Origin of the sequence: Providencia sp. PROV130, from assembly GCF_028482225.1 — a bacterium.
In the GTDB taxonomy this organism is placed as follows: Bacteria; Pseudomonadota; Gammaproteobacteria; order Enterobacterales; family Enterobacteriaceae; genus Providencia; species Providencia rettgeri.
This window is the reverse complement of the sequence record NZ_JAMPQC010000028.1, coordinates 1-57671: the sequence shown is the minus strand read 5'-3', so window position 1 is coordinate 57671 and position 57671 is coordinate 1. Positions and strand designations below refer to the sequence as shown.

Annotated in this window: 66 protein-coding genes (1 of these 66 running past the window's edge); 39 read left to right on the top strand and 27 right to left on the bottom strand. The window is 39.6% G+C overall.

The window, feature by feature from the left end; genetic code table 11:
• The 14 genes from pabC to umoD all read left to right on the top strand — a co-directional run.
• Positions 1-809: the 3' portion of an aminodeoxychorismate lyase gene (gene pabC / locus PSF28_RS18605; protein ID WP_210836225.1), read on the top strand. 22 nt of this gene lie to the left of the window's left edge; 809 of the gene's 831 nt are visible here — the last part of the coding sequence; its start codon lies off the left edge, out of view; the stop codon is at positions 807-809.
• A 52-nt stretch (positions 810-861) separates the two neighbouring features.
• Entirely contained in the window at positions 862-1884 is a 1023-nt protein-coding gene (mltG, locus tag PSF28_RS18600) for an endolytic transglycosylase MltG (protein WP_210836223.1), read from the top strand.
• 5 nt (positions 1885-1889) lie between these two features.
• Complete coding sequence (gene tmk, locus PSF28_RS18595; RefSeq protein WP_272685465.1) at positions 1890-2519, top strand: dTMP kinase; 630 nt, start codon at positions 1890-1892, stop codon at positions 2517-2519.
• A 24-nt stretch (positions 2520-2543) separates the two neighbouring features.
• The gene (gene holB / locus PSF28_RS18590; RefSeq protein WP_210836221.1) at positions 2544-3536 is read left to right on the top strand and encodes a DNA polymerase III subunit delta'; all 993 of its coding nucleotides are present in this window, start codon (positions 2544-2546) and stop codon (positions 3534-3536) included.
• 12 nt (positions 3537-3548) lie between these two features.
• Positions 3549-4340 (top strand): metal-dependent hydrolase, encoded by a 792-nt coding sequence (locus PSF28_RS18585; RefSeq protein ID WP_210836220.1) that lies wholly within the window; start codon positions 3549-3551, stop codon positions 4338-4340.
• A gap of 40 nt (positions 4341-4380) precedes the next feature.
• Positions 4381-4731, top strand: a complete 351-nt coding sequence (gene hinT, locus PSF28_RS18580) for a purine nucleoside phosphoramidase (protein ID WP_036957623.1) — start codon at positions 4381-4383, stop codon at positions 4729-4731.
• A 19-nt stretch (positions 4732-4750) separates the two neighbouring features.
• Complete coding sequence (locus PSF28_RS18575) at positions 4751-5143, top strand: YcfL family protein (protein ID WP_210836217.1); 393 nt, start codon at positions 4751-4753, stop codon at positions 5141-5143.
• Positions 5144-5145: 2 nt separating this feature from the next.
• The gene (gene lpoB / locus PSF28_RS18570; RefSeq protein WP_004911798.1) at positions 5146-5724 is read left to right on the top strand and encodes a penicillin-binding protein activator LpoB; all 579 of its coding nucleotides are present in this window, start codon (positions 5146-5148) and stop codon (positions 5722-5724) included.
• Positions 5687-6589, top strand: a complete 903-nt coding sequence (locus PSF28_RS18565) for a phosphotransferase (RefSeq protein WP_272664688.1) — start codon at positions 5687-5689, stop codon at positions 6587-6589. The genes lpoB and PSF28_RS18565 overlap by 38 nt, the downstream gene beginning before the upstream one ends.
• Positions 6590-6653: 64 nt before the next feature.
• Positions 6654-7676, top strand: coding sequence for a beta-N-acetylhexosaminidase (gene nagZ / locus PSF28_RS18560; RefSeq protein ID WP_210836215.1), 1023 nt, complete (start codon positions 6654-6656; stop codon positions 7674-7676).
• Between the two features lie 1371 nt (positions 7677-9047).
• Complete coding sequence (locus PSF28_RS18555; protein ID WP_210837779.1) at positions 9048-10400, top strand: OprD family outer membrane porin; 1353 nt, start codon at positions 9048-9050, stop codon at positions 10398-10400.
• 35 nt (positions 10401-10435) lie between these two features.
• Positions 10436-12055 (top strand): bifunctional metallophosphatase/5'-nucleotidase, encoded by a 1620-nt coding sequence (locus tag PSF28_RS18550; RefSeq protein WP_110731989.1) that lies wholly within the window; start codon positions 10436-10438, stop codon positions 12053-12055.
• A gap of 416 nt (positions 12056-12471) precedes the next feature.
• Positions 12472-13776 carry an NAD(P)/FAD-dependent oxidoreductase gene (locus PSF28_RS18545; RefSeq protein ID WP_272664690.1) on the top strand — a complete coding sequence of 435 codons (1305 nt, stop codon included), beginning with the start codon at positions 12472-12474 and terminating at the stop codon, positions 13774-13776.
• A 583-nt stretch (positions 13777-14359) separates the two neighbouring features.
• A complete protein-coding gene (gene umoD, locus PSF28_RS18540) occupies positions 14360-14956 on the top strand; it encodes a UmoD family flagellar biogenesis regulator (RefSeq protein ID WP_210837775.1) in 597 nt (198 codons plus the stop codon).
• A gap of 70 nt (positions 14957-15026) precedes the next feature.
• Here the strand turns inward: umoD and mfd are convergent, their stop codons facing one another.
• On the bottom strand, positions 15027-18470 hold the full coding sequence (gene mfd / locus PSF28_RS18535; protein ID WP_210837773.1) for a transcription-repair coupling factor: 3444 nt from the start codon (positions 18468-18470) through the stop codon (positions 15027-15029).
• Between the two features lie 276 nt (positions 18471-18746).
• Between mfd and lolC the strand changes: the two genes are divergently transcribed.
• From lolC to lolE, 3 genes are read left to right on the top strand one after another with little or no spacing between them, the layout of a single operon-like run.
• A complete protein-coding gene (gene lolC, locus PSF28_RS18530; protein ID WP_210837771.1) occupies positions 18747-19949 on the top strand; it encodes a lipoprotein-releasing ABC transporter permease subunit LolC in 1203 nt (400 codons plus the stop codon).
• Entirely contained in the window at positions 19942-20643 is a 702-nt protein-coding gene (gene lolD, locus PSF28_RS18525) for a lipoprotein-releasing ABC transporter ATP-binding protein LolD (RefSeq protein WP_272684300.1), read from the top strand. The genes lolC and lolD overlap by 8 nt, the downstream gene beginning before the upstream one ends.
• A complete protein-coding gene (gene lolE / locus PSF28_RS18520; RefSeq protein WP_272685464.1) occupies positions 20643-21890 on the top strand; it encodes a lipoprotein-releasing ABC transporter permease subunit LolE in 1248 nt (415 codons plus the stop codon). Before lolD ends, lolE begins: the two co-directional genes overlap by 1 nt.
• 67 nt (positions 21891-21957) lie before the next feature.
• On the opposite strand, the gene PSF28_RS18515 is transcribed toward lolE, so the two are convergent.
• Together PSF28_RS18515 and PSF28_RS18510 are read right to left on the bottom strand one after the other, a co-directional pair.
• Entirely contained in the window at positions 21958-22503 is a 546-nt protein-coding gene (locus tag PSF28_RS18515) for a class IV adenylate cyclase (RefSeq protein WP_210837767.1), read from the bottom strand.
• Between the two features lie 140 nt (positions 22504-22643).
• Positions 22644-23132, bottom strand: coding sequence for a TIGR00645 family protein (locus tag PSF28_RS18510; RefSeq protein ID WP_094960443.1), 489 nt, complete (start codon positions 23130-23132; stop codon positions 22644-22646).
• A 420-nt stretch (positions 23133-23552) separates the two neighbouring features.
• Between PSF28_RS18510 and cobB the strand changes: the two genes are divergently transcribed.
• Positions 23553-24386 carry a Sir2 family NAD+-dependent deacetylase gene (cobB, locus tag PSF28_RS18505; protein WP_210837783.1) on the top strand — a complete coding sequence of 278 codons (834 nt, stop codon included), beginning with the start codon at positions 23553-23555 and terminating at the stop codon, positions 24384-24386.
• A gap of 51 nt (positions 24387-24437) precedes the next feature.
• Here the strand turns inward: cobB and PSF28_RS18500 are convergent, their stop codons facing one another.
• Entirely contained in the window at positions 24438-25148 is a 711-nt protein-coding gene (locus PSF28_RS18500) for an SDR family oxidoreductase (protein ID WP_272664696.1), read from the bottom strand.
• A gap of 386 nt (positions 25149-25534) precedes the next feature.
• On the opposite strand from PSF28_RS18500, the gene pepT reads away from it, so the two are divergent.
• Entirely contained in the window at positions 25535-26770 is a 1236-nt protein-coding gene (gene pepT, locus PSF28_RS18495) for a peptidase T (RefSeq protein ID WP_210837763.1), read from the top strand.
• Positions 26771-26820: 50 nt separating this feature from the next.
• Here pepT and PSF28_RS18490 read toward each other — a convergent pair whose 3' ends face one another.
• From PSF28_RS18490 to rluE, 10 genes are all read right to left on the bottom strand, one after another.
• Positions 26821-27420: a LysE family translocator gene (locus tag PSF28_RS18490; RefSeq protein WP_272685463.1), complete on the bottom strand. Its 600-nt coding sequence runs from the start codon at positions 27418-27420 to the stop codon at positions 26821-26823.
• Between the two features lie 329 nt (positions 27421-27749).
• Positions 27750-28874: a ribosomal protein uL16 3-hydroxylase gene (locus PSF28_RS18485; protein ID WP_210837762.1), complete on the bottom strand. Its 1125-nt coding sequence runs from the start codon at positions 28872-28874 to the stop codon at positions 27750-27752.
• A 251-nt stretch (positions 28875-29125) separates the two neighbouring features.
• Positions 29126-30583 (bottom strand): two-component system sensor histidine kinase PhoQ, encoded by a 1458-nt coding sequence (gene phoQ / locus PSF28_RS18480; RefSeq protein ID WP_272685462.1) that lies wholly within the window; start codon positions 30581-30583, stop codon positions 29126-29128.
• Position 30584: 1 nt separating this feature from the next.
• Positions 30585-31259 (bottom strand): two-component system response regulator PhoP, encoded by a 675-nt coding sequence (gene phoP, locus PSF28_RS18475; RefSeq protein ID WP_210837758.1) that lies wholly within the window; start codon positions 31257-31259, stop codon positions 30585-30587.
• Between the two features lie 259 nt (positions 31260-31518).
• Entirely contained in the window at positions 31519-32295 is a 777-nt protein-coding gene (locus tag PSF28_RS18470) for a hypothetical protein (RefSeq protein WP_210837757.1), read from the bottom strand.
• Positions 32296-32486: 191 nt separating this feature from the next.
• Positions 32487-33857 carry an adenylosuccinate lyase gene (purB, locus tag PSF28_RS18465; protein WP_004911751.1) on the bottom strand — a complete coding sequence of 457 codons (1371 nt, stop codon included), beginning with the start codon at positions 33855-33857 and terminating at the stop codon, positions 32487-32489.
• A gap of 17 nt (positions 33858-33874) precedes the next feature.
• Entirely contained in the window at positions 33875-34501 is a 627-nt protein-coding gene (hflD, locus tag PSF28_RS18460) for a high frequency lysogenization protein HflD (protein WP_004911750.1), read from the bottom strand.
• Between the two features lie 2 nt (positions 34502-34503).
• Positions 34504-35607 (bottom strand): tRNA 2-thiouridine(34) synthase MnmA, encoded by a 1104-nt coding sequence (gene mnmA / locus PSF28_RS18455; RefSeq protein WP_210837781.1) that lies wholly within the window; start codon positions 35605-35607, stop codon positions 34504-34506.
• 139 nt (positions 35608-35746) lie between these two features.
• Entirely contained in the window at positions 35747-36196 is a 450-nt protein-coding gene (locus PSF28_RS18450; protein WP_210837753.1) for an NUDIX hydrolase, read from the bottom strand.
• Positions 36189-36839, bottom strand: coding sequence for a 23S rRNA pseudouridine(2457) synthase RluE (gene rluE / locus PSF28_RS18445; RefSeq protein ID WP_336298606.1), 651 nt, complete (start codon positions 36837-36839; stop codon positions 36189-36191). Before rluE ends, PSF28_RS18450 begins: the two co-directional genes overlap by 8 nt.
• Positions 36840-37379: 540 nt before the next feature.
• Here rluE and icd point away from each other — a divergent pair.
• Positions 37380-38633 (top strand): NADP-dependent isocitrate dehydrogenase, encoded by a 1254-nt coding sequence (gene icd, locus PSF28_RS18440; protein WP_004911741.1) that lies wholly within the window; start codon positions 37380-37382, stop codon positions 38631-38633.
• 122 nt (positions 38634-38755) lie between these two features.
• On the opposite strand, the gene PSF28_RS18435 is transcribed toward icd, so the two are convergent.
• The 12 genes from PSF28_RS18435 to PSF28_RS18380 form a co-directional block, all read right to left on the bottom strand.
• Complete coding sequence (locus tag PSF28_RS18435; protein ID WP_140178369.1) at positions 38756-39889, bottom strand: phage integrase Arm DNA-binding domain-containing protein; 1134 nt, start codon at positions 39887-39889, stop codon at positions 38756-38758.
• Positions 39864-40115, bottom strand: coding sequence for an excisionase (locus PSF28_RS18430; protein WP_181468559.1), 252 nt, complete (start codon positions 40113-40115; stop codon positions 39864-39866). Before PSF28_RS18430 ends, PSF28_RS18435 begins: the two co-directional genes overlap by 26 nt.
• Complete coding sequence (locus PSF28_RS18425; protein WP_195697290.1) at positions 40115-40321, bottom strand: hypothetical protein; 207 nt, start codon at positions 40319-40321, stop codon at positions 40115-40117. The genes PSF28_RS18430 and PSF28_RS18425 overlap by 1 nt, the downstream gene beginning before the upstream one ends.
• A gap of 72 nt (positions 40322-40393) precedes the next feature.
• The gene (locus PSF28_RS18420; protein ID WP_272685461.1) at positions 40394-40567 is read right to left on the bottom strand and encodes a hypothetical protein; all 174 of its coding nucleotides are present in this window, start codon (positions 40565-40567) and stop codon (positions 40394-40396) included.
• On the bottom strand, positions 40564-40734 hold the full coding sequence (locus PSF28_RS18415; RefSeq protein ID WP_192575037.1) for a hypothetical protein: 171 nt from the start codon (positions 40732-40734) through the stop codon (positions 40564-40566). Before PSF28_RS18415 ends, PSF28_RS18420 begins: the two co-directional genes overlap by 4 nt.
• Positions 40728-41321 (bottom strand): HNH endonuclease signature motif containing protein, encoded by a 594-nt coding sequence (locus tag PSF28_RS18410; RefSeq protein ID WP_272685460.1) that lies wholly within the window; start codon positions 41319-41321, stop codon positions 40728-40730. The genes PSF28_RS18415 and PSF28_RS18410 overlap by 7 nt, the downstream gene beginning before the upstream one ends.
• On the bottom strand, positions 41318-41548 hold the full coding sequence (locus tag PSF28_RS18405; RefSeq protein WP_226693444.1) for a hypothetical protein: 231 nt from the start codon (positions 41546-41548) through the stop codon (positions 41318-41320). Before PSF28_RS18405 ends, PSF28_RS18410 begins: the two co-directional genes overlap by 4 nt.
• A gap of 25 nt (positions 41549-41573) precedes the next feature.
• A complete protein-coding gene (locus tag PSF28_RS18400; RefSeq protein WP_105881088.1) occupies positions 41574-41753 on the bottom strand; it encodes a hypothetical protein in 180 nt (59 codons plus the stop codon).
• A 46-nt stretch (positions 41754-41799) separates the two neighbouring features.
• On the bottom strand, positions 41800-42300 hold the full coding sequence (locus PSF28_RS18395) for a siphovirus Gp157 family protein (protein ID WP_272685459.1): 501 nt from the start codon (positions 42298-42300) through the stop codon (positions 41800-41802).
• The gene (locus PSF28_RS18390) at positions 42300-44318 is read right to left on the bottom strand and encodes a hypothetical protein (RefSeq protein WP_272685458.1); all 2019 of its coding nucleotides are present in this window, start codon (positions 44316-44318) and stop codon (positions 42300-42302) included. Before PSF28_RS18390 ends, PSF28_RS18395 begins: the two co-directional genes overlap by 1 nt.
• Before the next feature lie 12 nt (positions 44319-44330).
• Positions 44331-44579, bottom strand: a complete 249-nt coding sequence (locus PSF28_RS18385) for a hypothetical protein (RefSeq protein ID WP_231405912.1) — start codon at positions 44577-44579, stop codon at positions 44331-44333.
• Between the two features lie 11 nt (positions 44580-44590).
• Complete coding sequence (locus PSF28_RS18380; protein ID WP_272685457.1) at positions 44591-44923, bottom strand: hypothetical protein; 333 nt, start codon at positions 44921-44923, stop codon at positions 44591-44593.
• Between the two features lie 707 nt (positions 44924-45630).
• On the opposite strand from PSF28_RS18380, the gene PSF28_RS18375 reads away from it, so the two are divergent.
• The gene (locus PSF28_RS18375) at positions 45631-45831 is read left to right on the top strand and encodes a hypothetical protein (protein ID WP_004912086.1); all 201 of its coding nucleotides are present in this window, start codon (positions 45631-45633) and stop codon (positions 45829-45831) included.
• 48 nt (positions 45832-45879) lie between these two features.
• Here the strand turns inward: PSF28_RS18375 and PSF28_RS18370 are convergent, their stop codons facing one another.
• Entirely contained in the window at positions 45880-46554 is a 675-nt protein-coding gene (locus PSF28_RS18370; RefSeq protein ID WP_272685456.1) for an XRE family transcriptional regulator, read from the bottom strand.
• Between the two features lie 101 nt (positions 46555-46655).
• On the opposite strand from PSF28_RS18370, the gene PSF28_RS18365 reads away from it, so the two are divergent.
• The 18 genes from PSF28_RS18365 to PSF28_RS18280 all read left to right on the top strand — a co-directional run bounded on the left by PSF28_RS18365 (position 46656) and on the right by PSF28_RS18280 (position 57663).
• The gene (locus tag PSF28_RS18365) at positions 46656-46865 is read left to right on the top strand and encodes a helix-turn-helix domain-containing protein (RefSeq protein WP_004912081.1); all 210 of its coding nucleotides are present in this window, start codon (positions 46656-46658) and stop codon (positions 46863-46865) included.
• A 67-nt stretch (positions 46866-46932) separates the two neighbouring features.
• Entirely contained in the window at positions 46933-47388 is a 456-nt protein-coding gene (locus tag PSF28_RS18360; protein WP_070926244.1) for a toxin YdaT family protein, read from the top strand.
• A 17-nt stretch (positions 47389-47405) separates the two neighbouring features.
• Entirely contained in the window at positions 47406-47630 is a 225-nt protein-coding gene (locus tag PSF28_RS18355) for a hypothetical protein (protein ID WP_241544351.1), read from the top strand.
• Position 47631: 1 nt separating this feature from the next.
• The gene (locus tag PSF28_RS18350) at positions 47632-48483 is read left to right on the top strand and encodes a helix-turn-helix domain-containing protein (RefSeq protein ID WP_272685455.1); all 852 of its coding nucleotides are present in this window, start codon (positions 47632-47634) and stop codon (positions 48481-48483) included.
• Positions 48476-49066, top strand: coding sequence for an ATP-binding protein (locus PSF28_RS18345; RefSeq protein WP_241544347.1), 591 nt, complete (start codon positions 48476-48478; stop codon positions 49064-49066). The genes PSF28_RS18350 and PSF28_RS18345 overlap by 8 nt, the downstream gene beginning before the upstream one ends.
• Positions 49063-50433: a replicative DNA helicase gene (locus tag PSF28_RS18340; RefSeq protein WP_272685454.1), complete on the top strand. Its 1371-nt coding sequence runs from the start codon at positions 49063-49065 to the stop codon at positions 50431-50433. Before PSF28_RS18345 ends, PSF28_RS18340 begins: the two co-directional genes overlap by 4 nt.
• Positions 50434-50627: 194 nt before the next feature.
• Entirely contained in the window at positions 50628-50858 is a 231-nt protein-coding gene (locus PSF28_RS18335; RefSeq protein ID WP_004912060.1) for a hypothetical protein, read from the top strand.
• A complete protein-coding gene (locus tag PSF28_RS18330; RefSeq protein WP_272685453.1) occupies positions 50855-51658 on the top strand; it encodes a DNA adenine methylase in 804 nt (267 codons plus the stop codon). Before PSF28_RS18335 ends, PSF28_RS18330 begins: the two co-directional genes overlap by 4 nt.
• An 18-nt stretch (positions 51659-51676) precedes the next feature.
• Positions 51677-52132 (top strand): hypothetical protein, encoded by a 456-nt coding sequence (locus PSF28_RS18325; protein ID WP_272685452.1) that lies wholly within the window; start codon positions 51677-51679, stop codon positions 52130-52132.
• A 9-nt stretch (positions 52133-52141) separates the two neighbouring features.
• Entirely contained in the window at positions 52142-53023 is an 882-nt protein-coding gene (locus tag PSF28_RS18320) for a DNA cytosine methyltransferase (protein ID WP_272685451.1), read from the top strand.
• Positions 53024-53037: 14 nt separating this feature from the next.
• Positions 53038-53376: a hypothetical protein gene (locus tag PSF28_RS18315; RefSeq protein WP_272685450.1), complete on the top strand. Its 339-nt coding sequence runs from the start codon at positions 53038-53040 to the stop codon at positions 53374-53376.
• A gap of 76 nt (positions 53377-53452) precedes the next feature.
• Positions 53453-54814, top strand: coding sequence for a PIN-like domain-containing protein (locus PSF28_RS18310; protein ID WP_272685449.1), 1362 nt, complete (start codon positions 53453-53455; stop codon positions 54812-54814).
• Between the two features lie 89 nt (positions 54815-54903).
• On the top strand, positions 54904-55497 hold the full coding sequence (locus PSF28_RS18305; RefSeq protein ID WP_131680604.1) for a DUF1367 family protein: 594 nt from the start codon (positions 54904-54906) through the stop codon (positions 55495-55497).
• Positions 55498-55508: 11 nt separating this feature from the next.
• Positions 55509-55742 carry a hypothetical protein gene (locus tag PSF28_RS18300; protein WP_272685448.1) on the top strand — a complete coding sequence of 78 codons (234 nt, stop codon included), beginning with the start codon at positions 55509-55511 and terminating at the stop codon, positions 55740-55742.
• 30 nt (positions 55743-55772) lie between these two features.
• Complete coding sequence (locus tag PSF28_RS18295; RefSeq protein WP_272685447.1) at positions 55773-56087, top strand: Ref family recombination enhancement nuclease; 315 nt, start codon at positions 55773-55775, stop codon at positions 56085-56087.
• Positions 56075-56605, top strand: coding sequence for an antiterminator Q family protein (locus PSF28_RS18290; RefSeq protein ID WP_272685446.1), 531 nt, complete (start codon positions 56075-56077; stop codon positions 56603-56605). Before PSF28_RS18295 ends, PSF28_RS18290 begins: the two co-directional genes overlap by 13 nt.
• 92 nt (positions 56606-56697) lie before the next feature.
• Entirely contained in the window at positions 56698-57018 is a 321-nt protein-coding gene (locus PSF28_RS18285) for a hypothetical protein (protein WP_272685445.1), read from the top strand.
• Between the two features lie 396 nt (positions 57019-57414).
• Positions 57415-57663, top strand: a complete 249-nt coding sequence (locus PSF28_RS18280; RefSeq protein WP_272685444.1) for a hypothetical protein — start codon at positions 57415-57417, stop codon at positions 57661-57663.
• Positions 57664-57671: the final 8 nt, after the last annotated feature.

The following is a 57671-nucleotide window of genomic DNA, read 5'->3' as shown; positions in this document are numbered from 1 at the left end:
AACTTTGCCAGCAAATAAGTGTTACCGATCGCGCAGTCTCTTTTGGGGACGGCTGCTTTACGACCATACATGGCGTTAATCAGCAAGCTAAAATGTTAAATGAGCACATTGCCCGGTTACAGCATGATAGCCAAAGATTAAAAATTGCACAGCCAGATTGGGGAAGCTTAGCGGAGCAACTAAAGCAGATTTGTGCAGAGCAAACTCAAGACGAGTTTGTGATTAAAGTCATTCTAAGTCGTGGTGCAGGCGGTAGAGGATATAGCATTAAAGGTTTTACCTCGCCGACGGTGATAGTCAGCGTTTCTCCTTTTCCGAATAATTATGTTCAACTGCAGTGTAAAGGGGCACGCCTCGTTCTTAGTCAAATTCCGTTAGCTCGCAACCCATTGCTAGCAGGAATGAAACACCTCAACCGTCTAGAACAAGTCCTTATTAAGCAAGAGGTTGATGAACTTGATGCAGATGAAGCGATTGTGCTAGATACCGACGGTATTATTGTTGAATGCTGTAGTGCAAATGTTTTTTGGCGAGTTGGGCAAACAGTATACACCCCAGTTTTATCTCATAGTGGGGTAAATGGATTAATGAGACAAAAGATAATATCACTACTAGAGGATAGCCAGTACCATCTTCAACAGGTCGAACGCTTTGCTAACGTGTTAACTCATTGTGATGAAGTGATTATTTGTAATGCATTGATGCCAGTTTTACCGGTACAAAGTATTCAAATGAGTCAACAGTGTCCACCATTGCAATTTGCGTCCCGTGAGTTGTTTGAGTATTTATTTTTGCGTTGCAAAATTTAGTTTTTATAAATGAATTAATTATTACCAACACACGCATTGAAATGGTCAATAAATGAAATTAGCCAAAAAAATCATTCTTATCGCCGTGACCTTGGCTGCTATTGTTGCTGTCGCGGTCTATTGGCAATACCGTCAAGTATTGAACTATGCCAAAACGCCTATCAGCATCACACAAGAAAAAATCTTCACAGTGCCTGCAGGAACGGGGCGTGTTGCATTTGAAGGGTTACTTATTGAAGATAAAATTCTTGAAAAAGGGAATGAATTCCAATGGTTGCTCAAACTACGTCCTGAACTGGCTCAGCTAAAAGCGGGAACTTACCGCCTGCAGCCGGGGATGAATGTTGAACAGCTCCTACAATTAATTGTGAGTGGTAAAGAAGCTCAGTTTTCAATCCGTTTTATTGAAGGTAATCGTTTGAATGATTGGGGTAATATTTTACGAGATGCGCATTATTTAGAGCATAAAACCACCAACTTAACCCCGACAGAACTGCATGCGCTTATTGGGTTTAACGGGGAAGGCACTTTAGAAGGGTGGTTGTATCCTGATACCTATTTATACACGGCGGGAACAACAGACGCTGAAATCCTGAAACGTGCTTATAAACGTATGCAAAACAGCCTTGATGAAGAGTGGAAAGGGCGAGATAGGGATTTACCCTATAAAAATGCCTATGAAATGCTTATTATGGCTTCGATTATTGAAAAAGAAACCGGTGTTGATAGTGAAAGGGCCCAAGTTGCTTCCGTGTTTGTTAATCGACTAAAGAAAAATATGCGCTTGCAAACCGACCCAACCGTCATCTATGGGTTAGGCGACAAGTATCGCGGTAAAATTTATCGTAGTGATTTAGATAATTATACTCCGTACAATACTTATAAGATTGATGGCTTGCCACCAACACCGATTGCAATGCCAAGCCTTGCATCGTTAAAGGCAGCAGCACATCCAGCTAAAACCGATTACATATTCTTTGTCGCAGATGGTAAAGGTGGGCATACTTTTAGTCGTAATTTAAACGACCACAATCGTGCCGTTAAAGTTTACCGCCAATTTGAACAGCAAAACTGATAAAAATGAAAAACCAATTTATTGTTATTGAAGGTCTTGAAGGCGCTGGTAAAACGACAGCAATCAACACGGTTGTAGAAACGTTGAACCAAGCTGGGATCACGGATATTGTTTTCACTCGTGAGCCTGGGGGCACCCCACTGGCAGAAAAATTACGCGAGCTCGTAAAGCAAGGTATTGCGGGTGATAAAGTCACTGATAAGGCTGAATTGCTCATGCTTTATGCTGCCCGTGTACAACTAGTTGAAACAGTGATTCGACCTGCATTAGCGGCGGGCAAATGGGTGGTCGGTGACCGTCATGATTTATCTTCCCAAGCTTATCAAGGCGGCGGACGTGAAATTGACCGTCATTTGATGCAATCATTACGTGACTTAGTGTTGGGCGATTTCAAGCCTTCATTAACGTTATACCTTGATTTACCACCTGAATTAGGTTTACAGCGAGCAAGATCTCGAGGTGAATTAGATAGAATTGAAAAAGAGTCGTTAGCATTTTTCGAAAGAACACGCCGCCGTTATCTTGAGCTGGCCGCGGGTGATGAAACGATACTCACGATTGATGCAAGCCAAAACATTGAGCAAGTACAGCATGATATTCGCCAAACGCTGACCGGATGGCTAACGTGTGCTTGATAAACCACATAAGGTATTAATCCCATGAATTGGTATCCTTGGTTAAATGAACCTTACCGACAAATCATTACTGCGTACCAAAGCGGTCGAGGCCACCACGCGTTACTGCTTCATTCAATGCCGGGAAATGGTGCGCAAGCGCTATGCTATGGAATTAGTCGTTGGCTTATTTGCCAAGAAAGAGACGGGCTAAAAAGCTGTGGGCAATGCCACAGTTGCCGTTTGATGCTTGCAGGCAATCATCCTGATTATCATATTCTTGAGGTAGAGAAAGGAAAGTCTACTGTTAGTGTCGATGCGGTTAGGAAATTAATTGAAACCTTGAGTCGTCATGCCCAACAAAGTGGTAATAAAGTGGTGTATATTCCACATGTTGAGGCATTGACAGATGCGGCAGCTAATGCGTTATTGAAAACATTGGAAGAGCCAGCAAAAGACACTTATTTTTTATTAGGAAGTGATAAACAAGAGGATTTGCTTGCAACCATTCGTAGCCGTTGTCTAAGCCATTTCTTACCCGCACCTGATCTACAAATAGCACTCTATTGGCTGCAAAAGCAAAAACCAGGTATTGCTACTGAAAATGCGATAACGGCATTAAAAATATGCCAAGGCGCCCCGGTTTCTGCGTTAGCTTTATTGGACGAACAACGTTGGCAAAAACGTAATGCACTATGCCATAGTTTAAGCCATGCATTGCAAACGGGTGATATGTTGAGTTTGCTGCCTAGTTTGAATATCGATGAGGTGCCGGATGCCTTAAATTGGTTACTCAGCTTATTTGCGGATGCCATTAAAATTCAACAAGGTGCTGGGGCTTTTTGCATCAACCAAGATCAGCAGTCTCAAGTCCTACAATTAGCCGGCGCTATGAATCGTACTCAGTTAATAAATATGTATGATAAATGGTTATATTGCCGTCATCAATTACTGACAGTTCCTGCATTGAATCAGGAACTGATTCTGGCAAATCAATTATTACAATGGGAAGCTTCATTGGCTGTCCCTACATTTTAAAAAGAGTTAAATATGTTTGTTGTTGATTCACACTGTCATCTCGACTGTTTAGATTATGAAAAGTTACACACGAATGTCGATGATGTCATCGCAAAGGCCTCGGCTCGTGATGTTCGCTACATGTTAGCAGTTGCAACGACGTTGCACGGTTTTGAAAGCATGAAGAAATTGATTGGCCTGCGTGACAATATCGCTTTTTCATGTGGTATTCATCCTCTCAATTTAGATGAGGGATATGATTTTGCACGACTAGCACAATTAGCGGCAGGAAACGAAGTCGTTGCGCTAGGAGAAACCGGGCTGGATTACTATTACCAGCAAGAAAACGCGGCACTACAACAAGAGTCTTTTCGTCAGCACATTCGTATCGGTCGTGAAGTGAACAAACCGGTTATTGTGCATACTCGTGCGGCACGAGAAGATACGTTATCTATTTTACGTGAAGAAAACGTGATGGATTGTGGCGGGGTATTGCACTGCTTTACTGAAGATAAAGATACGGCTGTGGAACTGCTCGATTTGGGTATGTATATCTCTTTTTCAGGGATCGTCACATTTCGCAATGCGGAACAAATTAGAGAAGCCGCCCGAGTTGTTCCTTTAGATCGCATTTTAGTTGAAACCGACTCGCCATACTTGGCTCCTGTTCCTCATCGTGGTAGGGAAAACCAACCCGCGTACGTTCGGGATGTTATTGAATACATGGCCGTGCTGAAGGGCGTTAGTGTTGAGCAGCTCGCTGAAATTACGACGCAAAACTTCAATCGTTTGTTTCATTTAAATGTTGGTACAAATAACGTATAAATTAGTTCACAAGAACGATTAAATGACTAAGGAAATTGAAATGGCAGAAGAAACGATTTTCAGTAAAATTATCCGTCGCGAGATCCCGGCAGACGTAGTTTACCAAGATGAACTTGTCACGGCATTTCGTGACATTTCACCACAAGCACCATCACACATTCTTATCATTCCAAATAAATTAATTCCGACTGTTAATGATGTTACTGTGGATGATGAACTTGCGTTAGGCCGTTTGTTTACTGTAGCGGCTAAAATTGCTAAAGAAGAAGGTATTGCAGAGAATGGTTACCGTTTAATCATGAACTGTAATGAACATTCAGGTCAAGAAGTGTTTCATATCCACATGCATCTAGTGGGTGGTCGCCCATTAGGCCCCCTATTGGCGAAATAATAAGGTATAGGGGTCGACAATGAACCGTATTGCATTACTTGCTTTAGTAACCGTGTTGCTAAGTGGTTGCGTATTTAAAAAGACACAAGGACTGGCTTTTAATGAGCAACAGCGCATCATTATGGAGCCTGCAGTACTTGCACAAGGAGTCATTGTCGAAAACCCAGTGATAGGTAATGAAAATCACCAAACTATCGCCACGATCAATATGAGTAATTCACAATCTGAAGTGGTGAACATTGCTTATCGTTTATATTGGTATGATCAGCAAGGGTTAAAAGTAGACACTTCAAATATTATGCATCAGCAAATTGCAGCGAATTCTGTTGTGAAAGTTCGTGCCGTGACTTCCTCTCCACGTGCAACAAATGTACGTGTTCATGTATTTTTATCGCCAAAGGCCGGAGAATAATAATGAAACGCATCTTAATGGTTGCTGCCGCGACATTAATTTTGGCTGGGTGCCCTTCATATCCACCTCAACAACCAGGTACACAACCCCCGATAGTGCCCGTAGAGCCTGAAAAACAACCGGAAGTGACTCCACCACCCGTTGATGTTGTGCCAACTCCACCAAAACAACAAACAATAGATTGGTCAGCTTCCATTACGCCTTTAGTTAATCAAATGGTGAGTGCGGATGGGGTAGAAAGTGGCAAAGTATTGTTAGTTGACTCAGTGAAAAATAATACGAACGGCTCACTACCTGTACAGGCTGTGACATCAGTCATGACAACCGCGGTTGAAAATACGAATCGCTTTAAAGTTGTTCCTGCCAGTGTGGTAAGTTCTGCACGTAAAACACTCGGTTTATCACAAGAAGATAGCTTAGTAACCCGCAGCAAAGCGATAGGGTTAGGGCGCTATGTTCAAGCAGAGTATGTGATCTACAGCGTGATGTCAGGTTCCAACAAAGAAAGAAGCCTTGAAATGCAATTGATGGAAGTGCAAACAGGTGAAATTATTTGGACGGGAAAGCACAATATTGAGTAACCCGCAGTCGCTTTTTCGGCTGTTAGCGTTGTGTTTTCCGACAATCCCTGTACATGATTGGAAAATATCTTCGCTAACCGGGCTATCAGGTGGAAGCTTTTTGCTGCAATGTCCCTTATCTGGTAGTGAAATAAAGCTTATCGCGCGCGCTGATGGAAATGCACAAACTGCTTTGTACGTTGACCGAAAGAAAGAAGCGCGGGTATTACAGCAATTACGTGCTTATTCATTTACTCCTAAAGTGATTGGTCGAAATGCGCAATGGTTATTATTAGGGTGGTGTGAAGGGCAACACCCTGATAATAATAATTTTCTGTTACCGAGTTTTCAGTGCGAGCTTGCAAATATAGTCACACAATTACATCGTACTCCACTGCTGGGGTATCATTTACAGCTACGCGATGAAATATCACATTATGGCTATTTGATTGATAAAAAAAGGTTTTCGCCTCGCTGGAAAAAATTACATCGTCATTTTACCTCTGATGCTTTTCCCAAAACGTTGAAACTGGCACCTGCCCATATGGATATTCATGCAAAAAATATTGTTCACACAGCAACAGGGCAGTTAATGCTATTGGATTGGGAATATGCAGCCAATACAGATATCGCTTTTTCTTTAGAAACCTATTTTCAATTTAATGGTCTGACTGACATTCAGAGAGATTTTTTCTTGACGCAATATTGTGATATTCACGGTGCTTATCGTGACAAACAGCAATTGGCGAAAAGCTGTCAATCATGGGCACCTTGGGTAAAATATATGACATTAATGTGGTATGAAGTGCAGTGGAATGAAAGCCAGTCATCTGACTTTTTGTTACACTCACAGTCATTACGACAATATTTTGGTTTATTAGGTTGATGGCTGAAAGCTATCAGAAAACAGTATCGAATTGAGATAATTAGTTGAATAAGTGAGGCATGTTATGGGCCCTATAATGCTAGATGTTCAGGGTTATGAATTGGACAACGAAGAGCGCGAAATATTAGCTCACCCATCCGTGGGCGGGTTAATATTATTTACCCGTAACTTTCATGATGCAGCGCAATTACGAGAGCTTGTTCGCCAAATTCGTGATGCATCAAGACATCGGTTGCTGATAGCCGTTGACCAAGAAGGTGGTCGAGTACAACGTTTCCGTGATGGTTTTACGGCATTGCCTTCAGCTCAGGCATTTGCCGCGCTTAATAGTGAAATGGATGGTGCCAAGCTTGCTGAAGAAGCGGGCTGGTTAATGGCATCAGAGATGATAGCCATGGATATTGATATCAGTTTCGCACCTGTTCTGGATCTTGGCCATCAAAGTATTGCGATAGGCGAACGCTCATTCCACGAAGACCCTGAAATTGCGATGGTCATGGCGGAGCGTTTTATTAAAGGCATGCGCAGTGCGGGAATGAAAACAACAGGAAAACACTTTCCTGGTCATGGCGCCGTGAAAGCTGACTCACACAAAGAAACACCACGCGATGACCGCGCTTTAGAGAAGATCCGTGGTAAAGACATGTTGATATTTAAAGATTTTATTCAACGAGAGCTACTCGATGCGGTTATGCCTGCCCATGTTATTTATACACAAGCTGATGATCGTCCGGCGAGTGGCTCGCCATTTTGGTTAAAATCAGTATTGAGAGAGCAACTTGGGTTTCAGGGGGTTATTTTCTCTGATGATTTATCGATGGAAGGTGCGGCTATTATGGGAAGTTATCCCGAGAGAGCACAGGCTTCATTGAATGCTGGGTGTGACATGATTTTAGTCTGTAATAACCGTGAAGGTGCAGTCAGTGTTTTAGATAATTTACCAAAACAACATGATAGCCAAGCTTCTAAGCTATATCATAGTGGTCGACAATATAGCTTAACAGAATTACAAGCAGTTGGGCGTTGGAAAGAAAGTCATCGTCAACTGGTTGACTTACACTTACGTTGGCAAGAACATCGCGAATAATTTCAATGATATCTAAAAGGCCAGTATTTTATTTACTGGCCTTTCTTTTTTGTATCAATGCATATCACAAAGCTTATGATTATGCATAATAGAATAATAAAAGTATTGCTCGTAGTAAAAGTTACCCGTAACTTTATTCATATTTGCACAGTTAATCTCAATGTTATTTTAAATTACTTTAGATAAAGTGAATTAACACTTATTTTACTATTAAAAATAACTAGAGAATCTTTTATTAAAATAATCATTTTGAAAATTGTTTATTGAAATAAAAAAATGAAAATATTGATGATTATATTTGTTGTTAATTGAATTTTGAGTTTATTTAAAACAAATGACTAGAAATTTGAATTATGGTCTATTTTTTATTTGATTGGGGTTGTTAAATATGATTATGATACTTTTAATAATGAAATCGCTCACCTTCAAAAGTTAAGATAAATTTAAATAAATGAAACATAAGATGAGTTAAAGGCATTTAATCACTAAATCATGCTTATCATTTAGTCAAATGTTACTTAATTGAAATTGAATGGTGGGGAATAATGTTTTCTTCTATGAGGAATTAAATAAAACATTCATGGATTGGTTATACACCTATCAGCAATATGTATTTATATGTGAAATTTTATTAGGTTATATTTTATTCATGAGTCTTTGTATGTATCAAGCTGATTACAAATATCCATTTAAATCTGTGTTTTAATCAGATATAAATGAATTACTTATTAAATCCTATCCAAATGAAAGAGCTATACCTTAAGAACCCCTCAAGACAAATCGTGATCAATATCACTATTGATAGGTAGTTTAATGCAACTGATGTAACGTGTTGTGACAGCGATCGTTTTAATTGACATAAAATTACGATAGCATTCGTATTATGAAAGATTTATGACAATTTAGAGTGATAAGTAATCAATTAAAAAAACAGCAATTTAGTAGTTGTATTTTAAGTTAAATATTTAAATTTATTTGAGATGATTATTTCTCGGGGGTATCTTTTGTCATAAAAAAATGGATAAGAAATAGAGTGATAATTATTTTTTAATGGGTAAGTGCAGCGTCATCACTTAAACCTTAAGCTAAATAAACGCGTGATGTGGGTATCATGTCATTATCGATTAAATAATATATTTATGTGATCCCTATAAGGGATACCTCTATTCATAGAAATAAGTAAACACAAATGCAGACGAATACTGTATTAAATTTTTTAAAAAATGACTTATGTGTTTGAAATGGATGTATCTGCTTGTCCTTAAGTAAAATTATTTTATTAAGCTAAAAATAAAAATGGTGTTTTGTTGTTCATGGAAACATGGCACAGCATAAAATTAATTCAAATAATCATTAACTAGGTTAATTCCAATGAAAGTTAAAAATATTGCGTTATTAATGCTTTCTCCTTGCTATTTAGCTGTAGCAATGGCAAATGCCAGTAACTGGGAAGATTCTATCAAGGAAAATTCATTCATTGCGGATTCGGAGCTAGAGCTGTCAACCCGTAACATGTGGAAATACTTAAAAACAGAAAACCGTTTTGATAAAGACGAAAACCGTTATAGAAAACAAGTTGCGAATGCTTGGGGTCAAAACTTTCAAGCGGATTTCAAATCAGGTTATTTCGCTGATGTCATTGGTTTTGACGCTTCCTATTATGGTGGTATCAAGTTAGGCGCAAGTAAAGACTTCGCCTCCCGTGCAATTTTATATAATGATGATGGCCATGCGAAAGGGTACAACAAAATTGGTCAACGTTATGCAAAAGTGAAACTAGACCTTGAGCCAGTGAAATTTAATGCCAAAGCAGGTTGGTTTACACTGAAAAATACGGGTATTTTCACGAATTCACAGCGTTTATCATTGAACAGCTATAGCGGTTACTACACGAATACTGCGATCAGTGATTGGAGTTTGGATTTATTATATCTCGATAAAAAAGTTATGCGTCGTGATAGCCCAAATATTGATGCCATGTATTTTACTGATGCTAACGGTGTTCGACACAATGTTAATCATGTCATCACGGGTGGAATTAACTACAATACTAAGCCATTGAAAGTTTATTATTTCTATGGTCAAGCCGATGATTTATTCCGTCAACAAGGTTTAGAAGCGAAATATAAACTGACTTCAGATGTCACTTTAGGTACGCAGATTTATAACCATGAATATGGTAGTGACGGTAAGCGCACTGAGAAAAATGATGCCAAAGGAAAACGTAACTTTGATAAACGTGCTTGGCACTATGCAGGAACGGCAGAATGGCGTATCCCTGAATCGCCTTGGACGCTAAGCACAGGCTTAACTTACACCCAAGCGAAAAAAGCGAACGGTGTCGGGCAATTTGCGCGTAACCCAATTGGTAACACGCGTGGCCGTTTTAACTCCCCAGCTTATGCAGATATCGACTACGTACGTGATGGCGAAACCATGATTGCAATGGCGGCTGAATATCGTATTAGCAAAGAACTGTCTGTTGGTGCCCGTACCAACTATTCAGAATTTAAATATGAAGGTGAAAGATTAAAACAAGGTCAATTTGGTCTGTTTAGCTATTGGAAACCAACTGAGAATCTATCCGTGTCATTAAGTGGCGGTCTGGGTTGGCACCACCAGCAAGAAAACGACTACACAACGCCAAAATTATATGATGGGCACTCACGTCGTGCACATTCGTTATCTGGATCAATGACAACGACTTACCGTTTTAAAATGTAGTCGATAGTTGAAAAAGATTAAAAAAGGTAGGATAAATGAAACATAAAATTGGATTACTCACACTGCTTATCTCTGGTGCACTCTTGGCGGGTTGTGCCCCCAAAAATACGGATACCGTAAAAGTACAAGTCATAGGTATTAATGATTTCCATGGTGCTTTACAAGCTCCGGGGGATGGTAAATTAGGTGGGATTGAGTCAATTGCAACACTGGTTAATCAATTAAGAGCGCAAAACGATAAAACTATCGTTGTTGGTGCTGGTGACTTAGTAGGGGCTAGCCCATTACTGTCATCAATGTTCTATGATGAACCCACAATTGAAGCACTAAGCGCGATTGGTATGGAAACTAGCGCAGTTGGTAACCATGAGTTTGATAAGGGTAAAGAAGAGCTGCTGAGAAAACAAAACGGTGGCTGCCACCCAACCGCAGGTTGTGTGGGTAAAGATTCCTTTGCGGGTGCTGACTTTAACTACTTAGCCGCTAACGTTATTGTTAAAGAAACAGGTGAAACTCTGTTCCCATCTTACTTTATTAAAGAGTTTGATGGCATTCCAATGGCGTTTATTGGTTTAACGTTAGAAGGTACACCAGCTATCGTAACGCCAAGTGGAACTGCAGGGTTAGAATTCAAAAATGAAGTTGAAACTATCAATAACCAAGTTAAGTTATTAAAAGCACAGGGTATTAATAGTATCGGTGTTTTGATCCATGAAGGCGCAACACAACAAGTTGACACTAAAGTTAAAGATATTAATCGTTGTGATAATATCAAAGGCCCAATTGTTGATATCGTTAAACAGTTAGATACTAATGTAGACTTTGTCGTTAGTGGTCATACACACCAAGCTTATAATTGTGAAATCAATGGAATGACAGTAATTTCTGCTCAATCTAATGGGACTTTATTGTCTCAATTAAATATTGAGATTGATAGAAATACGAAAGATATTGTTAGCATCAATGCAAAAAATATCCCTGTTGAAACTAGCCGTTATGAGAAAAACCCTGAGTTAACCACCTTCGTACAAAAATACGAAAAAATTGCCTTACCTATTTCACAGCAAGTGATGGGGTCTTTGACGGCTAACGTGGATAAAAAATTATTACCGGCAGGGGATTCTACCCTAGGTAAGATTATTGCAGATGGTCAATTATATGCAGCCTCCAGTAAAGAAGCGGGCGGTGCACAAATTGCATTTATGAACAGTGGCGGTATTCGCGCTGACATGAAAGCAGGGGAATTGACTTATGGTGATATCTTCACGGTACAACCGTTCTCTAATGTGGTTGTCACACAATCACTGACAGGTGCTCAAATCAAGCAAGCACTTGAACAACAATGGGATCGTGCTCGTCCACAAGTTATGCCTGTTTCTAAAGGTTTTTACTACGAGTGGGATGACAGCCGTCCAGTGGGTGACAAGGTTATTCAAAAATCAATGAAATTAAACGGTAAGCCGTTAGACATGAATAAAAGCTATCGTGTTGCTGCAAATGAATTCTTAGCAACTGGTGGTAGCCGCTTCTCTGCCTTTAATCAAGGTAAAGACCGTGTTTATAGCCTGCCAGACAACGAAGCGTTAATGCAATACTTTAAAGATAACTCACCAGTTTCAGTTCCAACTGATGTGCGTATCAAGAAAATTAAATAATAAAATTTAATATTTCATGAAAAACTCTGAGGGTGTTTATCATCCTTGGAGTTTTTTTTGTGCTTTATTTAGATGTATGCTGAAAATGAGTGGAGGGTAATTGATTATGCGCAACAAATAAAAAAATGATAGAATAATAATTCTCATTATCATTACGATTTTCATGGATTTAAACGATTGATTGAATAAATACCAAAAAGCTGACTCGATTCGTTTGGTAGAAAAAATGATTTGACGAATGTGATCGTAGTCATAATAATCAACTAAATTGATATGAATCAATATTTGGTATTACCAATAGACCACTCATGATATTCTAGTTGGTATGGAAGGAGCTGTGCCTAATTATTGTTATATAAGGCTTTTCTAGATGAGAAATCTTAAATAACATTAATATATTTTGTTTCGAGGGATTTATGACCTTATCTCAACCCAAAATCATCGTTGTAGGCGGTGGCGCTGGTGGATTAGAGCTAGCAACGCGTTTAGGCCGTAAGTTGGGCCGCAAGAAACGCGCACAAATTACGTTGGTTGACCGCAACCCGAGCCATTTATGGAAACCGTTATTGCATGAAGTTGCGACAGGTTCGTTAGATGATGGCGTCGATGCGATAAGCTATCTGGCTCATGCTCGCCATAATGCGTTCAATTTCCAACTGGGTTCACTAACAAATATTGACCGTGAAAATAAAACAGTCGTTCTCGGTGAACTTTATGATAAGCATGGTGAATTATTAGTTCCTTTGCGTGAGCTTGAGTACGATATTTTAGTCATGGCATTAGGCAGTACTTCGAATGATTTTGGTACACCTGGTGTTAAAGAACATTGCATTTTCTTAGATAACCCACACCAAGCACACCGTTTTCACGATGAAATGTTAAATCTATTTTTACGTTATTCAGTACGCGATAACGCAGAAGAGAGCGTTAATATTGCCATTGTTGGCGGTGGAGCTACGGGGGTTGAGTTATCAGCAGAACTCTATAATGCGGTTGAGCAACTAACGAGTTATGGTTTTAAAGGGTTAGATACGGATGCACTGAATGTCACATTAGTTGAAGCAGGCGAACGTATCCTACCCGCTTTACCTCCGCGAATTTCAAGTGCCGCACACCAAGAACTGAATAAGTTAGGTGTGAATGTATTGACGAAAACTATGGTAACCAGCGCTGATGCAGATGGCTTGAATACGAAAGAAGATGGTAAAATTCATGCAGACCTAATGGTTTGGGCGGCAGGAATTAAAGCACCTGATTTCATGAAGGATATCGCTGGGTTAGAAACAAACCGTATTAACCAATTAGTAGTAAAGCCGACATTACAAACATCTCGTGATGATATGATTTTTGCTATTGGCGATTGCGCATCTTGTGCTAAGCCGGAAGGGGGGGTTGTTCCACCAAGAGCACAGTCAGCCCACCAAATGGCCAGCCTTTGTTATGACAATATTGTCGCTTTAATGAAAGGCAAACCTTTAAAAGAGTATGTATATAAAGACCATGGCTCATTAGTTTCACTATCTCGCTTTAGTACCGTTGGTAGCTTAATGGGAAATTTAATGCGTGGGGATATGATGGTTGAAGGGCGTATTGCGCGTTTTGTGTACATCTCTTTATACCGTATGCACCAAATTGCATTACATGGTTACATTAAAACAGGGCTAATGATGCTTGTTGGTAGTATTAACAGAATTATTCGACCAAAGTTAAAACTACATTAATCTACGAGTAGTTACTTGTTTAATCGGATTTTATTAGCGCCGTGCACCTGTGTATTCATATAACAGGTGCATTATTTTTTGTATTTTATAATGATAAATATGTATGCTAATAAAGTATATTAGCTAAATCTGTCAAGGCTTATTTATGTTAAATATTACTTGGAAAAACTATTTAGATCAAATTTAAGAGATTAAATATCGATTATATTGCCACTATTACTTATATATTGTATTTAAATGAAATTAAAGCCTAAAAATTAATATAAATTGAGTCAATATAATTTAGCTTACCTTAAGTTTAAAATAATTTAAGTATAAGTGTATTTATATAACGAAAAGTTACCATGGAAATTATATTTTCTATCTTATTGATTATTAATCATAAAATAAGGCATTCAATTGAGGGGATATGTGAGGTTGCACTAATGGTGAAGTTTGTGGTTTCTAATACAGTTATAATAAATATTTGTTTTGATGATAAATTAAGATAATTCCAAAAAACAATACAAATAGTACGTAATTATCGAATTATTTTAGATTGTGGTTACAATAGATGCGGCATATTTTAATAAGGGTTAATACAATGAAGCTAAAATTTAAGTTGTTATTAGCAACTGTAGTGGCATTCATTATTGTATTGCTCGTGACTTTACTCAACCAAGAACCTGAAACGAAATTGGCGACAGTGTTATCTGTTGAGCCGATCAAAGCTAATCGCCTTGTTGAGTACCAAAATTGTACTGTAACAGGAGTTTTAGGCACGTTTAACCAACAATCTCTTTCTCGGTTTCATCCTGCACAAAGCGAATGCAAAATGATTTTCATGATTGAAGCATTACAAGGGAAAGGCTTTCCATCTCTGTTTGATATGCAAAATCAAACCTGTGTTAACACACAAAAAATGGAATTAGTTATTGTTGGATATGACGTCGTATATCAAATTGGCAAAACGATTGGAAAAGTTAGAACATCCTACGAGCCATCAATGTTTATTCCTTTGGATGACAAAGGACGCTTAGTGCTAACATCATCTAACTCAGTATGCGAAACCATACGCAGTGATATAAAAGAACTATTACCATTTTATTGTTTGCAGCAAAATGAATTACCAATCACCAGAAACTCATCAGCGGTCTTAGAGCTGCAACCGAATAAAAATACATTTGGTTTTATGGAATAATAATTATATAAAAATTATAGAGATAAAAGGCTACACGATAGTAGCCTTTTATCATTTTACAGCTTTAAACTTAGATAATTTGGTGTTCTTCAAACCCGATAAGTAATTGCTTAATAAATTCTAGTCGAGAGGCTCTTTCTGTTAAATCATGGAAAAATTTTAGTCGAACAGGGCCATCTAAGCGATAAGTTTGTGGCTGGTTTTGCAATAAGCTGATTAAAAAACTTGGGTCAACTTTATTTTTATCACCAAATTCAATAAAACCACCTTTTTCATGGGCTTCAATACGTTTAATGCCAAGGGATTGCGCTTGTAATCGAATAGCTGCGTTGGCTAACAGGAATTTACCTGCGTCAGGTAAACTACCAAAGCGGTCGATTAGCTCTGTCCGTAACTCGTCGAGTTCTTGACTGTTTTTTGCACTGGCTATTCGTTTATAGAAAGATAAGCGAATGTTCACATCGTGAATATAGTCGTCTGGCAGTAGAACAGGCATGCGTAATTCAACTTCAGTTTGTTGGCTAGTTAAATCTTCCAATGAAGGTTCGCGCCCCTCTTTTAGCGCATCAACAGCACTTTCTAGCAGTTCCATATAGAGGGTAAAACCAATCGTGGTCATTTGGCCACTTTGATCTTCACCAAGTAATTCACCTGCACCGCGAATTTCCAAATCGTGAGTTGCTAGAGCAAACCCAGCACCTAAATCTTCCAGTGAAGAAATGGCTTCAAGGCGTTTATGAGCATCAGTGGTCATCGCTTTTGGATGTGGTGTGAGCAAGTATGCATAAGCTTGGTGGTGAGAACGTCCTACTCGGCCACGCAGTTGGTGGAGTTGAGCTAACCCGAAATGGTCAGCACGCTCAATAATAATAGTATTCGCTGTTGGTATATCAATACCCGTTTCAATAATTGTAGTGCATATCAATACATTAAAACGTTGATGATGGAAATCCGTCATGACGCGCTCTAATTCACGTTCACGCATTTGACCATGTCCAACAACAAAACGTGCCTCAGGGACTAATTCTTCGAGGCGTGCTTTTGCCTTTTCAATATTTTCAACATCATTGTAGAGGTAATAAACTTGGCCACCACGTAAGGTTTCCCGTAAAATTGCTTCACGGACAACTAAGTCATCATATTGGCGAACAAAGGTTTTCACAGCCAAACGGCGAGCAGGTGGTGTGGCGATAATCGATAAATCACGCATGCCACTCATGGCCATGTTGAGAGTACGAGGGATCGGTGTGGCTGTCAGTGTTAAGATATCAACGTCTGCACGCATGGCTTTGATGCGTTCTTTATGACGGACACCAAAGCGGTGCTCTTCATCGACGACGAGTAAGCCTAAATCTTTCCATACTAAGTCGCTTTGCAGTAACTTATGGGTACCAATTAGAATATCAACTTTACCTTCAGCAGTTTGTTCAATAATTTGTTGTTGCTCTTTCGCTGTTTTAAAGCGTGATAACATTTCGATGCGGACAGGCCAGTTAGCAAACCTATCTTTAAAATTATCGTAATGCTGTTGGGCAAGTAGTGTCGTAGGCACTAAAACGGCAACTTGCTTGTTATTATTAATCGCTAGGAATGCGGCTCGCATTGCCACTTCGGTTTTACCAAAGCCTACATCGCCACAAACCAGTCGATCCATGGCTAAGGGTTGGCACATATCGCTGAGAACGGCATTAATAGCGACTTCTTGGTCAGGTGTCGTTTCGAAAGGAAAGCCTTGGCAAAATTCTTGGTATTGTTGTTTATCATGCTTGAAAGCAAAGCCAGCTTTAGCCGCACGTTGTGCATAGATATCAAGAAGTTCAGCCGCGACATCGCGCACTTTTTCTGCGGCTTTTTGACGGGCTCGCCCCCAGCTATCACTACCTAATTTATGTAATGGGGCATTTTCATCAGCACCCCCCGCATAACGGCTAATTAAATGGAGTGAAGAAACTGGAACATACAGTTTATCATTGCCCGCATAAGTTAAAATTAAATATTCAGCTTTAATACCACCCGCTTCTAACGTAATTAAACCTTGGTAACGACCTACACCATGTTCAATATGAACAACGGGTTGCCCAGGGCGCAATTCAGCTAAATTGCGAATGAGGGTATCGGTATTAATGGTGCGGCGATTATCTGTTCGGCGGCGAACAACACGCTCCCCAAGTAAATCACTTTCGCAAATTAATGCCCTATGGATATCGGATTGAATAAAGCCGTGTTCAGCGGCCCCAATCGTGATGGCAAATCGGCTGTCAGTAGGGTGAGTATAGCTTTGAATAATATCAGGGCGAATTTTTAAACGTGCTAAGAGCTCGGTAACAGTTTCACGCCGGCCTTCACTTTCCACAGAAAAAACAATGGTTCCATCAAATTGTTCAGTAAACTGCCGCAATTTTTCGAGCGGTGTTTTACTTTGCCCCTGTGTGCTGATATCTGGCAATGGCAGGTAATCTAAATTGGTATTTGCCGCTTTTTTGGGCAGAGACTCGGGTGATAATTGAATACGAGGCCATTTTTTTAACGATTGATTAAGTTGTTCAACAGTTAGCCATAGCTCTGAAGGTGGGAGCAATGGGCGCATTGGGTCGACACCGCGGCTTTCATACCGCTGCTGAGTATCAACCTGAAAGCGTTCAGCCGCTTCTTGTAAGCTCTGCGAAACAATTAAACTTGATGGCGGTAAATACTCAAATAACGATGGTAGTGGCTGCGGGAAGAATAAAGGCTGCCAATACTCTATACCTGTCGGTAAGGTATTCTTACTGACCTGCTGATAAATATGCTCTGGATCACGGCGAACCTCAAAGCGCTCGCGCCATTGGCTGCGAAAACGTTCAATAGCGTCTTTATCGGTCGGAAACTCATGAGCTGGCAGTAAATTGATTTGTTCTACTTCTTCGAGTGTTCGTTGCGAGTCAACGTCAAAAGTTCGCAAGCTATCAATTTCATCATCGAAGAAATCAATACGAAAAGGCAATGAGCTTCCCATAGGAAATAAATCGAGTAAAGCGCCACGAGTGGCATATTCACCATGCTCTAAAACTTGTTCTACATGGCGATAACCAGCGTTATCGAGCTCATTACGTAAGTTATCTCGAGAAAGTTTGTCACCTTTTGCCATCACTAAGGCATGGCTGGTTAAAAAGTCAGCAGGGCAGACTTTTTGCATCAGTGTATTGACGGGAAGAATTAACGCGCCTTTTTGTAAACTGGATAAGCGGTACAGTGTCGATAAACGATGAGAAATAATTTCCTGATGGGGAGAAAAATTGTCATATGGCAATGTTTCCCAGTCAGAAAGTGTCTCTATAGGGTGTTTTGTAAACTGTTGAATTTCATCTCTTAAACGTAATGCATTTTGCATATCACGTGTCACGATGATAACAGGCCCTTGATGACGTTGTATTATTTCTCCACATTCAAGTGCACCAGCCGCCCCGATAAGGCAACCTAAATGGCGAACATCGCCACTACGACTAGGGAGTTCATAACGAAATTTTGACAACATAGAAATCTTCGGTATCTCACAGCGGTTAGTAAGCAGTTAAACAAGAGTTAGCACAAATATAGCCAATTTTTGTACGAAGAATCGTTAAGTTAATTAGTGGATAGTTAAACTACAAAATTCTTAACAAAACAATCTGTTTTAACTCGTAATTCGTCTGAAAGTCAGACAAAAAGGCATTCAAAGCAGAAAAAAAACCATCGAGTGGTTCCATTCGTCAATCGTACCCTTTATTATCGCTGAACACTTCGCTTTGGCAACAGGGGCATCATAGATTTCATGCACCAATCTGTCTCATTATTTATAGGCCTACGCTATTTACGTGGGCGTGCTGCGGATAAATTTGGTCGTTTCGTTTCCAGTTTATCTGCCATTGGTATCACACTGGGGGTGACGGCATTAATAACCGTCACATCAGTGATGAATGGGTTCGAGCGATCGTTACAAGATAGCATACTTGCTTATATGCCGCAGGCAATTTTAACATCTGCCTCCGGAAATATAGACCCAGCAAAATATCCAATAACCGATCTACAGCATTTAAACGGTGTTAGCCATATTGCCCCTATTGTGCAATCTGACGTGGTATTACAAAGCCGAACCAATGTTGGCGTTGGTGTCATGGGAGGGATTGAACCCGAAGAACCTTCTTTGTTATTGGATAAACTGGTTGTTGGGGAGCGCAGTGACCTTAAAGAAGGCAGTTATAATGTTTTTCTGGGGAATAAACTTGCAGAAACGCTCGGGGTAAAACGTGGTGATGAAGTTCGCTTAATTATACCTGGAGTGAGTCAATTAACGCCAATGGGGCGTATTCCTAGTCAGCGCCTATTTACGGTGGCGGGTATTTTCCAAACAAATGGGGAAGCGGATACAAGTGAACTCGTCGTGGCACAGCAAGATGCCGCACGTATGTTACGTTACCCTACAGGGCATATTACTGGGTGGCGTTTATATTTGGATGAGCCCCTAAATGTTGATGTTCTAAGTCAGCAAGTGTTGCCGAATGGCCTAGTATGGAAAGATTGGCGAGAGCGTAAAGGGGAGTTTTTCCAAGCCGTTCGCATGGAAAAAAATATGATGGGCTTATTGCTCAGTTTAATTATTGCGGTGGCGGCATTCAATATTATTACTTCACTATCATTGTTAGTGATGGAAAAACAAGGTGAAGTTGCTATTTTAAAAACCCTTGGCCTCAAACGTTGGCGAATTTTAATGATTTTTATGATCCAAGGCGCTGGAGCGGGGATGATTGGTTCACTCATTGGTACAATATTAGGTACGATACTTTCTAGCCAGCTGAATGTCATTATGCCGCTGATTGGTTTATTACCTAAAGGTGTCTCTTTACCGATTGTGCTTGATTACTCTGGTATTTTAATTATTGCACTTAGTGCAATGCTGATTTCTCTGCTGGCAACGCTTTATCCTTCTTGGCGTGCAGCCGCGGTTCAACCTGCTGAGGCGTTACGTTATGAATAAACAACCACTTCTGGTCTGTGAAAATTTAAGTAAAACATATCAGGAAGGGACATTGTCGACGCAAGTGTTGAAAAATGTCAGTTTTTCCATGGGGCTGGGGGAAATGATGGCCATCGTGGGAAGTTCCGGTTCGGGTAAAAGTACCTTATTACATTTACTGGGTGGGTTAGATACCCCTTCAGAAGGGAATGTTATCTTTCGTGGCCAACATATTAATCAGTTATCTTCAGATGAGCGAGCTGCTATTCGTAATAAAGATTTAGGTTTTATTTATCAATTTCATCACCTTTTACCGGATTTTACCGCACTGGAAAATGTGGCGATGCCTTTATTAATCGGTGGTATTGCGAAAGAAACTGCATTTTCGAAAGCAACTGAAATGCTAGAAGCGGTTGGACTAGCGCATCGGGCTGGGCATCGTCCTTCTGAATTATCGGGAGGAGAGCGCCAGCGTGTTGCTATTGCAAGGGCGTTAGTGAATGAGCCTGCACTGGTTTTAGCGGATGAGCCTACGGGTAACCTTGATTTACGTAATGCAGATGCCATTTTTGAATTGTTGGGGGAATTAAACCGAACACAGCGGACCGCATTTTTAGTGGTTACCCATGATATGACACTGGCTCGCCGGTTATCTCGCCAACTGGAAATGCGTGATGGGCATTTGCAGCAGAATATTACCTTGGGGGCTCGGTAATGTCTAAGTTGCCTCTTTCATTACTCACAGCGCTGCGTTTCAGCCGTGGTCGCCGCCGAACCGGGATGGTTTCATTAGTTTCGATAGTTTCAACGTTGGGTATTGTTCTTGGGGTTGCGGTGTTAATTATTGGTTTAAGCGCGATGAATGGCTTTGAACGCGAATTAAATAACCGTGTGTTATCTGTTGTTCCCCATGGGCAAATTTATGCTGTTAAACCACCTTATAAGGATTTGGAATTTGCTGAACAAGTTATCCGGAAAACGCCGGGGGTTGAAGGCGTTAGCCCTTACATCAACTTTACGGGGTTACTTGAGCGTGGTGCAAATTTAAAAGCAATCCAAGTGATGGGGGTTTCACGAGAAACTCAGCCACAAGTCAGTGCGTTACCACAATTCATTCTTAATGATGCTTGGCAGCATTTTGAAGCGGGCAAACAATCGATTATTTTAGGCCAAGGTGTGGCTGATGCATTGAATGTGAAAGTTGGGGATTGGGTGACAATTATGATCCCAAATACCGATGCCAGCTTAAAAATTCAGCAACCTAAGCGTATTCGTGTACAAGTGACGGGTATTTTTAAGCTTAGTGGCTTGCTAGATCACCAACTAGCACTCGTTCCTCTCGCAGATGCACAAGAATATCTCGACTATGGTGATGGCGTGACAGGGTTTGAAATCAAAGCCACAGACCCATTTATTGCCGATCAAGTTGTTTATGATGCAGGCTTGAAAACCATGCATCATGTTGTTGTAAAAAGTTGGATAGGTGATTATGGCTATATGTACAATGATATTCAAATGGTTAGAAGTATCATGTACTTAGCTATGATATTAGTGATTGGCGTCGCGTGTTTTAATATTGTTTCTACTCTTGTTATGGCGGTTAAAGATAAAAGTAGTGATATCGCGGTATTGCGCACTCTAGGGGCAAAAGATAGGCAGATTCGTGCTATTTTCTTATGGTATGGTTTATTGGGTGGCCTTGTTGGTTCTTTGATTGGTGCTGTATTTGGGGTCGTCATATCTTTAAATTTAACGCCAATGATTAAGGTTATAGAGGCCATTGTTGGCCATCCAATTTTATCGGGTGATGTCTATTTTATTGACTTTTTACCTTCTGAATTGCATGTCATGGATGTGGTTTATGTTTTAATTACAACCATTGTATTGAGCTTACTCGCCAGTTGGTATCCTGCTCGCCGCGCTAGTAAGTTAGACCCTGCACGTATTCTCAGTGGGCAATAGCTTTTAGGGGTAGAGAGCCAATGATTTTTAGGGTACAAATCCAAAAATTTATTGGCTCTTTATATAATCACTGTGCCGTTAAAAACATTTGTTTATAACTACGAGTTTCTACCATCGCTTCTGTAAAACCATACTGTTTGGCGGTCGTCATCAACGTTTGATATAAACTATCCAGCAAATCCTGCTCATCAGTCATAATGGCAAACTCAGCAAACCAGCCGATCCCACTCAAGTGATCAATTGTGATGTGGATATCATTCAGAAAATAAATACTTCTTATTTTAGTTGTGGTTAAGTAGCAATGATATCCTAGTGTCGTTAACATGTTTTGCACATGGTGGCAGTCATCAATATTAATGGCTTTGCATTCAGATGCTCCGGGGCCTTTGACTATCCATAACTTTATGCCTGATGGCACCATTTCACGTACACACATACTGACGTTTTTGTCAGTCAGTGGTGAATGTAGACTTTCATAGAAATAATCTGTCTCGGTATTATTTTCCGTAAATGGCTCAGCCAAATCAGCTTTTATTTTGTGCAAAAAGGCACCAGGATCTGATAATTGAAATTTAATTTCAGCTTCATATTTACCGACGAAATGTTGGCTCATGTAGAGTTCCTTGGTACAGGTATTTCAGACTATTGATGGTATCACAAAGCAGAAATCGACGAGGGAGATAAAGATGAGATTAGCGAATAGATAAGTGCCTAGATGTTTAAATTAGGCACTTTGAGTATAAATTTTACCGTTTATTTCTTGGTCATTTTATCTAGATAGCCCATCACAAATGCAGATAATACAAAGGTTAAATGGATGACGACATACCACATCAGTTTATCATTTGAGACGCTTTTTAAGTCCATGAAGATTTTTAATAGGTGAATAGAGGAAATTGCCACAATGGAAGCCGCGACTTTATTTTTTAATGATGAGGCGTCCATTTTACCTAGCCAGCCTAGTTTTTCACTGCTGTCAGGGATATCCATTTGGGAGACAAAGTTCTCGTAACCTGAAAACATTACCATCACCAATAAACCACCGACTAATGCCATATCAATCAATGATAATAGCGTCAAAATTAAGTCCGCTTCAGGAATTGAAAGGATATTTGGCAAAATATGGTATAGCTCTTGAAAGAACTTAATGGTTAAAGCCAATAGTGTCAGTGAAAGCCCAAAATAGATAGGCGCTAAAATCCAACGTGAAGCATACATTGCTCTTTCAAAAAACTTTTCCATGAAATCCCTTGTAGTGGTGAGTTAATAACACAGTAAAATCTGCGAGGCGTATTTTAGCGGTAGCGAGAGTGAAGGTGAAAGGTTTTTTTATTGTTTTACCATTGTGGATATTTTGTGGTGTATTTATGAAATAACGATGTCATTTTTATGAATAAAAAGTGACAAAATCGATACCTTCGATATTTTTATTTGCATTCAGCAAGATGATGCGTTTTAGTATGTTAACATTTAGATAATGTCATCAGTTATGGTAAGGAAATAGTTAGTTTGCCAATAAAATAAACACTTGGATCTTGATTATTTTAATAATTTCACACAATCAGCATTTCTAAATTCATGTCATAATGACATGATAAAAAGCAGTTAATATTTAATATGATATAAATTTATTGGTTATATGGATGAAAGGAAGCTTTGATGTTGCGATTTCGTTATAGGTTAAAAAAAGCTCGTAAGAATAAATGTATACGCCGCCAGCGACTTCGTAACCGGTCTTTTTATATAGATAATAGATTGGATAACATGAAAAATATAAATATTGTCGTCTTAACGGGAGCGGGTATTTCAGCCGAATCTGGGATCCAAACATTCCGTTCTGCGGATGGATTATGGGAAGAGCATCGCGTTGAAGATGTGGCAACGCCTGAAGGTTTTGAACGTAACCCTAAATTAGTACAGCGTTTTTATAATGAGCGACGTCGGCAGTTACAGCAAGATAATATTAAGCCGAACGCCGCTCACTATGCGCTTGCTCAGCTTGAAGAGCTTTTTGGTGACCGCTTTTTGTTAATTACGCAAAATATAGACAACTTACATGAAAGAGCGGGAAGTCAGCGAGTTATCCATATGCATGGTGAACTATTAAAAGTTCGCTGCAACTGGTCAAATCAAGTCTTGGAATGGAAAGGGGATTTATCTGTCGATGACCGCTGTCATTGTTGCCAATTTCCTCAGCCGCTCAGGCCTCACATTGTTTGGTTTGGTGAGATGCCAATTGGAATGGATTATATTTATCAATCCCTTGAATCTGTGACTATTTTTATTTCTATTGGGACGTCTGGTCATGTGTACCCTGCGGCGGGTTTTGTTCACGAGGCTAAGTTACATGGGGCACATACGGTCGAACTTAATTTAGAGCCTAGCCAAGTGGAAAGTGAGTTTGATGAGAAACACTATGGTTTAGCCAGCAAAGTTGTTGTTGAATATATCAATAAGCTTATTACAGAGTTACAGGTTAAAAATACCGCGCAATAAGCTTTTAATACATAATAATATAAGGGGAAACGCGTTGTTTTCTCTTATAGGTTAGACATTTGTATCCATCATGGCTGGCATCGTAATTTCTTTGACACAGGTTGCATTGCTCGTGCTAGCGATAAAGCGTACGGCATTGACAACATCTTGTAGTGGAATTAGCTGTCCATTACTTTTCTCAATGACTTCGTCAGCAGGAACCGCTAATGGATATTCAGTTGCTAGATAACCTAAGTTTATGACTGATATTGCTATTTTATCTTCACGCAGTGTTTCTCTTAACGACTGTGCTATACCCCTGAGGGCATATTTAGTGGCGGAAAAGGTGACTTCTTTACCATTATGGTTATCTAAACCCCATGTAGAACCGATCAATATAATCTTGCTATTTTTTGCTAAACGTAAATTGGGTAATAGCGCTTTTAAATTTAATAAACAGGCACTGATATTGGTTTGAATCATATTGAGTAACTCTATGTCATCAGTCGATTCAAATTGGTATTCTTCACTAAAAGCCAGTTTCTCCCAAATACCCACATTATAAATTAAGGTATGAATAGGTTGGTCCTGAATAATCTGCTTAATGGCATTCGCGCTATGAATATCATTTAAATCAGCAGGAATCCACGTAAAGTTAGTATGTTCAAAAGGAGGTTTTGAGCGAGACACTCCATAAATATGGTCTGCTTTTTCAGGGAATCCTTCGACCAATGCTTTACCTAAGCCTTTGCTAACACCATAAATTAAACATGTTTTTGACATGAGTTTTCCTGTTAACGAGTAAAATTTCGTTTTGTTTATTAATCAGCTAATAAATAAAATAATAAGACTTCATATATAGCATACTATTTCAATTTAATGATTGATGATTTGTGTAGTAGGTGAGTGATATTTAACCAAATGAGAGGTATTTAAGTAACAAATAAATAATAACCTACTAATTAATACAATTTGATTATTACCCTTATTTATTATAGGTATTGATTGCCAGTGTAATAGGTAGCCTATAAAAATTACGCTAAAAAATAAATTTCACTAACGATTTCCTGCAAAAAATAGAGAGCATTAACAGGAAAGCTGATTTGAAACAATAATTGAATCTGTGATCTTTCCCATAATATGGACATTGATATTTTAGGGGGAAGGGTATGGACAAACTCTTAGAGCGGTTTTTTGAATATACCGCTTTCGATACACAATCAAAACCAAACGCCAAGACAGTGCCTAGCAGCGCAGGACAGCTAAAGTTTGCTCGTGCATTAGTTAGCGAGCTGAATGAATTAGGTTTTGAAAAAATAACGCTTAGTGATCAAGGTTGTGTGATGGCTTATTTACCGTCAAACGTTGATTGGGATGTTCCTACTATTGGGTTTATTTCACATTTAGACACAGCACCTGATTTTTCAGGTAAAAATGTGAGTCCACAAGTCCTCGAAAATTATCGGGGGGGGGATATCGCGTTAGGTATTGGTGATGAAGTGCTATCCCCAGTGATGTTTCCGGTGCTGCATGAAATGATTGGCAAAACCCTCATCATGACCGATGGTAAAACCTTACTCGGTGCCGATGATAAAGCGGGTATCGCAGAAATAATTACAGCTCTAGTGCGTTTAAAGGGTAAGAACATTCCTCATGGTAAAATCTGTCTTGCATTTACCCCTGATGAAGAGATAGGTCGTGGGGCTCGACATATCGATTTTAAACAATTTGATGCATTATGGGCCTATACCGTCGATGGTGGTGGGGTTGGTGAGTTAGAGTATGAAAATTTTAATGCAGCTAATGTTTCTATTAAAATTGTTGGCAATAACACGCATCCCGGTACAGCTAAAGGCGTAATGGTGAATGCATTAGGGCTAGCGAACCGTATTCATTCGATGTTACCACCTGATGAAACACCTGAAAACACCGAAGGTTATGAAGGTTTTTATCATTTAACATCGTTAAAAGGGACAGTAGAAAAGGCAGAATTGAATTATATTATTCGTGATTTTGACTTAGCAGGCTTTGAAGCTAGGAAGAAAAATATCATTCGAATCGCTGAAAAAGTTGGCGAAGGGTTACATCCAAGCTGCTATATCGAACTGACACTTGATGATACCTATTATAATATGCATAAAGAGGTCATGAAATATCCACATGTCATTGAATTAGCAAAGCAAGCCATGCTTGATTGTGGTATTGAGCCAATTGTCCAGCCAGTCCGTGGTGGTACTGACGGTGCGCAGCTTTCACATCGTGGTTTACCGTGCCCAAATATTTTCACAGGTGGCTATAACTTTCATAGTAAACATGAGTTTATAACGCAAGAAGGTATGGAGCAGGCGGTTAGTGTGATCATGCGTATTGCGGAACTAACGGCTATTCACGCAAGGCAATCGTGATATTTTATGATAAATAAGCGTGCTTATAACAATAAGCGCGCTTAAATTTGCTATTGAAATAATACAGAAACACCACTAAGTGCCAGTAAAACTCCCATGACTAAATTAAAGCGTTTTAATGTCTTAGGTTGTTTTAGTTTTTCTCTTAATTTACTGCCAAACATCGCCCAAATAGCAACACATGGCCAGTTGATGGCCGCAAATACAACGGCAACCTGTACCATTGATAAATAGGGGGCATTTATATTGGTATACATCGCCATCCCAGAAATAGCCATCATCAATGCTTTAGGGTTTATCCATTGAAATAATGCCGCTTCTAACAAAGTTAGCGGTTTAGTTTCTTGGTTACTTGTCTGTGCAACTGAATGGCTAATAGTCGTTTTCCATGCAAGCCAGAACAAATAAATAATTCCAAAATATTTTAATATTGAATAAATTATAGGGGATGTTTGAATCAAAGCTCCCACTCCAAGTCCGACAGCAATCAGCATAATAAAAAAACCAATTGATACTCCAAATGAATGCGGTAGTGTTTTGCTAAATCCAAAGTTAATACCTGAAGCAAGTAACATAATATTATTTGGACCTGGAGTTATGGATGTCACAAAGGAAAACAATGATAAAGCCAAAAGTGTTTCTATGTTCATGTTGTTATCATCTTTAAGGGGGTAATTAGTACTGTGTGAGATTGATAATGGTGAAGTAAAAACAGTTTAGAGTTGAATCAAATAATGTGCTTTATCTTTGCGTGCTTACGGGCAAGTAAGGATCATAATATGAGTATGTAAATGAAAAATAAAATATATAAAAAAATAAATAATTTAGTCATCAATAAGGATATTTTAATTGCAATCAGCGGCTTTTATTAATGGGTAATAGGGCGGGGTTATATTATGCCGATAATATTATTTTTAATAAAAGGCTCATAATTAATGAGCCTTTTTATCAAGTACCAATTTAATATTATAAGTACTGATTAATCATCAAAATACCAATAACCATTATTGACGAGTGCGGTAAGCAGTGCGATAAAGTTAACATCATCAATGGCATCAGCTAAAATTTGACTATTAACGGCATCATAACGACACAAACTATCAGCAGCCTCATAACACTCAGTTTCTAAGCATTCTCCATTAACAAAAAATTGGTCGCCAACGCGTAATGCTCTGAGACCATTTAATTTGTATAAGGTTTCTTGCTGAGTTTTCAGTAAATCATAAATTTCTTCTTGCTCATAAGGTGGTTCAGGTGGGGCAATGTCTAATTCGTGGCGTGATTGTGAGATAAACTCACCTAGCCATTTACGAAATAGCTCAGGGTCATTAATCAGTGATTCCATCATCTCGCGTAGTTTAATTTGTTCACCTTGCAAGATCTCAGCAGGGTTATCACGGAATGATAAATCAGGATCGCTATAACGATAACTGCCTAAGTCATTAGAAATTAGGTGATCGGCAAAACTACTGAGCAGCTCACGAGTATTTGGGGCACGGAAACCAACTGAGTAATTTAATGAAGGCTCAATGGCGTAACCTTCATGTGGAAACCCAGGTGGAATATATAAAATATCGCCGGGTTCCATTTCTTCGTCGATGATGGCGTCAAAAGGTTGAACTTGTAGTAAGTCAGGGTGCGGGGAATGTTGTTTCATTGGGATTTTTTCACCCACTCGCCAATGACGACGGCCTTCACCTTGAATAATAAACACATCGTATTGGTCGAGGTGAGGACCTACACCACCGCCGGGAACAGAGTAGGAAATCATTAAGTCGTCCATTCTCCAGTCCGAAAGCACGCGAAATGGTTTCATCAATGCAGAACTTGGATGATGCCAATGGTCAACTGCTTGAACTAAAATAGACCAATTCTCTTCGCCAAGGTGGTCATAGCTTTCAAATGGTCCGTGACCAACCTGCCAAATCCCTTCTTTATGGCTAACCAAACGGCTATCAACCTCATCTTCCATCGCCAAACCTGCAAGTTCATCAGGCGAGATAGGATCAATAAAATTTGCAAACCCTTTTTTGATAAGCAGTGGGCGCTTCTGCCAGTGACTGTCGAGGAAACTTTGCCAGTCGAGATTTAGTTTGTAATCCATCTTATTGTCCCTTGGAGCTGCTAAGTATTGCTAATCAGTTTATTACAATATACCCGGTCCTAATACCGCAAAATGACCTATATGTGTGTAATGGTATGCTGTTAAATAAACTTTCTGAGAAACGGGTATTAAAGGTTTATCTTGAGAGTGAACCAAGTACATTACCCTAAATTACTATTTATAAAACACTTCATAAATAGTATACCGGAAATGGTTTGTAAAATAGGGGACAAGTGGACGCATATCACAGATTAACTATCTTCAACCATAGATTGCTGCCTAAATGTGACGGATAAACGAGCACCACCAAGTGGGCTGTCACTAATTGTGATATCTCCCTCGTATTGGTCGATAATATCCACTGCAATGGACAAACCTAAACCTTGACCTGGACGAAGGGTGTCTGCACGCTGCCCACGAACGAAAATCAAACTACGTTTGCTTTCAGGCACACCCGGGCCATCATCATCAACAACCAATGTTAAGCTATCAATTCCAGCAATAGCGCTAACCTCGACGAATTCAAGGCAATATTTACACGCGTTTTCCATGATATTACCCATCACTTCCATAAAGTCATTTGGTTGACCCAGCCAAGTTGTTTCAGGAGAAACATTCACCGTAATAGAAACGCCTTTGTGCTGGTAAACTTTGTGGAGGGCACTCGCAAGGCTGTCTAATATTGATGGAACAGATGAAATTTCGCGTAGCATCATATTTTCATCACCTTGCGTTGATGCGCGGTGCAAATAATAACCCACCTGTTGAGATATACGGCCAATTTGTTCGAGCATGATGGGTTCTGCCTGCTCAATATTCATTTGTTTACCTGAGCGTAGTAGCCGCAGTGTTGACTGTAAAACGGCTAAAGGCGTCTTTAAACTGTGTGTTAAATCAGAAAGTGTCGTGCGGTATTTACTGTATCGCTTACGTTCATTCGTTAATAAAATATTAAGATTACGTACTAGCCCACGAAGCTCATACGGAGGGTTCTCATCTAGAGTATCTCGTTCACCTTTTTCTAAGCTACTTAGTTGTGATACTAATGATTTAATTGGCCGTAGGCTCCAATAGGCCGCTAACCATAATAGTGGGATAACTAAGATTAAGTTAGCCAGTAACACATAACCGAACCATTCCCAAACTAAACCCGTATTTTGTAAGTCTTGCGGTAGTGTATCAACAACGACAATGGTGAGCGGAGGCAAGTTTTCACTAGCTGCATATTGGTTGACGGACACGGAGTGAGTAAGCGGTTCATCGTCGTTATCCATGTCATCTAATTTTGTATTGAATTCGGGGTTGTCATCTAGGAGTTGACGAGTTTCGCGAATGTCTGTATCAATTTCATATAATCCTTCTTTTTTAAGCCAGTCATTACGGATCAGCCGTTCAACGCTAGGTACATCACGTTGGCGCCATAACACAAGCCCTTGTTCATCATAAATAATGACCAAAGTCGGGTTGTTTAACGTGAAATTTGGGGGGACGCGAATGTCAATTTTCTGGTTTTGCCATTGGGCTAGGCTATAAATTAAATTACTTTGGCTACGTAATAGGGTGTAAGTGGTTTTATCGAAACTAATCAAATACCCCAAAATCGCGACGATACCGTAGGATAAGGTGAGTGCCAAGATCACCGCTGATGTTGCACAGAGAAAACGTGCTCGTAGCGAAAGGGGTTTGAACTTAAATTTACGTAGCTTCATATTAGCCATTCACATCAAAACGGTAGCCTTGACCACGTACTGTGACAATTACATCATCACTATGAAACTGTTGAATTTTTTTGCGTAAACGACCCATTAGAACATCAATAGTATGACTTTCTCTGAGTTCGGCATCTGGATAAAGCTGGCGCATTAACGAGTCTTTGCTAACCACTTTCCCGTTGTTGCGCAGTAGCGTCTCAATGATAGTGTATTCAAAAGCAGTTAATTTGACGGCTTCGCCATTAACGGTAAATTCTTTGCGCGATAGGTCAATCACGAAATTGCCTAATTCGAGTACTTGTGAGGCAAGACCACTGTTTCTGCGCATCAAAGCTTGCATACGGGCGACCAGTTCTTCTAGCTGGAAAGGTTTAGTCACGTAGTCATCAGCACCACTGTTTAGCGCTTGTACTTTTTCTTGCCAACTTTCCCGAGCAGTTAATACTAAAAGTGGAATATTGACATGCTCACTACGCCAGCGTTTGATCATAGAAAGCCCGTCTTCATCAGGTAGGCCCAAATCGACAACTGCGATATCTGGACAGCTTTCGTGTAAAAAGTAATCAGCTTCTTTTGCGTCTTCAGCTGAATCAACCTGATGGCCAAGCTCCTTAAGCTGTACGGTTAAATGGTGACGAAGTAACGCGTTGTCTTCGACAATAAGAATTCGCATCGGAAACCCTCATATTGAAAAGAGATAGCTACAACTTATCAAATAGTAGCACTAGATACGCTATGGTAAAAAGAGTTCTGAACAACGACAAGGGATTAAGTAAATATAAATCAAACGAACCTAAAAAATAGTTTATTCTTATTAATATTGCTGATATGAGATATTGACAGTGTAAATATACGAATAAATATCGCAAACGAGAGAAATGAATATGACCTAATTATATTTAGGCTACAAATAAATATAGAATTCTTTAAAATCAATGTATTACTTTTTTAGGTGTACGTTGAATGTAACGTAAAGAGATAAACTGAACAATTAGCGCGCAGATAATTGCTGCGGTATAGGCAACGATCAAATTAAATTTAGGTAATACGAGGCTTAAAGTATAGAAGAAAACCGCAAAGCTGAATAACCCCGCCACGAGCCCTCTCATGACTCGCTGAGCTGCTTGTGCGTTTATCATTATATATGAAAACACCGCCAAAATTGATGCCATAAAAGGGTATGAGGCTAAAACACCACTGGCACCTGCGCCAATAAATGGTGCAACTAAAGTCACTCCCACCACCAGTACGGCAATTAATAGCATTCTCGCAGGTAAATCCCATCTGGGAGGAGACAATTTTTTTAAATTCACGGATACATTAGGTATAAAAATCATTGCAATCATCATGATCAGAATATCAATAATAAATAGCATTGATTGAGAGAGTTGGCTTACTTGTAAAATATAAGCAGTCACACTAAACGTGACTGTCGCTATAATGAGGGCCTTGCAACAACCATATGCAACTAAAAAATAAAACACGACGGCAAAACACGCTTGTGCAGCTGTTGCGGATAATGAGCCTAAAGTTGCTTGTGTGGCAAATTCTGTGCCATATTCAAGAGCAAAGAAAAAAGAGATAGGGCCTGATGTTAACGGCAGTCCGACAATAAGGCCACCAATGGATTCACCCCACCGGCGAGCAGCAAGACTCGCTGTTAGTAATAAAAGTGGCGTGATAACAATTTTGAAAACGAATAGTTCCATTATCTATAGCCACCCTAGTTTGTATTTCATATAAGTAATAAATAGTTTGGTAGAGTCGATTAGACAATTAATAAAATAACCATATATTAAAGTAAGAACTGACTTCTAGGTGTGATATAAGCATCACTAAAAAGTAAAAAAATGAAATAAAAAAGGCGACTTATAAGTCGCCTAATTTGAAAGCATGAAAGCTATTTTAGCTCGTCAATAAACGTGACAGCGTAACCGATGTAGTTAGCAGGCGTCATTTCCTTCAAACGTGCTTTTTCGTGCTCTGGCAGGTCTAAACTATCAATAAATTGTTTCATACCTTCAGCGGTAACACGTTTACCTCGGGTCAATTCTTTGAGTTTTTCGTACGGTTTTTCAATACCATAACGGCGCATTACAGTTTGAATTGGCTCTGCTAATACTTCCCAGTTTTGGTCTAATTCATCCAGTAAATGTTGTTCATTCACTTCTAATTTATTCAAACCTTTCATGGTTGATTGATAAGCAATCAATGCATAACCTAAGCCGACACCGAGATTACGTAATACTGTCGAGTCAGTTAAGTCACGCTGCCAGCGAGAAACAGGGAGCTTGCTAGCTAAATGACCTAAGACAGCATTGGCTAAGCCTAAATTACCTTCAGAGTTTTCGAAATCAATCGGGTTGACTTTGTGTGGCATGGTCGAGGAACCAATTTCACCTGCGATTGTTTTTTGTTTGAAGTGATTTAATGCGATGTAGCCCCAAATATCACGGTCAAAGTCTAACACGATAGTATTAAAGCGAGCGACGCAATCAAATAACTCAGCAATATAGTCATGAGGTTCAATTTGCGTAGTGAATGGGTTCCATTGAATGCCTAACGATGTGACGAAGGTTTCGCTGAATTCGTGCCAGTTAACTTCAGGATAAGCGACCATATGTGCATTATAGTTACCGACTGCGCCATTGATTTTACCTAAAATTTCAACTTGTTGTAGCTGGCGGAATTGGCGCTCTAAACGATAAGCAACGTTCGCAAACTCTTTACCAATGGTGGACGGAGTTGCAGGTTGGCCGTGTGTACGTGACAGTAACGGTAAATTGCGATACTCATGAGCCATTGTTTTGATTTTATCAATTATTTGACGCCATTGTGGCAGCAAAACTTCTTCACGAGCGGTTTTCAGCATTAATGCGTGAGAGAGGTTATTGATATCTTCTGAAGTACAAGCAAAGTGAATAAATTCAGAAACTGCATGAAGAGCAGGGATGTCCGCTACCTTTTCTTTTAGGAAGTATTCTACAGCTTTCACATCATGGTTAGTTGTGCGTTCAATTTCTTTGATACGCATTGCGTCTTTTTCACAGAAGTTCGCGACAATTTCATCCAAGTAAGCGATTGCGTCAGCGTCAAATGCAGGAACTTCTTTGATTTGAGCGGTTGCAGCCAGTTTTTGTAGCCAGCGAACTTCAACTTGTACGCGAAATTTCAGTAAACCAAACTCACTAAAAATAGTGCGTAACGTGCTGACTTTATCACCGTAACGGCCGTCAATCGGGGATACAGCGGTCAGTGAGGATAATTCCATTGGTAGCAACTCCAGATTTAAAGGTGAGACAAAATATCTTTCGCCTGATTAGCCAGACGATTGCGAGAGAACATGAGTTGGATACGACTTCCACCAACTTGTTGCCAAAGCACTGCACAGCGAATACCTGCGAGCAAGGTGGCTCTAACTTTTGCTTGAACGAGTGTATTCTTTAGGATGTCAGGGGAACCAGTGACTTGAATTCGCGGTCCAGCTGGGCTGACTACATCTACATAAATACCCGCTAGTGCGTTAAATACACCTTCAGAAAGTGGCTCAAAATAACCCGCTTGGCGCTCAAATTGTTCAATACGTTGGCCTAACTGGTTCATCGCTTCTTGATTTTTATTGAGGCGACGTTCAAGTGTCATAATACTTAACATATATCGCGTCATTTCAGCGGATAAACCACTGTTACCGCCAGTCAGCATACCTAGCATGGCACTGAGACCCGTCTTTAAATTTTCGGCATCATTACCAAATACATCCAAAGTGGATTTTGGATTCATATTGGTGAGGCTATTGACCATGGTTTCAGTGTCTTTCTCAAGACAAACACCTTCATGTGCGAGTTTTTGAACCATCGCGCTTGCTTGGCAGATACCCGCTAAAGCAAGCGTAATGTCATAATAGTTTTTTGCCACATTTACTCCTGAATACGGGCTTCAATAATACCGCCACCGAGACAAACTTCATCGATATAAAATACAGCGGATTGACCTGGAGTGACAGCCGCGACTGGGTAGTCAAAAGTAACTTCAATGCGATCATCACTTAGTGGGGTAATCGTACAAGGGATATCCGCTTGACGATAACGTGTTTTTACTACGCAACGTAGTGGCTCAGTCATGGTTTTTCGGTCAACCCAATGTAATTGCTGGGCAATTAACCCAACAGACATTAAACGAGGGTGTTCATGGCCTTGAGCTACGATAAGGATGTTGTTTTCGACGTCTTTATCGACAACATACCAAGGTTCTTCGGAGCCTTCTTTTGTACCACCGATGCCGAGACCTTTTCGTTGTCCTAAAGTGTGGTACATCAAACCTTCATGCTGACCAATTGTTTCGCCATCAACAGTGACGATAGGGCCCGGTTGAGCGGGTAAGTAGCGGCCTAAAAAGTCGCGAAACTTACGCTCACCAATGAAACAGATCCCCGTGGAGTCTTTTTTCTTTGCAGTAACTAAGCCAATTTCTTCTGCAATACGGCGTACTTCTGGCTTTTCGAGTTCACCAACTGGGAAAAGGCTTTTAGCTACTTGTTCGTGGCTCAGAGTATATAAAAAATAGCTTTGGTCTTTGTTGTTATCTAAACCACGTAATAATTGGCTTTTACCATTGACATCACGGCGGCGCACATAGTGACCAGTAGCAATGTAATCTGCGCCTAAATCTTCAGCTGCAAATTCTAAGAAAGCTTTAAACTTGATTTCTTTGTTGCAGAGAATATCTGGGTTCGGTGTGCGGCCTGCTTTGTATTCAGTTAAGAAATGTTCGAAAACATTGTCCCAATATTCAGCAGCGAAATTAATGGTATGAAGTTCAATACCCAATTTGTCACACACAGCTTGTGCATCGGCAAGGTCAGTAGCAGCTGAACAATATTCTGTGTCGTCATCTTCTTCCCAGTTCTTCATAAACAGACCAGCAACCTGATACCCTTGTTGCTGTAGCAAATAAGCGGATACAGAGGAGTCAACACCACCGGACATCCCGACGATGACTTTTTTTTGGCTGTTATCTGACATGGTACTATTATTTGACATGGAAATATCTCACTGCGGAAAAATCAAGCCCCATACTTTAGCATGTTGTTCCCGCATTACACCAGAGTTAGCAGGGAATATTATTGCTTGGTGAAATCTTCACCAAGCAGAAGTTGAGTGCTTAAAGATAATGATCGCCGTAAGCGGTTAAAATATCGAGAGGATAATGCTTTCCTGTGAGAAAACAGCGCAGACTTTCCGCCACTAATGGCGAACGCAGACAGTTGCTGTTTAGAATTTCTTGGGCAGTCAGCCAATGACAGTCGCTAATATCACTGTCTTGTGGCTGTGTCTCACAAATGGATTCAAGTTCTACGGCAAATAAAAAGCGGATAAACTGGGTTTTATCTGGGGCAATCCATTGATGAATCTTAATTAATTGTGTGGGTGTTGCTTTGATTCCCGTTTCTTCTAATAATTCGCGTTCAGCGGCTTGCAAAATAGTCTCATCAGCTTCTAAATGCCCAGCAGGTTGATTCCAAGTGGGTTTGTCATTTATCCACTCTTCCACGACTAAAAATTTGCCTTGTGCATGCACGACAGTTGCTACAGTCACATTGGGTTTAAACAACAGTTACCTCCTTCCATTCGCCAACTGAAAGATTTCCCAAATTAAATTCACCAATTTGATAACGAATTAGCCTAAGTGTTGGGAAACCTATATTTGCCGTCATACGACGGACTTGCCGATTACGTCCTTCATATAATGTGATTTTTAACCAGCTAGTCGGGATATTTTTGCGTTCCCGTATTGGCGGGGTTCTTTGCCATAGCCATTCTGGTTCGCCAACTAACTCGACTCCCGCAGGGAGTGTTGGACCATCATTTAATGTTAACCCCCGCCGAAATTTTAGTAGTGCGTCTTCATCGGGAATACCTTCTACCTGAGCATAGTATATTTTCCCTGTTTTTTTCTGTGGTTGAGTTAAACGTGCCTGTAGTTTTCCATCATTGGTTAATATTAATAGCCCTTCACTGTCTCTATCAAGACGTCCAGCGGCGTATACATCATTGATTGGAATATATTTTTTTAGTGTATCGCGACCTTGTTCATCAGTAAATTGAGGAAGAACATCAAATGGCTTGTTAAATAAGATGATTTTAGTTGATGCTTGCGAATGCCCCGAAACCCGTTTAGTCCTATGCTTTAAAGTAGTAGGGGGGGGCGAGTAACGATTTTTCTTCGCAACTGATTTTTTGTTCGGTCTGTTCATGGTCATTCAATGAGAATTTATGAGTTTTAATTTACGGCGATTTATTCCATCTAGTGTAGGAGATTTAACGGTTTGATCCTAGAACGGATTTTTCATGGCGATGTAATATTTAATTAACAACTTTAAAAACATTTAAATCAATAAAAACAATTTTCCATTTAAAAATAAGTACATATGAATTTGTTTGGATGGTGATAGTGTGAGCAAAACGTATTTTTAATTTGAGTTAACTTGCTAATATTATTTTTTGTTAGGGAAGTATTTTAACAAAAGTTGTGTCGTTCGCTCAAATGAGTCGTTGACAACTTTTCATCGCAGTTTGATTTATTTCTAATAATGGAATGCTTAAATTAATTTATTGATTTAACAGTGTTTATAAATAGATATTCGATTAACTTACAAGGTAAAACAGTACGTTAAATGCGATCGGCATTGAAGCTTAGATGAGTAATCATTGGCGTTCGACGCAGATTGAAGTAGTATTGACACGTCTCTTACAAAAAATTAACAAGCAAAATACGCAAGTGAAAGGAGAGGTTAATGGAAAGCAAAGTAGTAGTTCCGGCAGAAGGCGCTAAAATTACCATTGATGCAAAAGGCAAACTAAACGTTCCGAACAACCCAATTATCCCTTTTATCGAAGGTGACGGCATTGGTATCGATGTCACACCAGCAATGTTGAAAGTGGTTGATGCGGCAGTGAAAAAAGCCTACAACGGTGAGCGCAAAATTTCTTGGATGGAAGTTTACACCGGTGAAAAATCTACACAAATTTATGGTAAAGATGTTTGGTTACCAGAAGAAACTCTCGATTTAATCCGTGATTACCGTGTTTCAATTAAAGGCCCTTTAACAACTCCTGTTGGTGGTGGTATTCGTTCTCTGAACGTTGCATTGCGTCAACAACTTGACCTGTATATCTGTTTACGTCCTGTTCGCTACTACAAAGGCACTCCAAGCCCAGTTAAACAACCTGAACTGACTGATATGGTTATTTTCCGTGAAAACTCTGAAGATATCTATGCGGGTATTGAGTGGAAAGCGGGTAGTGCAGAAGCAGATAAAGTTATTAAATTCCTGAAAGATGAAATGGGTGTGACTAAAATCCGTTTCCCACAAGACTGTGGTATTGGTATCAAGCCTTGTTCAGAAGAAGGCACAAAACGTTTAGTTCGTGCTGCTATTGAATATGCTATTGATAATGGCCGTGATTCAGTGACTTTAGTTCATAAAGGTAACATTATGAAATTCACTGAAGGTGCATTTAAAGATTGGGGATACCAATTAGCACAAGAGGAATTTGGCGGCGAATTATTAGATGGCGGCCCATGGGTTAAAATTAAAAACCCTAAAACTGGCAAAGATATTATCGTTAAAGATGTTATCGCAGATGCTTTCTTACAACAAATCCTGTTACGTCCAGCAGAATACGATGTTATCGCTTGTATGAACCTAAATGGTGACTACATTTCTGATGCATTAGCAGCGCAAGTTGGTGGTATTGGTATCGCTCCAGGTGCAAATATTGGTTCTGAGTGCGCCTTGTTCGAAGCAACGCATGGTACTGCACCAAAATATGCAGGCCAAGATAAAGTTAACCCTGGCTCTATTATCCTTTCTGCTGAGATGATGCTGCGCCATATGGGCTGGACTGAAGCTGCTGACCTAATCGTTAAAGGTATGGAAGGCGCAATAGAAGCTAAGACTGTAACGTATGACTTCGAACGTCAATTAGAAGGCGCTAAATTACTGAAATGTAGCGAATTTGGTGACGCAATCATTAAACACATGTAATTTATTACGTGATGTGATTAATAACGGGAGCTTAATAGTTCCCGTTTGTTTTTTGTACAATTAAAATCTTCCCCAAAACTCCCCCAAAACTCTTCCCCAAAACGGTTCGAAAAGTAGGCTATTTAAATAGCGATGATCTGCCATTCTTTGCCTCGGTCATCATTATATTTGTCGGTCATTTTCTGTGATTTATGACCAAGGAGCTTCTGAGTATTGATCCCTTGCTCTCGATAGAGTCTTTCCGATAAAGAACGCTGTTCATGAAATGAAGGTGCCGATCTTTCCGGCCATGTTAACCCGCATTTATCTCTCGCTTTTTTAAAGGTTGTGGTTAATGTGTTTGCTGTAACTTGCTCACCTCGCTGTGCTTGAGAGGTCGTATGGCGATAGTGCACGAGATATTGGCTAAGAACGGCATCACGACATTTTGAAATGACTTGTTTAAGTGTCATATCAATCGCGTCACACTTAATCGACAGAGGAATGGCTAATTTAGAACCTGTCTTTTCTTGCTCTATATGCAACATATCATCCCAAATATCTGAAAATTTCATTTTGGCTATATCACCGATACGCTGACCAGTGACAATAGCCAGCAACATACCGCACTGTAAGTAAGGTGGGTGGTTTTCGGCTTGTTCGTAAATAACTTTCCATTCTTCGAACGTTAGGCGTTCACGTTTAACTCTATTACGAGGCTGTTTTGTTGCAAGAGCTGGGTTATAACCAGGAGGAACGTGGCCTGCATGTTGCGCTTCCTTAAATACGTCGATTAAAACCATACGTACTACTTGAGCCATTCGATCATGACCTAATGCTTTAACTGAATCAGTTATTTTTGCTATTTCCAACGCTGTGATGTCTTTAAGTGAAAATAATCCACAGTGTTGTTTAAACAAATTAACAGGCTTAATTTTTTGCTTGTATGAATTAAGCTTTAATTCACCGAGGTCAACGCGCTCTTGTTGTATTTCTAAGTACTTATCTACCCAATTAGAAACGCTGATCCCTACTTTTTTATTTTTGATATTTGATAGGCGATCATTAATGCTTAAAATTTGTTTTGTTTGTTGTTCTGCAATAATTGTGTTTGCCTGTGATGCAACAAGAGCTGCTTCATCGGCATCTGTACCGAGGCTGTGAAATACCCCAGTTAAGGGATGTTTGTACTGCCAGTATGTTTTTCCATTTCGCTTATCTAATTTTCGGTATAGATTTGGAATGGTGATTTTATGAGAACGTGGTCTTGCTGCCATCTGATAAAATCCTTATTAATTTTTCATTTGCCTGTGTTGGTAATTGAGGTTTAGAAACTAAACCTACGTACCTTGAATCACGATCAATCATCCAGCGTTTGCCAACCTTTAAAGCAGGGGGGATCATCATGTTGGCTTTGGCGTATTTAATTAAGACTTGCTGGGTTGGGGCACTATCGCCAAATTCTAATTGCGCCCATGCCTCTAGCTTAATCATTCGAGACATCATAGCCTCCTGTGATATTTTTTCTCATTCTGGTCTTGCCTCATCATAGATAAAATAATTTTATCTGCAGTATTACAAGCATGTTTTATTTCAGCTTCAGTGCATGGTCTGTTTTTTACACTGGCAGCTAACCGGCCTAATTTAATATCGAAATCAGTTAATAATTGTTCCCCTGGTACCCAAGGGATTAATTGTGGTTCTTTCATGGTGGTTACTCATTGGTTTTGAATAAACCACCATGCTAATAATAAATATAAAATAAAACTGATTATGCTTAATCAATTATTGGCCCGAATAATCGCTTCGATGGGATAGCATTCAGACAAAATACCTCGTTGAGTTAGGGCGTCTTTATCCATTAAACAATTTTGCTCATCGGGATATGTATAGCCGTATGGTTTATACAAACAATCAGCACCACTACAAATTAACAAAAACAAAGCATATATCATGATGCTTCCCCTTTAGGTTGAGGCTCTTTTACTGGCTCAATCTTGATGTTTTTAGGTAGGTCATAAATGACATAGCAGCGGTCAGCTGTTGTTATAAAACCTACAGAGCCATCAGGCATAGTTAATTTAACAGTGGGTCGTTGGTTACTATGAAAATGTCTTAGCATTGGTCTTGCCTCTTAGTTTCTATACTTCTAATTGCAATCTTTATTCTGGCCAATTGTAAGACTGCATCTTTATATTCAGGGGGAGCACCTGAGAAAAAACGATTAATAACCCCGTGTTCTGATCTTGTAATAGCCATTAAATTATCAATGCTGCAATTCAGTGGATTGCAATCGATGAATTTAATGACATGTCCTTTTGGAACAGGGCCGTTATGTTCCTCCCATACTAGAATATGTTTGTGTTTCCATTTTCTAGGGTGTCCGATTTTGACTTTTATGTATCCATCAGTAGTAATAACCTCGGTACCAATAGGTTGGTAATTATGAGGTATATTGTTCTTTTTGAATGATCCTGCGTTAGCACCCTTTAACCCTTTTTTCCCTTTATTTGCAGGAATGTGGCCTTTAGTGAATGCTCCGGAACGGCCTGTTTTTAATTTCAGTCGTTTGCGTAGCCCGTTTATTGCATCCTTTGATCGTGATGTGCCAAAACTTTCATTGAAACTAATTGTGAGTTGGTCTAGTGGTAATAAATAGTTTTTACGCATCCAATCGCACATATCATTAGTATAGGAAAAGCGCTTCATTCTTTAACCTCTAAATACTTTGGTGCATCTCTTATGTATCCTGCGCGGGCCATACGTTTAACATTAATTGCCAATTGACCATTACTGACGATTTGAGATGCAATTGCGGACATTGCTTTCGCTCGGCCTATTTCCTCTTTGAGTTCATCCCCCTTAATGCTTTCATCTGAAAGTCTTTCAAGTTGCATGAATAGGTGGTTATGTAAATCCTCTAAATTGTTTTTCATAATTAATCGCCCGTGACATGTCACATTAGTGAATAATTGCTACAGAAGGAGGATAGCCCAGCTGCAGTAAAACTGCTTTTTTTACCATCGATAACGTTTTTTCTTCTTGGCTGGTGGTGTGTTCGGTTGTATCAACAGACCACTCAACGCTACATTTATTGTTAGTTTCATCGTGAGTAATAATGACTTCTAATTTCATGGCCATAAAAATATCTCCTGATAATGCGCCCATTTACAGGGCGCTAATGTCATTAACGAACCATTAATGAACGGTCACCAATTTCTAAGTGAGCACCAGGAACTTCAACGCCGTTTTCAATTGCTTCTTTAATGCGTTTTTTATCAGGTGCAGTAATAGTTTTAACATCAACTAATTCGTTAGGGAGAGCATCTTCATTATCAATAATGACCCGAACCACGCCAGCACGAGCTGTGAATGTATTTTTCGTAGTTTTAAGTTTGTCCAAGCCCGATGTTAATAAACAATCTAATGCGTATTTTTTCAGGTTTTTAACTTGGTTTTCGAATGATTTTTTACGGTCGGCCAAACGTTTAGATTCTTCATCTAATGTTTTTGCTTGTCCTTCCAAATTACGAGCGTAAAGCATGATTGCGTCAAGTTTATCGCCTAACTCACCTTCAATGCCCTCTAGTGTGTCGGCGATATCTTCAGCGGTAAATTCTCCATTTTCGACGAGTAATTGTAATTTGCTGTAGTCAGCAGCCATTGCAATAGCAGTTGTCTTGGTCATTAGATTGCCTCTTCTTTTTGTGTAAGTTGGTCTAAACACTCATTTTCAATTTCTTTTAATCGACGTAGACGGCCGTTTAAATACTTTTCATATTCACTGTCGCCACGTTCTTTGGCTAATTTTGCATGCGTTGCAATTTCACGGGTAAGGGTTGATGCGATACCGCGCAATTCACTCTGTGTGACAGCGCTGCGCATGGTTTCGGTGTGCTTAGTGAATTTCTCATCTAGCTCTTTACGAATACGTGTCACATCTTCAGCACTATCTGTTGCGGCTTTAATTTCATACTCAAGTTTATTGCTGGCAACATATTCAGGGTTATCATGCATACCCATGAACACATCAGAACTAAATCCAAGCATAGATAAGGCTTTTTTGATTGCATCAGTGAGAGATTTTTTAATCACCTCACCATCAGTTTTAAGGCCATATTGTGTTTGATATAGGTATGGTGTGGCGCCATAGCTTTCAAATTCTGCGCGTGTGCCATTTGGCGTTATGTACCAGAATTTGATTTTTACGGAATGATTTTTTTCACAAAATAATGAACCATCCCCGTTTCGTAGAAACCGTGTTGCCACTTGTTTATTGCGTTCATCAAGAACTGGTTCAGTAAGGGGTTTACCGTCTATTAATTTCTCTTCAATAACTTCATAGTTCCAGCCAGAACCAATAGGACCAAAGATCTCTGTTGCACGCATGATCATATAGGTTCCGTTGATACTAGTACCTATAAAGCCCATTCCCTCAATTGGTTTTGTAAATCGAGTGTCAGTGCGTTGTACGCGCTTCCAAATGCTAAGGTTGTCGTTATGATTCCCTAAAACCTCCTCGAGTACAGTTGCGCGTTGTTCAAAATCATCTTGTTGAACATTGGCAATCTCAACTACCGGCTCAACTGGATGGTTGACAACAGGCGCTTGAGCTTGTTCGGTTTCTACAACAATCTCCTTCACTGGCTCTTTTTCTGTTTTAGCCGGCGAATCTTTTTTCTTGCTCGAGCGTTTTTGTTTTTCTGGTTTAACGGGTTCAGCTTCTTCTTTTGTTGTTTCATCATTAGCCGGCTTAGCATCTAAATTATCAACAGCAAAACGACCACTACCGAGTGAGGTTACTTTAGGGCTATTGGTACCAAGTTTTAAATCAATAAACGCTTTACGGGCATTAGCATCATCAAATAGCTCTGGTTTCTCTCTTGCTTCGGTCACTAGTGCAAATATGTTTTCACGAGGGATATCTAGAACGCTAGGGAATGTGCGCAAATCCATTGATAAGCGCTTCCAAGGTTTATCTTCAGTGCTGATGAGTTCTTTTGCTTTACGAATATCTGCACTTTTTGCATCGCTTGGTTTAATGTCCAAGAGTGCGAGGGCAATTTCGAGATCAAGTGCGGCATAATCACGTTTAAGGACAGGCTCGTCCTCAACGGGAGGAACTTCAGGTTCCTCGGTTAACCAACTTTCACCAAGCGCCTTAGCATCTTCGATGGTGACATTATCGTCAGCATGCTCATAAACCGCCTGTGCAATTTCCATCGTGGCTTCAGCATCCATCAATGAAACTTTGGTGATTTCAGCAAGGCCAGTAGCAATATTACGAACTTTCGGGTCCTCTGTACTTTCATTGAGATACTTCAATGTGAAAGTGTATTGCTTATCAGTAATTTGAGTTTTACCAAACATCAGCAAAGCAGCTACGCGAGGTTTAGTAGCAAGTTTTTTAAATTCTTTATACTTAACTGGTTGCCATTTCTCACCGTCAAACTCATTTTCAACAGCAAATTTTTCATCGAACTGATCGAGTGCAGGGCGGGGGGAACCAACCGCGTCTTCACAAATGATAGGTTCATCAACGTTGAAGTTATCCATAGAATCAGGGAAAACCTCAGATAGCTTAATCATTGCAGTTGCAGCAGCAATTTTAGCATTTGCAGCATTGAGAGCTATTGTTAACGGTACTGCACCGTTGTTAGTGCGAGCCTCGGTCGTAGGCTCAAATACACAGATAAATGTTGTCATTGGTCATGCCTCTTATTTTCCAGACTTGGCGAGCTTGATAGCTCGTTTTATTCCAGCTTGTTTAATGGTGGTTTGTTTATACTTTCCCTTTACTGGGTTTGAATAAGCAGTACCAGTTGATGGGTAATATTCAACTTGTCGTTTGCCACCGATAATAGAAATATGTTGAGTACCAGAGCTAAAATCACAGTTATTTTTATGCTCAATGACTGATAGCTCGGCATCTAGTACCGCATCAATAGCTAAGTTAACAGCATCCATCATATTCACCGTTAATAAGGGATTTCTTCATCAATTTTAGAAATAGGCTTGCCCTCTAAGCAGAGAAGCATTTGGATCTGGTCTTCCAGTAAGCTTGATTTCACCTGCGCATCAGCAAGAATTTTGCTTTGCTCAGCTTTGAGTGAGTCAATCTCTAATTGAACTAGCTCAGTGTTTGACGGGGCAGTAAAGGGAATGTCGATAGTATGCTCAGCAATGACAAAGCCTAAACCAGATTCAATATCATATTTGAATGGATAAGGGCGGTATTTGTATGATCCGTCAAATTGCTTTTGTGCGTGGATATAAAGCGTAACACTTAGGGCTTTAGGTTGTGCTTTCATAGCAGCTCCTTGGTTGGTCTTGTCTCGATAATTAAGGCTATTGTGCTTTTATGCGCGATCTTCTATAATTTGGTCTTGGTCAGCGCCGGTTGGCGTTGGTCTTGCCTCGAACGCACACTAGTCACTGCGTTCACAATCTCAGTAACTTTGGTCGGTTACTGGGGTAAAGGAACCCACTTCGGTGGGTTTTTTTACGTCTTAAATTAGGTGCTCGTCTTTCCGAGCCGTCAGGTCTGGTCTTGCTTCGTAGCTTTGGTCGGTAATTCTGAGTAAAAATATCACCTTAGTGTTTATCTTTACGTTTCTAATTTGTTGCCCGTCTTTCCGAGCTGTCAGGTCTTGCCTCGAGCGCTAGTCAAAAAGTTTCCCTGGTACTGCTAAAAATTTGCCGTCATGTCGTGGTAATCATGAAAGGTCGTGATGAGAGCTTTGGTTCTCCTCCGACATAACAGCAAAACTAAATTTGGTTTGAACACCTATCAAAACACTTGCTGTATTTGTTTCGATGTATGCAATGATATGCATTAAGCGCATATGCGTCAAGCGCATATTTGCGTAAGGGGCATAATTAATTAGGGTTTTATTCGCATCGATATGATTCTTATATAAAAATATTTTCCTTTTGGACGGTTAATATTGTATTTTTACTATTAATTGAATGAAAATTAATCTTAAATAACTAATGGGAAATTTAATCGAGGTGGTATATGAACTTGGATGAAGAAAAAATAAGACATGTGGTATCTGAGGTAGGTCAGGCAACTATTCGGTTATTAATGAATAGTGAAACTATAACTAAAGAAATGTTAATTGATGAACTAGAACGCTATAGAAAAGAGGTGACAAACACCTTACATAAAGGTGCGTTACGCGACGCAGCTCAAGTAGTTAGAAGTATTAAATCATAATGAACAAAACAAAGCCCTCGGTACAATATGCACGGAGGGCTAGAATGCTTATTTAACTAAAGGAGGGACAAGGCTTAGTGCTTGTTCTCTATCACATTTGTCTATATATTTCGTGGGCTTAACTATTGCCGAAACGTAGTGCATTTTATCTACTTGGCTAGGCTCTAGTGTTATTGGTTTGTGAGCATTATTAATACTAGTGAATTGGTAGTCACCGTCTCTTGTTTTGTTAAAAATCTTTATCATGTTATGACCTTCGACAGTTCGAACAAACACTTCATCACCAGTCCTGACATTTGTATTTGGCTCAACAACGACATATTCTCCCGATTGTATCCGAGGCCACATACTATCACCTCTGACTTTTAGTCCATAAGCTTCCTTGTCATCGCTGTATATCTTCAACCAGCCATTATGGGATTCAATCATATCCACTGCACCATCAACACCAAGAAATGCCTCACCTATAACTTGGACCATCCCTGATGGAACTTTGCCAATATATTCAATATCATCTGATTGAGTTGGAGTTTCAGAAAAAAGTTCTGAAACAGTAACTCCTAATGCTGATGCAATTTTTACCAAGGTGTTTTCGCTATAGCCTTGAACATTTCTTTCGAGCCGAGAGATATTGCCCACATCGCTATTAATAGCGGTGGCTAAATCAAGGATTGTCATTCCTTTACTTTTGCGAATTTCTCTGATCTTTGTTCCAATTTTCATTCTGTTATTCAACTTTATTTATGCGTATCACACAAAGCGTATTGCGCATATTCTATTGTGTGTTAATATGCGCAGTACGCATTAAAAATTAAGGGGCGGTTATGCAAACACCATTAAGAAGAATTCGTATTGAAAAGCAGCTGACTATTTCTGAAGTTGCAAATGCAATTAATTGCGATGTGGGAAATTTAAGCCGATTGGAGCGAGGTGCTCAAGCCGCCTCATTAGAATTGGCTGAAAAGCTTGTAAAATTTTATGGCGAAAAAATCACAGAAATGCAAATTCTATATCCTAAACGGTACATGAAATAACATTACCAAATAACGTTTTTAAAAACTGATTCTTAATAATCAATTTTGCGACAGGAGACGCGAGTAGATGAATTTTGATATCGATATTGTCCGATCCGAAATTGAGGACTGGGCGGCGGAGCAAGGTCAAGAGCATGTAGCTATTGAAGTTAGCCGTGCTTATTTACGCATTGTAAAAAACAGGTCACAAGGGCGTTTGCATGTGATTGAAGACGAATCGGGTAGGGCTGATTGGAAAGCGATTAATAATAATCGGCAACAGATATTTCGTTGGTTGCGTGGTGATTCCCCCGCATCTATCAGAAAAATAGTTGAGTTAATGCCGGCAATAGAAATTGCATTACCGGCTTCACGACTCGCCCGGGTTCGAGGTGATACGAAAAATTACTTGGCCTCAATTGCAATACAGCGATTTGCCGAGGCAATTAGCGAAATTTTATTAGAGGGTCGTGACATGTCACACCATATTAATAATGCAGTCATTGCGTTAAATGCGATACCACGCCAGACCAGCGTGCATTAATTCAAGAGGCAAGACCAATGCTAAGAACAATTGAGAAAATAACCTATCGCAATGGTTTTTTGTTGAACGGAAAACCGGCTGATAGAGAGAAAGTTGAAGATGTTTTCGAAGGTAGAAGAGCAGCAGCGCTGAGTGTTTGGGAACAGTATGAACAACAGAAAAAAAAGCTGCTGTCGAAAAAGCTGACACCTGAGCAGTACCAGAATGCTTGCCGTGACATTGCACGCGCACTGGGGGTGTGATGTGAGTAATAAAATTACAGGTTATGTTTGGGATGCTTGTGCCGTTTCTGGAGTGAAAGGCACTAAGCTCATGATCATGGTTCGGCTAGCTGACTATTCTAGTGATGAAGGGATTAGTTACCCAAGCGTAGAAACAATCAGTCGGCAGATAGGCGCAGGGATTAGTACAATTCGTAGCGCCTGTAATGAACTTGAGCAAGATGGGTGGCTGGTAAAAAAACAACGCAGGAATGGCAATCGCAATGCCTCAAATCTGTATTTTTTGAATATTGATAAGCTAGAAAAGATAGCACTTGAGGAAAATGCAAAACTAAGAAAATTGCGTGAAAAATCATCTAAATCTCACCATCCAGATTCTGAACGTTCAGATTTTGACCGTACAGAAAACAACGAAAAAGGGCGGTTTGACCCTCCAGTTTCTGGCGTTCAAGGTGGTTTTCACCCTCCAGAATCTGGAGGCGATCCATCAGTAAATTCAAAACATGATCCATCAGTAAATTCAAAAGAGGAACCATCAGGTCAGGTTGAGCCGAAAAAATCGAAAAAATCATTCGATGCAAAATTGGCGAAACCAGAAAACGTGAGTGACGAAGTTTGGTTAGATTGGATTACTTTCCGAAAGGAGATTAAAAAACCGCTGACGGAAACAATGTGCAAACAGCAAGCAAAAAAATTAGCGAAATGTTCTGATGCCGATGCCGTGATTTGTAATTCAATTGCTAATGGTTGGCAGGGGCTATTTCCTGAGAAAACGTTGGAGAAGCCTAACAAACTAAATTCGCACACTGGATTTGAGAACAAGCACTATGAATCTCAGGATCCACACTGGTTTGTGGGAGGTAAAAATGCCTGAACAAGATTTATTATCTAGCGTGAATATTCCACCGCGCTTTGCTAACGCAACCTTTGAAACATTCAAAGCGACTACGCAGCCGGCTAAACATAATCTCATAGTCTGTCAGCAGTATGTGAAGACGTGGGAAGACCGAAAAAACGCGGGTGAGGGGCTCATGCTTTGTGGAATGCCCGGAACGGGTAAAACCCACCTAGCAGTATCAATTGCCCGTGAGATTGCTGGAGATTTACAGGAATCGGTATTTATCACAACAGCAGCACGCATCATCCGGGCCTTTCGTAGAACGTGGTCAGGAAATTCAGAATTTAGTGAACTAGATGTACTAGCGAAATATTGTGATCCTGACTTGTTGATTATTGATGAAATTGGTGTGCAGTACGGTACCGACTCGGAGCGCAATATTTTATTTGAAGTGATTAATGATCGTTACGAGTATTTATTACCCACTATTTTAGTTAGTAATTTACCTCTGAATGAACTGGAAGAAATGCTAGGTGAACGTGTTGTAGACCGATTATTACAAGGTGGCACAGTGTTAACGTTCAACTGGTCAACCTACCGCAGAGGTAATCATTCATGATGGATGAGCGTGATTTAGAAGGTGCGGTAATCAGTGGTTTTCTTGCTGGAGGAGCTTCTCAAGATGCTTATGAGGTATTGGCCACATTACCTGAAGAGGCATTTAGCTCTGATTATTACCAACGTGTTTACAAAGAGATTAAAAAACAAGCGTTAAGTAGTTCGCTGATAGATCCTTTTTTTATTGCTGATGCGTTAGGTGACAAAGGCGATTTAGCCAATTTGCTAGAGCTGGCCAACTCACCTGTTTGGAAAGCAAATTTAAAAGGGTATGCAGAGAAAGTTCATAGTTACTTTCGTATTAGGCAAGTTATACAACTCATTGGTAAATATCAAACAGCCATAACAAGCGCGGGTAATCACGAGCAAGCCGAAGAATTTATAAGTCAGTTTGCAAACCAAATTAGCCAACTGACAACGGGCAATCAAAACCTGTTACCCGTTCATCTAAATACGCTCATTGAGGGATATGTTGAAGTCCTCGAGCGCAGAAATTTAGGTGAAGATATCAGCGGTATGATCAAAACAGGCATAGAGGCCTTAGATGATAAAATCGGGGGATTCAACCCAACTGATTTGGTATTTATCGGCGGTAGACCAGGAATGGGTAAAACTGAATTAGCGCTAACCATGATAGAGGGTATGACTCGTGATGGTGGCGGTGCTTTGTTGTTTTCCATGGAAATGGCTAATCAGCAAATTGCTGAGCGTATGATCGCTGGCTCATCTCAATTATCAGTATCAACGTTGAGAAAAGCGCAATTACATGATGAAGATTGGGCGCGGTTAAGTTCTGGTCTAGCACATTTAATGGATCGGGATATTCACATCATTGATGCGAACAATTTAACGGTTGAGCAAATATGCGCAATTAGCGAAAACCATAAACGGCAATACCCAAATTTGAAAGGGGTTTTTGTTGATTACTTAGGTTTAATTAAAAAGCCAAAAGCAGAGCGTAACGACCTCGCTATAGCAGCAATTTCAGCGGGGCTAAAAGGGTTAGCTAAGCGACTACACACACCAACAATCGCATTAAGCCAGCTCTCACGTGATGTTGATAAACGACCATTAAATCAACGTCGACCGGTAGCAGCTGATTTACGAGACTCAGGAAGTCTAGAACAAGACGCAGATTATATTTTATTTACTTATCGTGATGTTGTTTATAACCCCAATAGCCCTGCTAAAAATTACGCAGAAGTTATTGTTGATAAAAACCGTCACGGTGAAACAGGCACTATTTATCAAGAGTTTAAAAAAGGCCACTACATGCCAACCGACCAAATTACAGCGGCTGAAGTGTCCAAAATGCAACAACAATCACAAAGCACCAAATCAAGGCGCTATGCGGAAAAAGCATTTTAAAAGACCAAAAGAGGCAGACCAATGACAATTAAAGACCCAATCACCGGCGAGTCACTCGTCCGGAGCAATCACCCCATATTGCCCGATGATGGTTTAGACCATTCTCCGTGCCACGTTGAACGCTTTAATTCTGCTGCAAGGGCAAGAACCAAAGCTCCTTATCAACTAGAGCCGAAACCCCAAAAGAGGTAGTTATGTCAGGTAAATATTTACCTGATGGATTACCGCATAACCGTGCTTTATGGCCAGAAGAATATCGCGAACTGGAGCAACTTGATTTATTCGCTAGCCGGCTAATTCGGCAACTGAAAAATCGAAAAATTCATAGGGAACGAATACTGGTTGAAATTGAAAAAGCACCTGAGGTACATCGGGAATTTTTTAGAGATAGGTTAAATCATTGGCGTGAGGTGATGAAGGTATGAGTAAGCTTAAAATTAAGCATCCTGTGATCCGGTACCACGGTGGAAAATTCCGTTTAGCAAAGTGGATATTAAGTTATTTTCCTGATCACCGCTGCTATGTAGAGCCATTTGGCGGAGTTGCTAGTGTATTAATGCAGAAAGATCGTAGCTATGCGGAAGTATATAACGATCTAGATAGTGAAGTTGTAAATCTATTCAAGGTACTGCGAGACCCTGAATTAAACATGAAGTTACAAGAAGCTTGTTTGCTTACAGCTTATTCTCGCGACGAATTTATGTTAGTAAAAGAGTTCACCGAAGACCCATTAGAGAGAGCTCGACGCATGGTTGTTCGTGCTTGTATGGGATTTGGTTCTGTAGCCGGTTTAAACGGTAATTCAGGGTTTCAATCTGACAGTAAGCGTGAGTATTCAATATATTCTCATTTATGGGCTAAATATCCTAAAAACTTGTCTTCCGTTTGCCAGCGTTTACAGGGGGTAATTATTGAAAATAAGCCAGCACTGGATTTGATTAAAAAGCATGATACGGCTGACACATTGTTTTATCTAGACCCGCCATATATGCCTGAATCACGAGTAGCTGGTAATCGATATTACAACTTTGAAATGACGAATGATCAACATAATGAGTTATTGCAAACACTTAAATCAGTTTCGGGGAAAGTGGTTATTAGTGGATATAACTCAGATTTATATAACGATGAATTATCAGGCTGGCGAAAGGTAACTAAAGAGGCCCGTATTTCTGCAGGTCGTGGTACCGGAATTCGAACAGAATGTTTATGGATGAATTACTGAATATAAGGCAATAGACCTATGAAAGATTATAGCGTAACACATGACCGTTTTAATTTTAAAGATATCAAATGCTCACTTCATGGGCTGAATGAGCATTGCCAGTCATCAAATAGCCTTATTGCCGTTATCGATGGAGATACACAACAAGTGGTCATGATTGAATGCCACCCTGTAGAAACTAACGAGGTAAGCATGAAAAATAGAATTCCACTAATGACTAACCCTTTAGGGAAACATTGGGCACAACCTAATCATGAAAACATTTTAATTGATGATACTCACGTAATAATGAGTAGCAAAGATTTTAATTCACTTGCTGAATATTCAAATTCAATACCATCTGGTGTTTATGTTGGGAAAATGTGGAAAGCGGTAGCTCAGGATGGGCGTGTGTTTTTGCGCTGGTTTAGTTTAGTCGAAGGGCGTGATGATTTATGTAGCAACAATCAGCGTGAAATCATCATCATTGATTAGGAGGCAGGGATGAGCATTACAGTAAATTCTTACTTTAGTGGTGCTGGCCTAATGGATATAGGCCTTTTGCAAGCAGGACTGAATATAGGGCAAGCTTTTGAACTGGATAAATCTGCATGTAAAACATACCGCCATAATTTAGGTGGGCATATTAAAGAATGCGATATAGCACAAGAGTTGGTTTTGGAACAAGATTCATGTGATGGAATGATATTCACATACCCATGCACTAGGTACAGCACCATTGGTGATATTCATGGGGTTCGTACTGGTGATGAGTTATTTCTACATGCATTACGACATTTAGCGATTGCAAGGCCTGAATTCTATGTGGTTGAGAACGTTCCGGGGATGCGTGCTTTTCCTGTTGTAATGGAAGCTATGCAGAAAATGCCTGATTACTACGTTAATGTATTTTGCCCGATCAAATCTGAAACTTGGTTACCACAAAAGCGTAATAGATTAATTATTATTGGTACCAAAAAACATTTTTCACCTCAACCGCCTGTAAATCATAAGCCTATTACATTAGCAGACATTTTAGAAATTGAGCCAGATACAAGTATCCCTAAATCAGTTTATTCAAGAATGAACGGTGAATATAGGGACTTACCAATAGTTAGTAATCCCGACAATGGGGATCTGGCCCCAACTTGTGTCGCTCATTATGCGAAAGATAAAAGTACCCGACTAGTAGCAGATAAAAATTTTCCAATGGGAGTTCGGCCATATACTGTACGGGAATACGCAAGGCTCCAAGGCGTTCCTGATTGGTTTGAGTTTCCAGTTAGCCAAACAGATGCATATAGACAAATTGGTAACGGTGTTTCCGTTCCTGTTGGGATATGGATTGGCTATGAAATAAAACGATATATGAGTAAGTCAATTTAGAGAGGCAAAGACCAATGGCAAAAACAGCGGCAGAACGCAAAGCCGAACAGCGTGAGCGTCAAAAGGAATCAGGTGTTACTAAAATAGAGTTATTTCTTGATGAGCAAGAGTTAGAAATGCTTCAAAGAAATTGCGCATTACGTAGACCAGGAAGAGAGCCTTATGATATCGCTGAATATATTTCAATGTTGATTAGAATTGATGACCGTTCAGTTATATCATTAATTACAGAACTAAATAGAAGGCACTGTAAAAAGTGTAATGAACAACTACCGGTAGTGGAATGTTGCCTCAGTGGTAGTTCCGAGTGTTGGAATACACAAGGCTGGCATGAGTTAAAACTGGTGATTTAATATTGATTATAATTTTTCTTTGAGGATAATATTAACTAACTTGAATTAACAATATAATTTTTTTGGTGAATTGATTATGCGAGATAAATTTAAAGGATTTTATGGTGTTTCAACTGAAGATGAAAAGAATGCATTTTTAAGTAATAAAACCATTTTTATTTTTGATACTAATTGTTTTTTAAATTTATATAGATGTGATGAAGATACTAAAAATGATTTTATTAATGTAGTTAATAACATAAAGGATAGAATTTGGTTTCCATTCCAAATTTGTTTGGAATACCAAAGGAATAGAATTAAAGTTATTAGTTCATCTATGAAAAACCTTAATGAAATTAAGCAGGAGTTAATGACTGCGACAAAAGTAATTGATGTTTTTTGTAATGAATCACAAAGGTCAATAAAGAATAGATACAGTCAATTGCATGTTGAACTTTGTAATCTTAAAGAGGAAATAGAGAAAAAAATTAATAATTTTATTTCTGAAAGCATAGATAATAGATTATCTAAATCTGATTTAATTAGTAAGCCTGATGATATTAGAAGCTGGATTGATACTGTATCTATGGGAAAAATCTCAGAGCCTTTAACACAAGAACAAATTGATGGGATTAATAAGAAAGGTGAGAGACGTTATAAAGTTAAGATAGGACCTGGTTGGGAGGATGAAAAAGATAAAAAAGAATCTGAGTCATATTTTGACGGGGTGTATTATAAGGATAAATATGGCGATTTATATTTATGGACTGAAATTTTAAATAAAGTGGAAAGTGATGCAAAAGTTGAAAACATAATTTTCGTTACAAATGATGTGAAGAATGATTGGTGGTATAGAGAGCATGGAAAAACTATAGGTCCATTAGAGTGTATCAATACTGAAATAAAAAATAAAAATATAAAATTTTTTAACATGTACACTCAATCATCTTTTTTATCTAAAGCTACAAGTTTACTAGATAAAATTCATGTAAATGACTCATCAATAGAAGAGTTGGAAAGGTTGTCAGATAACATATCAAATGATGATTTAAGTTATAAGTTACTTAATAGCATGAAAACCTATGATAATAACAATGTAATAAAAAATCCGGCTTTGGGTGTATACATAAAACAATATGAGGACCTTAAAAATAAATACTCAGGCTTATTAGAGTCGGGGAAGGTAGCTTTGGAAATGGCTAGAATCTACAATACTTCAAAGGAAGAAAAAATCGAATATATTAATTCCTCTATAAATAGATTAAGGGAAAAAATTATGGAATGCTCAGAGCGTCGTGATGGATACATTGAAAGTTATGCTAGATTGCCTGATTCTGGAGCATTTGCAGAGGATGAAAGAGATGAATTGGATTGGCAAATAGGACAATGTGATAATGAAATTAATACATTAAAACAGGAGATTCGTTCATTAACTGCTTATTTATATACTTTGCAATAACTTTGTTTTTTTTGTGTTTTTGAAATATAATCGGTTCATTGGTCTGAACACCCAATCTTAACACTTGCTGTGTCTACTGAGAGAAACGTATGGCACAGCATAGCTTTATCAAAATGTCTAACGACACTCTTGTACCGGCCAACCCCGCTGCGAGAGATTTTTTGCATTCAAAAATCAAGTGTGGTGATGTGCTTTCGGCTGATTTCAAGAAAGCTCGCAATCCACGTTTTCATCGTAAATACTTCGCACTACTCAATCTAGGGTATGAATACTGGGAACCAACTGGCGGTACCATTTCGCCTGAAGAAAAAGAGTTGGTGCGTGGTTACGTCAAATTCCTCGCTTACTACACCGATAACGACGATGCTCTCCAATCCGCTGCAGATGTTTATCTCGATGAGATAGCAAAGAAGCGAGCTCACAATATATCAGCAACCAAATCCTTTGATGCCTTTCGCTACTGGGTAGTTGAACAATCTGGCCATTATGAAACATTTGAAATGCCAGACGGTAGCTTACGCCGTGTCGCTAAATCAATCAGTTTTGCCAAAATGGATGACCTAGCCTTTGGCGAACTCTACAAATCAACCCTCGATGTGCTTTGGAACTTCATTTTATTCCGAAAATTTCCCACCCAAGAAGCTGCTGAAAATGCGGCAGCTCAGTTATTAGATTTTACCTAGAGGAAGTATCAATGACCCATAAACTAAAAAATGCATTATTCCAACGTTTAAACTTCGATGCTCAAGATGCTGGGATGATAAACATGAGAAATAAAGAGATTGGTAAAAAGCTTCAAAGCACCTGCACCATACTTTGGAAAGAGTTAAATTCCACAACCAATATTTCAGATGAATTAGTATCCAGACTAGATAGTTTTCATAACGATGTTGAACAATCAGCAAAGCAAACTGGTTTGTATAAGTGAAGTGTTACACAAGTTAGAGAGGCAAGACCAATGACCAAAAAATCAAAGACCAAAGAAGATAAACAGTGGCTATCGGATGTAGCAGAACTTGGCTGTATTTGCTGTCGCAATATGGGGTATGGAGCATCGCCAGCGGAAATTCATCATACACGAACAGGGCAGGGTATGGCTCAACGAGCTAGCCATAAAGATGTATTGCCGTTATGCCCATCCCACCACCGCGCTAGCTATGATACTGGCTTTCATGCAGCTCCGAAAACATGGCAAGAAATTCATGGTACTGAGGTCGAGTTACTCGAGCAAACCAAAAGAGAAGTAATGGAGCTGCGCGCATGTCGAGTATAAAAAATATTTCTGATGGGTTGGTATTAGACAAAGATCGCGAAATATGGCTCCAAAATTGGTTATCTCTATTTGGCGCTTGGGTTTATAGCGGACGACTTGAAAAGAGACAAGGGAGTATGATTGCTCAGTTTATGGCTACAGTAGAGCGTAGAAGTTATCCAGATAGGCCGATGTGTAGTGATGATGACGGGTTATTGATAAATAATGTTTTTAGCATTATTTATCATCTTGATATAGACGCCTTCAAAATGCTGATTAGTCGTTATGTTTACTGTGTATCTGATCGGGCTATAGCTAAGTGTAGGCATGATAACTATGAGCTTAGAGTTATGGCCCGTCGAAACGGGTTACCAAGAGAAAGAAAACCTTCAATGTCTACTTGTCGACGAGAGGTGGAGGAAATATTAAAGGCAGCTGAATATTTATTGTACCAACCGTTGGTGGATGCATTTAAAAATAGAGAAAAAGAGGCAATATTGAAGCGAAATAGCAAAAACGTGTTGACTTCTTTGAACTAATGAGCCACCATTTTAAGGTAAGTTGCCATTTTAGTAACTTCACCAACTAACCCAGCCAATGCGCTGGGTTTTTTGCTTTCTGAGGCCCAATAATGAAAATACCTACCGAATTAGTGTTCAGACCCGCCAGTGAATTACCAACTGAAGATTTAGACGGCAGGGATGTGATTCTTATAAATCCCTGTGATGGCTGGCACCTTGGTATCGTCCGCGTAGAAAAAGAGGGTGATTGGGTTCATATCGGTATTCGCCCTTGGATGGGATTAGAAATGACACCCCATGATTTTTATATTGCATGGGCGCTTTTACCTAGCCTTGATGATCTGAGCCAAAAGTACGATGGTGAGCGATATATGAATCGCCATTGTTGCATATGTAAGCGGCGAGACCATTCAACGGCAGAACACAAATAATTGGTCACTTAGGTGGCCTTTTTTATTATGGGGGCTAAAGATGAAGTAACTAAGCGGATAGACCGTGCAGCCAAAAGGTAGCAATAGTTGGGTAATAACCAACTCCCGAGTCTCCAAGTAGAGAGCCAGCTTTGCATCTGGTGAGGGTTAATAAAAAAAGAAGCACCGGTAACGAAGCATGACCGCCAATTATGCACTGGTTAGATCCAACGGGGAGTAGAGACGAACTGGGGTGATGAACTCAAGGGCATGAGCGAGGCCACTGCTAGAGTGTGGCTATAAGCAATCACTTCTTCTTTTATCCCCTCAAATGAGGGTGAAAAAATAGAAGTTAAAAGGTTTAAGGGCTGCGCATTGCGTGGCCTTTTTATTATCTATGCACTAAGGAACGTAACTATGTACGCACTTAAATTAATAACTGAACGTGAAGGCCGTAAAGTTGAAGAGTCACATTATTTGGGAAATATGTACCGGTTGGAGTTTTATCCAGCTGTTGATAATCCAGATATTGCTGCTCGACTGGAATACACAACAAAAGAGGGTGTCCCTGCATTTAACATTAAGCGAACTGACCATGCTTACATTACTACGGTTACGGGTGATACGGTTCGGGTTATCTGCAGAGGTAAAACGCCTTCTCATTAACAGTTAAG

Excerpts from the sequence above, each read along its gene's own strand:
- mltG (WP_210836223.1), top strand. The coding sequence starts at position 862 with ATGAAATTAGCCAAAAAAATCATTCTTATCGCCGTGACCTTGGCTGCT.
- tmk (WP_272685465.1), top strand. The coding sequence starts at position 1,890 with ATGAAAAACCAATTTATTGTTATTGAAGGTCTTGAAGGCGCTGGTAAA.
- holB (WP_210836221.1), top strand. The coding sequence starts at position 2,544 with ATGAATTGGTATCCTTGGTTAAATGAACCTTACCGACAAATCATTACT.
- PSF28_RS18585 (WP_210836220.1), top strand. The coding sequence starts at position 3,549 with ATGTTTGTTGTTGATTCACACTGTCATCTCGACTGTTTAGATTATGAA.
- hinT (WP_036957623.1), top strand. The coding sequence starts at position 4,381 with ATGGCAGAAGAAACGATTTTCAGTAAAATTATCCGTCGCGAGATCCCG.
- PSF28_RS18575 (WP_210836217.1), top strand. The coding sequence starts at position 4,751 with ATGAACCGTATTGCATTACTTGCTTTAGTAACCGTGTTGCTAAGTGGT.
- lpoB (WP_004911798.1), top strand. The coding sequence starts at position 5,146 with ATGAAACGCATCTTAATGGTTGCTGCCGCGACATTAATTTTGGCTGGG.
- nagZ (WP_210836215.1), top strand. The coding sequence starts at position 6,654 with ATGGGCCCTATAATGCTAGATGTTCAGGGTTATGAATTGGACAACGAA.
- PSF28_RS18555 (WP_210837779.1), top strand. The coding sequence starts at position 9,048 with ATGAAAGTTAAAAATATTGCGTTATTAATGCTTTCTCCTTGCTATTTA.
- PSF28_RS18550 (WP_110731989.1), top strand. The coding sequence starts at position 10,436 with ATGAAACATAAAATTGGATTACTCACACTGCTTATCTCTGGTGCACTC.
- PSF28_RS18545 (WP_272664690.1), top strand. The coding sequence starts at position 12,472 with ATGACCTTATCTCAACCCAAAATCATCGTTGTAGGCGGTGGCGCTGGT.
- umoD (WP_210837775.1), top strand. The coding sequence starts at position 14,360 with ATGAAGCTAAAATTTAAGTTGTTATTAGCAACTGTAGTGGCATTCATT.
- mfd (WP_210837773.1), bottom strand. The coding sequence starts at position 18,470 with ATGTTGTCAAAATTTCGTTATGAACTCCCTAGTCGTAGTGGCGATGTT.
- lolC (WP_210837771.1), top strand. The coding sequence starts at position 18,747 with ATGCACCAATCTGTCTCATTATTTATAGGCCTACGCTATTTACGTGGG.
- lolD (WP_272684300.1), top strand. The coding sequence starts at position 19,942 with ATGAATAAACAACCACTTCTGGTCTGTGAAAATTTAAGTAAAACATAT.
- lolE (WP_272685464.1), top strand. The coding sequence starts at position 20,643 with ATGTCTAAGTTGCCTCTTTCATTACTCACAGCGCTGCGTTTCAGCCGT.
- PSF28_RS18515 (WP_210837767.1), bottom strand. The coding sequence starts at position 22,503 with ATGAGCCAACATTTCGTCGGTAAATATGAAGCTGAAATTAAATTTCAA.
- PSF28_RS18510 (WP_094960443.1), bottom strand. The coding sequence starts at position 23,132 with ATGGAAAAGTTTTTTGAAAGAGCAATGTATGCTTCACGTTGGATTTTA.
- PSF28_RS18500 (WP_272664696.1), bottom strand. The coding sequence starts at position 25,148 with ATGTCAAAAACATGTTTAATTTATGGTGTTAGCAAAGGCTTAGGTAAA.
- pepT (WP_210837763.1), top strand. The coding sequence starts at position 25,535 with ATGGACAAACTCTTAGAGCGGTTTTTTGAATATACCGCTTTCGATACA.
- PSF28_RS18490 (WP_272685463.1), bottom strand. The coding sequence starts at position 27,420 with ATGAACATAGAAACACTTTTGGCTTTATCATTGTTTTCCTTTGTGACA.
- PSF28_RS18485 (WP_210837762.1), bottom strand. The coding sequence starts at position 28,874 with ATGGATTACAAACTAAATCTCGACTGGCAAAGTTTCCTCGACAGTCAC.
- phoQ (WP_272685462.1), bottom strand. The coding sequence starts at position 30,583 with ATGAAGCTACGTAAATTTAAGTTCAAACCCCTTTCGCTACGAGCACGT.
- phoP (WP_210837758.1), bottom strand. The coding sequence starts at position 31,259 with ATGCGAATTCTTATTGTCGAAGACAACGCGTTACTTCGTCACCATTTA.
- PSF28_RS18470 (WP_210837757.1), bottom strand. The coding sequence starts at position 32,295 with ATGGAACTATTCGTTTTCAAAATTGTTATCACGCCACTTTTATTACTA.
- purB (WP_004911751.1), bottom strand. The coding sequence starts at position 33,857 with ATGGAATTATCCTCACTGACCGCTGTATCCCCGATTGACGGCCGTTAC.
- mnmA (WP_210837781.1), bottom strand. The coding sequence starts at position 35,607 with ATGTCAGATAACAGCCAAAAAAAAGTCATCGTCGGGATGTCCGGTGGT.
- rluE (WP_336298606.1), bottom strand. The coding sequence starts at position 36,839 with ATGAACAGACCGAACAAAAAATCAGTTGCGAAGAAAAATCGTTACTCG.
- icd (WP_004911741.1), top strand. The coding sequence starts at position 37,380 with ATGGAAAGCAAAGTAGTAGTTCCGGCAGAAGGCGCTAAAATTACCATT.
- PSF28_RS18435 (WP_140178369.1), bottom strand. The coding sequence starts at position 39,889 with ATGGCAGCAAGACCACGTTCTCATAAAATCACCATTCCAAATCTATAC.
- PSF28_RS18430 (WP_181468559.1), bottom strand. The coding sequence starts at position 40,115 with ATGTCTCGAATGATTAAGCTAGAGGCATGGGCGCAATTAGAATTTGGC.
- PSF28_RS18425 (WP_195697290.1), bottom strand. The coding sequence starts at position 40,321 with ATGAAAGAACCACAATTAATCCCTTGGGTACCAGGGGAACAATTATTA.
- PSF28_RS18420 (WP_272685461.1), bottom strand. The coding sequence starts at position 40,567 with ATGATATATGCTTTGTTTTTGTTAATTTGTAGTGGTGCTGATTGTTTG.
- PSF28_RS18415 (WP_192575037.1), bottom strand. The coding sequence starts at position 40,734 with ATGCTAAGACATTTTCATAGTAACCAACGACCCACTGTTAAATTAACT.
- PSF28_RS18410 (WP_272685460.1), bottom strand. The coding sequence starts at position 41,321 with ATGAAGCGCTTTTCCTATACTAATGATATGTGCGATTGGATGCGTAAA.
- PSF28_RS18405 (WP_226693444.1), bottom strand. The coding sequence starts at position 41,548 with ATGAAAAACAATTTAGAGGATTTACATAACCACCTATTCATGCAACTT.
- PSF28_RS18400 (WP_105881088.1), bottom strand. The coding sequence starts at position 41,753 with ATGGCCATGAAATTAGAAGTCATTATTACTCACGATGAAACTAACAAT.
- PSF28_RS18395 (WP_272685459.1), bottom strand. The coding sequence starts at position 42,300 with ATGACCAAGACAACTGCTATTGCAATGGCTGCTGACTACAGCAAATTA.
- PSF28_RS18390 (WP_272685458.1), bottom strand. The coding sequence starts at position 44,318 with ATGACAACATTTATCTGTGTATTTGAGCCTACGACCGAGGCTCGCACT.
- PSF28_RS18385 (WP_231405912.1), bottom strand. The coding sequence starts at position 44,579 with ATGGATGCTGTTAACTTAGCTATTGATGCGGTACTAGATGCCGAGCTA.
- PSF28_RS18380 (WP_272685457.1), bottom strand. The coding sequence starts at position 44,923 with ATGAAAGCACAACCTAAAGCCCTAAGTGTTACGCTTTATATCCACGCA.
- PSF28_RS18375 (WP_004912086.1), top strand. The coding sequence starts at position 45,631 with ATGAACTTGGATGAAGAAAAAATAAGACATGTGGTATCTGAGGTAGGT.
- PSF28_RS18370 (WP_272685456.1), bottom strand. The coding sequence starts at position 46,554 with ATGAAAATTGGAACAAAGATCAGAGAAATTCGCAAAAGTAAAGGAATG.
- PSF28_RS18365 (WP_004912081.1), top strand. The coding sequence starts at position 46,656 with ATGCAAACACCATTAAGAAGAATTCGTATTGAAAAGCAGCTGACTATT.
- PSF28_RS18360 (WP_070926244.1), top strand. The coding sequence starts at position 46,933 with ATGAATTTTGATATCGATATTGTCCGATCCGAAATTGAGGACTGGGCG.
- PSF28_RS18355 (WP_241544351.1), top strand. The coding sequence starts at position 47,406 with ATGCTAAGAACAATTGAGAAAATAACCTATCGCAATGGTTTTTTGTTG.
- PSF28_RS18345 (WP_241544347.1), top strand. The coding sequence starts at position 48,476 with ATGCCTGAACAAGATTTATTATCTAGCGTGAATATTCCACCGCGCTTT.
- PSF28_RS18340 (WP_272685454.1), top strand. The coding sequence starts at position 49,063 with ATGATGGATGAGCGTGATTTAGAAGGTGCGGTAATCAGTGGTTTTCTT.
- PSF28_RS18335 (WP_004912060.1), top strand. The coding sequence starts at position 50,628 with ATGTCAGGTAAATATTTACCTGATGGATTACCGCATAACCGTGCTTTA.
- PSF28_RS18330 (WP_272685453.1), top strand. The coding sequence starts at position 50,855 with ATGAGTAAGCTTAAAATTAAGCATCCTGTGATCCGGTACCACGGTGGA.
- PSF28_RS18325 (WP_272685452.1), top strand. The coding sequence starts at position 51,677 with ATGAAAGATTATAGCGTAACACATGACCGTTTTAATTTTAAAGATATC.
- PSF28_RS18320 (WP_272685451.1), top strand. The coding sequence starts at position 52,142 with ATGAGCATTACAGTAAATTCTTACTTTAGTGGTGCTGGCCTAATGGAT.
- PSF28_RS18315 (WP_272685450.1), top strand. The coding sequence starts at position 53,038 with ATGGCAAAAACAGCGGCAGAACGCAAAGCCGAACAGCGTGAGCGTCAA.
- PSF28_RS18310 (WP_272685449.1), top strand. The coding sequence starts at position 53,453 with ATGCGAGATAAATTTAAAGGATTTTATGGTGTTTCAACTGAAGATGAA.
- PSF28_RS18305 (WP_131680604.1), top strand. The coding sequence starts at position 54,904 with ATGGCACAGCATAGCTTTATCAAAATGTCTAACGACACTCTTGTACCG.
- PSF28_RS18300 (WP_272685448.1), top strand. The coding sequence starts at position 55,509 with ATGACCCATAAACTAAAAAATGCATTATTCCAACGTTTAAACTTCGAT.
- PSF28_RS18295 (WP_272685447.1), top strand. The coding sequence starts at position 55,773 with ATGACCAAAAAATCAAAGACCAAAGAAGATAAACAGTGGCTATCGGAT.
- PSF28_RS18290 (WP_272685446.1), top strand. The coding sequence starts at position 56,075 with ATGTCGAGTATAAAAAATATTTCTGATGGGTTGGTATTAGACAAAGAT.
- PSF28_RS18285 (WP_272685445.1), top strand. The coding sequence starts at position 56,698 with ATGAAAATACCTACCGAATTAGTGTTCAGACCCGCCAGTGAATTACCA.
- PSF28_RS18280 (WP_272685444.1), top strand. The coding sequence starts at position 57,415 with ATGTACGCACTTAAATTAATAACTGAACGTGAAGGCCGTAAAGTTGAA.